39 protein-coding genes are annotated in these 46,542 nt (G+C 74.1%); 21 read left to right on the forward strand and 18 right to left on the reverse strand.

Features of this window, described 5'->3' with window-relative positions; all coding sequences use genetic code 11:
* Window positions 1-148: 148 nt before the first annotated feature.
* Window positions 149-1,453: an LCP family protein gene (locus tag EBM89_RS04975; RefSeq protein WP_233571547.1), complete on the reverse strand. Its 1,305-nt coding sequence runs from the start codon at window positions 1,451-1,453 to the stop codon at window positions 149-151.
* Between the two features lie 97 nt (window positions 1,454-1,550).
* Here EBM89_RS04975 and galE point away from each other — a divergent pair, with 97 nt between their 5' ends.
* The gene (gene galE / locus EBM89_RS04980; RefSeq protein WP_122148361.1) at window positions 1,551-2,534 is read left to right on the forward strand and encodes a UDP-glucose 4-epimerase GalE; all 984 of its coding nucleotides are present in this window, start codon (window positions 1,551-1,553) and stop codon (window positions 2,532-2,534) included.
* 69 nt (window positions 2,535-2,603) lie between these two features.
* Here the strand turns inward: galE and rfbB are convergent, their stop codons facing one another.
* A complete protein-coding gene (gene rfbB, locus EBM89_RS04985) occupies window positions 2,604-3,599 on the reverse strand; it encodes a dTDP-glucose 4,6-dehydratase (RefSeq protein WP_122148362.1) in 996 nt (331 codons plus the stop codon).
* Window positions 3,600-3,803: 204 nt separating this feature from the next.
* On the opposite strand from rfbB, the gene EBM89_RS04990 reads away from it, so the two are divergent.
* From EBM89_RS04990 to EBM89_RS05010, 5 genes are all read left to right on the forward strand, one after another.
* On the forward strand, window positions 3,804-6,581 hold the full coding sequence (locus tag EBM89_RS04990; protein WP_158609506.1) for a peptidoglycan recognition protein family protein: 2,778 nt from the start codon (window positions 3,804-3,806) through the stop codon (window positions 6,579-6,581).
* 77 nt (window positions 6,582-6,658) lie between these two features.
* The gene (locus tag EBM89_RS04995; RefSeq protein ID WP_122148363.1) at window positions 6,659-7,534 is read left to right on the forward strand and encodes a class I SAM-dependent methyltransferase; all 876 of its coding nucleotides are present in this window, start codon (window positions 6,659-6,661) and stop codon (window positions 7,532-7,534) included.
* Complete coding sequence (locus tag EBM89_RS05000) at window positions 7,531-8,367, forward strand: ABC transporter permease (protein ID WP_233571548.1); 837 nt, start codon at window positions 7,531-7,533, stop codon at window positions 8,365-8,367. Before EBM89_RS04995 ends, EBM89_RS05000 begins: the two co-directional genes overlap by 4 nt.
* Window positions 8,364-9,545, forward strand: a complete 1,182-nt coding sequence (locus tag EBM89_RS05005) for an ABC transporter ATP-binding protein (RefSeq protein WP_233571549.1) — start codon at window positions 8,364-8,366, stop codon at window positions 9,543-9,545. The genes EBM89_RS05000 and EBM89_RS05005 overlap by 4 nt, the downstream gene beginning before the upstream one ends.
* Complete coding sequence (locus tag EBM89_RS05010) at window positions 9,542-10,951, forward strand: glycosyltransferase (RefSeq protein ID WP_233571550.1); 1,410 nt, start codon at window positions 9,542-9,544, stop codon at window positions 10,949-10,951. The genes EBM89_RS05005 and EBM89_RS05010 overlap by 4 nt, the downstream gene beginning before the upstream one ends.
* Before the next feature lie 26 nt (window positions 10,952-10,977).
* Here EBM89_RS05010 and EBM89_RS05015 read toward each other — a convergent pair whose 3' ends face one another.
* Window positions 10,978-12,480 (reverse strand): glycosyltransferase family 2 protein, encoded by a 1,503-nt coding sequence (locus tag EBM89_RS05015; protein WP_122148365.1) that lies wholly within the window; start codon window positions 12,478-12,480, stop codon window positions 10,978-10,980.
* Window positions 12,477-12,824, reverse strand: coding sequence for a hypothetical protein (locus tag EBM89_RS05020; RefSeq protein WP_122148366.1), 348 nt, complete (start codon window positions 12,822-12,824; stop codon window positions 12,477-12,479). Before EBM89_RS05020 ends, EBM89_RS05015 begins: the two co-directional genes overlap by 4 nt.
* A gap of 64 nt (window positions 12,825-12,888) precedes the next feature.
* Here EBM89_RS05020 and EBM89_RS05025 point away from each other — a divergent pair, with 64 nt between their 5' ends.
* Both EBM89_RS05025 and EBM89_RS05030 read left to right on the forward strand, forming a co-directional pair.
* Window positions 12,889-15,516: a glycosyltransferase gene (locus EBM89_RS05025; protein ID WP_122148367.1), complete on the forward strand. Its 2,628-nt coding sequence runs from the start codon at window positions 12,889-12,891 to the stop codon at window positions 15,514-15,516.
* A 100-nt stretch (window positions 15,517-15,616) separates the two neighbouring features.
* Complete coding sequence (locus tag EBM89_RS05030; RefSeq protein WP_122148368.1) at window positions 15,617-18,283, forward strand: SpoIID/LytB domain-containing protein; 2,667 nt, start codon at window positions 15,617-15,619, stop codon at window positions 18,281-18,283.
* A gap of 111 nt (window positions 18,284-18,394) precedes the next feature.
* Here the strand turns inward: EBM89_RS05030 and EBM89_RS05035 are convergent, their stop codons facing one another.
* The 7 genes from EBM89_RS05035 to EBM89_RS05065 are packed head-to-tail and all read right to left on the reverse strand — an operon-like array spanning window position 18,395 to window position 24,514.
* Window positions 18,395-18,787 carry a DUF2304 domain-containing protein gene (locus EBM89_RS05035; RefSeq protein ID WP_122148369.1) on the reverse strand — a complete coding sequence of 131 codons (393 nt, stop codon included), beginning with the start codon at window positions 18,785-18,787 and terminating at the stop codon, window positions 18,395-18,397.
* Complete coding sequence (locus tag EBM89_RS05040; RefSeq protein ID WP_122148370.1) at window positions 18,784-19,566, reverse strand: glycosyltransferase family 2 protein; 783 nt, start codon at window positions 19,564-19,566, stop codon at window positions 18,784-18,786. Before EBM89_RS05040 ends, EBM89_RS05035 begins: the two co-directional genes overlap by 4 nt.
* A 9-nt stretch (window positions 19,567-19,575) precedes the next feature.
* A complete protein-coding gene (locus tag EBM89_RS05045) occupies window positions 19,576-21,084 on the reverse strand; it encodes a lipopolysaccharide biosynthesis protein (RefSeq protein ID WP_122148371.1) in 1,509 nt (502 codons plus the stop codon).
* Window positions 21,081-21,956 carry a glycosyltransferase gene (locus EBM89_RS05050; RefSeq protein ID WP_158609507.1) on the reverse strand — a complete coding sequence of 292 codons (876 nt, stop codon included), beginning with the start codon at window positions 21,954-21,956 and terminating at the stop codon, window positions 21,081-21,083. The genes EBM89_RS05045 and EBM89_RS05050 overlap by 4 nt, the downstream gene beginning before the upstream one ends.
* Window positions 21,953-22,981 carry a glycosyltransferase family 2 protein gene (locus tag EBM89_RS05055; protein WP_122148373.1) on the reverse strand — a complete coding sequence of 343 codons (1,029 nt, stop codon included), beginning with the start codon at window positions 22,979-22,981 and terminating at the stop codon, window positions 21,953-21,955. The genes EBM89_RS05050 and EBM89_RS05055 overlap by 4 nt, the downstream gene beginning before the upstream one ends.
* On the reverse strand, window positions 22,978-23,904 hold the full coding sequence (locus EBM89_RS05060; RefSeq protein WP_122148374.1) for a glycosyltransferase family 2 protein: 927 nt from the start codon (window positions 23,902-23,904) through the stop codon (window positions 22,978-22,980). The genes EBM89_RS05055 and EBM89_RS05060 overlap by 4 nt, the downstream gene beginning before the upstream one ends.
* The gene (locus tag EBM89_RS05065) at window positions 23,897-24,514 is read right to left on the reverse strand and encodes a dTDP-4-dehydrorhamnose 3,5-epimerase family protein (protein WP_122148375.1); all 618 of its coding nucleotides are present in this window, start codon (window positions 24,512-24,514) and stop codon (window positions 23,897-23,899) included. Before EBM89_RS05065 ends, EBM89_RS05060 begins: the two co-directional genes overlap by 8 nt.
* A gap of 108 nt (window positions 24,515-24,622) precedes the next feature.
* Here EBM89_RS05065 and rfbD point away from each other — a divergent pair, with 108 nt between their 5' ends.
* Both rfbD and pseI read left to right on the forward strand, forming a co-directional pair.
* Window positions 24,623-25,468 (forward strand): dTDP-4-dehydrorhamnose reductase, encoded by an 846-nt coding sequence (rfbD, locus tag EBM89_RS05070; RefSeq protein WP_122148376.1) that lies wholly within the window; start codon window positions 24,623-24,625, stop codon window positions 25,466-25,468.
* Entirely contained in the window at window positions 25,468-26,523 is a 1,056-nt protein-coding gene (gene pseI, locus EBM89_RS05075; RefSeq protein ID WP_122148377.1) for a pseudaminic acid synthase, read from the forward strand. The genes rfbD and pseI overlap by 1 nt, the downstream gene beginning before the upstream one ends.
* A gap of 60 nt (window positions 26,524-26,583) precedes the next feature.
* Here the strand turns inward: pseI and EBM89_RS05080 are convergent, their stop codons facing one another.
* Both EBM89_RS05080 and EBM89_RS05085 read right to left on the reverse strand, forming a co-directional pair.
* Window positions 26,584-28,029 (reverse strand): bifunctional UDP-2,4-diacetamido-2,4,6-trideoxy-beta-L-altropyranose hydrolase/GNAT family N-acetyltransferase, encoded by a 1,446-nt coding sequence (locus EBM89_RS05080; RefSeq protein WP_122148378.1) that lies wholly within the window; start codon window positions 28,027-28,029, stop codon window positions 26,584-26,586.
* Window positions 28,029-28,784, reverse strand: coding sequence for a cytidylyltransferase domain-containing protein (locus EBM89_RS05085; protein WP_233571551.1), 756 nt, complete (start codon window positions 28,782-28,784; stop codon window positions 28,029-28,031). Before EBM89_RS05085 ends, EBM89_RS05080 begins: the two co-directional genes overlap by 1 nt.
* An 86-nt stretch (window positions 28,785-28,870) precedes the next feature.
* Between EBM89_RS05085 and pseB the strand changes: the two genes are divergently transcribed.
* From pseB to EBM89_RS05100, 3 genes are read left to right on the forward strand one after another with little or no spacing between them, the layout of a single operon-like run.
* Window positions 28,871-29,854: a UDP-N-acetylglucosamine 4,6-dehydratase (inverting) gene (gene pseB / locus EBM89_RS05090; protein ID WP_122148380.1), complete on the forward strand. Its 984-nt coding sequence runs from the start codon at window positions 28,871-28,873 to the stop codon at window positions 29,852-29,854.
* A 10-nt stretch (window positions 29,855-29,864) separates the two neighbouring features.
* Entirely contained in the window at window positions 29,865-30,995 is a 1,131-nt protein-coding gene (locus EBM89_RS05095; RefSeq protein ID WP_122148381.1) for a DegT/DnrJ/EryC1/StrS family aminotransferase, read from the forward strand.
* A 53-nt stretch (window positions 30,996-31,048) separates the two neighbouring features.
* The gene (locus EBM89_RS05100; RefSeq protein ID WP_158609509.1) at window positions 31,049-32,059 is read left to right on the forward strand and encodes a glycosyltransferase family 2 protein; all 1,011 of its coding nucleotides are present in this window, start codon (window positions 31,049-31,051) and stop codon (window positions 32,057-32,059) included.
* A 25-nt stretch (window positions 32,060-32,084) separates the two neighbouring features.
* On the opposite strand, the gene EBM89_RS05105 is transcribed toward EBM89_RS05100, so the two are convergent.
* The gene (locus tag EBM89_RS05105; RefSeq protein WP_147463451.1) at window positions 32,085-33,482 is read right to left on the reverse strand and encodes a lipopolysaccharide biosynthesis protein; all 1,398 of its coding nucleotides are present in this window, start codon (window positions 33,480-33,482) and stop codon (window positions 32,085-32,087) included.
* A gap of 46 nt (window positions 33,483-33,528) precedes the next feature.
* Window positions 33,529-34,554, reverse strand: a complete 1,026-nt coding sequence (locus EBM89_RS05110; RefSeq protein ID WP_122148384.1) for a hypothetical protein — start codon at window positions 34,552-34,554, stop codon at window positions 33,529-33,531.
* An 87-nt stretch (window positions 34,555-34,641) separates the two neighbouring features.
* On the opposite strand from EBM89_RS05110, the gene EBM89_RS05115 reads away from it, so the two are divergent.
* The 4 genes from EBM89_RS05115 to EBM89_RS05130 all read left to right on the forward strand — a co-directional run bounded on the left by EBM89_RS05115 (window position 34,642) and on the right by EBM89_RS05130 (window position 39,752).
* Window positions 34,642-35,334, forward strand: a complete 693-nt coding sequence (locus tag EBM89_RS05115) for a glycosyltransferase family 2 protein (protein WP_122148385.1) — start codon at window positions 34,642-34,644, stop codon at window positions 35,332-35,334.
* 5 nt (window positions 35,335-35,339) lie between these two features.
* Complete coding sequence (locus EBM89_RS05120) at window positions 35,340-35,765, forward strand: DUF2304 domain-containing protein (protein ID WP_158609511.1); 426 nt, start codon at window positions 35,340-35,342, stop codon at window positions 35,763-35,765.
* Window positions 35,749-37,380, forward strand: a complete 1,632-nt coding sequence (locus EBM89_RS05125; protein ID WP_122148387.1) for a DUF2142 domain-containing protein — start codon at window positions 35,749-35,751, stop codon at window positions 37,378-37,380. The genes EBM89_RS05120 and EBM89_RS05125 overlap by 17 nt, the downstream gene beginning before the upstream one ends.
* Before the next feature lie 113 nt (window positions 37,381-37,493).
* Window positions 37,494-39,752 carry a DUF2142 domain-containing protein gene (locus EBM89_RS05130; RefSeq protein WP_122148388.1) on the forward strand — a complete coding sequence of 753 codons (2,259 nt, stop codon included), beginning with the start codon at window positions 37,494-37,496 and terminating at the stop codon, window positions 39,750-39,752.
* Window positions 39,753-39,821: 69 nt separating this feature from the next.
* On the opposite strand, the gene rfbA is transcribed toward EBM89_RS05130, so the two are convergent.
* On the reverse strand, window positions 39,822-40,694 hold the full coding sequence (gene rfbA, locus EBM89_RS05135) for a glucose-1-phosphate thymidylyltransferase RfbA (RefSeq protein WP_122148397.1): 873 nt from the start codon (window positions 40,692-40,694) through the stop codon (window positions 39,822-39,824).
* Between the two features lie 131 nt (window positions 40,695-40,825).
* Between rfbA and manA the strand changes: the two genes are divergently transcribed.
* The gene (gene manA / locus EBM89_RS05140) at window positions 40,826-42,028 is read left to right on the forward strand and encodes a mannose-6-phosphate isomerase, class I (protein WP_122148389.1); all 1,203 of its coding nucleotides are present in this window, start codon (window positions 40,826-40,828) and stop codon (window positions 42,026-42,028) included.
* 7 nt (window positions 42,029-42,035) lie between these two features.
* On the opposite strand, the gene EBM89_RS05145 is transcribed toward manA, so the two are convergent.
* Together EBM89_RS05145 and EBM89_RS05150 are read right to left on the reverse strand one after the other, a co-directional pair.
* Window positions 42,036-42,986: a GDP-mannose 4,6-dehydratase gene (locus EBM89_RS05145; protein ID WP_122148390.1), complete on the reverse strand. Its 951-nt coding sequence runs from the start codon at window positions 42,984-42,986 to the stop codon at window positions 42,036-42,038.
* Window positions 42,983-43,960: a GDP-mannose 4,6-dehydratase gene (locus EBM89_RS05150; protein ID WP_122148391.1), complete on the reverse strand. Its 978-nt coding sequence runs from the start codon at window positions 43,958-43,960 to the stop codon at window positions 42,983-42,985. Before EBM89_RS05150 ends, EBM89_RS05145 begins: the two co-directional genes overlap by 4 nt.
* Before the next feature lie 116 nt (window positions 43,961-44,076).
* Between EBM89_RS05150 and EBM89_RS05155 the strand changes: the two genes are divergently transcribed.
* The 3 genes from EBM89_RS05155 to EBM89_RS05165 form a co-directional block, all read left to right on the forward strand.
* Window positions 44,077-45,030, forward strand: a complete 954-nt coding sequence (locus EBM89_RS05155) for a glycosyltransferase family 2 protein (RefSeq protein ID WP_122148392.1) — start codon at window positions 44,077-44,079, stop codon at window positions 45,028-45,030.
* A complete protein-coding gene (locus EBM89_RS05160; protein WP_122148393.1) occupies window positions 45,023-45,769 on the forward strand; it encodes a class I SAM-dependent methyltransferase in 747 nt (248 codons plus the stop codon). Before EBM89_RS05155 ends, EBM89_RS05160 begins: the two co-directional genes overlap by 8 nt.
* Window positions 45,766-46,542: hypothetical protein (locus EBM89_RS05165; protein ID WP_439647166.1), on the forward strand; the 777-nt coding region annotated here is incomplete at its 3' end. The genes EBM89_RS05160 and EBM89_RS05165, both read left to right, overlap by 4 nt.

The following is a 46,542-nucleotide window of genomic DNA, read 5'->3' on the forward strand; positions in this document are numbered from 1 at the left end:
CGCGACGGGCGCGGTGCCGTCCCGGGCTCGGGCGACCGTCCCGGGCCGACCGGCGTCGCGCCGTCGGCGTCGGGCCGACGGCCACGGCCGCCGGGCGAGAAGCTCGGCGGTGCCGGGCGCCGGCCGGAGTCCTCGGGGCGCGCCACGATCAGCAGACCGCGGTGATGTCGCCGGCGGAGAAGGCCTCCTTGCCCGCCTCGCGGGTCTGGGCCGGCGTCGGCGCCTGCGTCGTGCCGTCGCCGGGCGCAGCAGTGCCGGGGTCGGTGCCGGGGTCGGTCCCCGTGGTCCCGCCGGCGTCGGGCGTGCCCGCGGTGTCGCCGCCGGCCGACGCCGGGTCCTGGCTGGTGCCCTCGAGCATCGGCCGGTCCGCGGCGACGTTGGCCCAGATGGTGTCGGCCTCGGAGGTCCACTCCACCCGGTTCCGGTCGCTCGCGGCGGCCGCGAACGGGATCGTCATGAACGAGACGTTACCGAGCGAGACGCTCCGCAGGCTGTAGGCGAGCCCGGCCATGTCGGTGATCGAGCTGAACCCGCTGTCGATGGACAGCGACTCCGTCGCCGAGTCGAGGAACCGGATCAGCTGAGTCACGTCGGTGAGCATGTTCTTGCCGAGCAGCTCCTCGACCATCGCGGCGAGCAGCTGCTGCTGGCGACCGAGCCGGTTGGTGTCGGAACCGTCGCCCACGCCGACGCCGGTACGGGCACGAGCGAAACCGAGCGCCTGCGTGCCGTTGAGCGTCTGCTGCCCGGCCGACAGCGTCAGCGCCGCCTTGGGCGAGTCGATGTCGTTGGGGATGCACATGGAGACGCCGCCGATGGCGTCGACCATCTTGGTGAAACCGGCGAAGTCCACGACGACGAAGTGGTGGATCGGGACGCCGGTGTTCTCCATGACGGTGTTCACGGTGCACGCGGCGGCCGAGGCGATGTCGCCGCCGCGGTCGGCTCCGAGCGCGAACGCCGAGTTGAACATCGCCCGGGACTGCGGCGACGTCGTGGAGCCGTCCGACATGGTGCACGACGGGATGCGGACCAGGGAGTCGCGGGGGATCGAGATCAGCTCGACGCGACTGCGGTCGGCGGAGATGTGGGCCACGATCGTCGTGTCGGACCGCATGCCGTCGACGTGGCCGCCGATGGCCTCGTTCTCGCCGTCGCGCTCGTCGGACCCCATGAGCAGGATGTTCACGGCCTGGCCGGCGTTCGGGTCGTTCGGGTCGGCGGGGCCGGTCGCGGACGCGGCGGGCTCCGGCAGGTCGCGGATCAGGTCGCTGGCGTCGATCGAGCTGATGTTGCTGTTGAGCTGGACGTACAGCGCGGCCGCACCCGAGGCGCCGAAGCAGAGCACCGTGACCACGGTCAGCGCCACGCCCCGGAGCACCGCGTGGCTGCGCCGGGGTCGGCCGTGGCGGACGGCGCGCGGGCGTGCAGGAGCGGCGTGGCGGGAGGTCACGAGGACCGAGCATAGGAGCCGTGGCTCTGCAGGTGAGGGAACCTGGGGGGTGAGGCGGTGGAGGAATCGTGCAGGCCGCCTCGTTAGGGTGGGTGCCATGACTGTCCTCGTCACCGGCGGAGCCGGGTACATCGGGGCGCACGTCGTCCGTCTGCTCGTCGAGGACGGCCGGGACGTGGTCGTGGTCGACGACCTGTCGGCGGGGACGGCGGAGCGCGTCGGCGGTGCGGAGCTCGTGCGGCTGGACGTGGCGGCGGCGGGTGCGGCCGAGGTGCTCGGCAACGTGGTGCGGCGTCGCGGGGTGAGCGAGGTCGTGCACTTCGCGGCCCGCAAGCGGGTGGACGAGTCCGTGGCGGACCCGCTGCGCTACTACCGGGAGAACCTCGACGGCCTGGCGGCGGTCCTCGACGCGGCCGTCGCGCACGGTGTGCGCTCCGTGGTGTTCTCCTCCTCGGCCGCCGTGTACGGCGACGTCGCCAGCGGTCTGGTCCGCGAGGACGCCGCGACCTCCCCGGTGAACCCCTACGGCCGGACCAAGCTGGTGGGGGAGTGGATGCTGCGGGACGTCGCCGCGACCGGTGCGCTGCGGGGCACCGCGCTGCGGTACTTCAACGTGGCGGGCGCGGGGTGGCCGGACCTGGGTGACCCCGCGGTCGCGAATCTCGTGACGCTGGTGCTGGACGCGCTGCGTCGCGGCGAGCGACCGGTGGTGCTCGGCACCGACTACCCCACCTCCGACGGATCGGGCGTCCGGGACTACGTGCACGTCCTCGACCTGGCCCGCGCCCACGTCGCGGCGCTCGACGCGATGGCCGGGGACGGGGAGCCGTACCGCTGCTACAACGTCGGTACCGGCGTCGGGACCTCGGTGCTGCAGGTGATCCACGGGCTGGCCGAGGTGACCGGGATCCCGGTGGACCCGGTGCTCGCCGGGCGCCGGGCCGGCGACCCCGCCGAGGTCGTCGCCGATCCGGCGGCGATCGGTCGCGAGCTCGGCTGGCACGCTCGCGAGCCGCTGTCCGCGGTGCTCGCCAGCGCCTGGTCGGCCTGGCAGCACGCGCAGGCGACCGCGTCGCGCTGACCCGGCCGGTACGACGGAGCCCGCCGCCCCTGCGGGGGTGCGGCGGGCTCCGTCGTCAGGCGTGCCGGATCAGCGGCCGAGCTGGGCGTACTTCGCCTCGGTCGCGTCCTTCTGCGGCCGCCACCAGGCCTCGTTGGCCCGGTACCACTCGATCGTCGCGGCGAGGCCGTCGCGGAACGTCGTGTACCGCGGCGTCCAGCCGAGCTCGGTGCGGAGCTTGGTGGCGTCGATCGCGTAGCGCAGGTCGTGGCCCGGGCGGTCGCTCACGAGGTCGTACGCGTCGGCCGGCTGGCCGGTGAGCTCGAGGATGAGCTCGACGACCGTCTTATTGTTCTCCTCGCCGTCGGCACCGATCAGGTAGGTCTCGCCGAGGCGGCCCTTCGTGATGATGTCCCACACGGCCGAGTTGTGGTCCTCGACGTGGATCCAGTCGCGCACGTTCTCGCCCGTGCCGTAGAGCTTGGGGCGGATGCCGTCGACCACGTTGGTGATCTGGCGCGGGATGAACTTCTCCACGTGCTGGTAGGGCCCGTAGTTGTTGGAGCAGTTCGAGATCGTCGCGCGCACGCCGAACGACCGCGCCCACGCGCGCACCAGCAGGTCCGAGGACGCCTTGGTGGACGAGTACGGGCTCGACGGGTTGTACGGGGTGTCGGCCGTGAACTTGGCCGGGTCGTCCAGCTCGAGGTCGCCGTACACCTCGTCGGTGGAGATGTGGTGGTAGCGCACGTCGTACCGGCGCACGGCCTCGAGCAGCGTGTACGTCCCGATCACGTTCGTGTGCACGAACGGCCACGGGTCGTGCAGCGAGTTGTCGTTGTGGGACTCGGCGGCGAAGTGCACGACGACGTCGCTGTTCTTGACCAGGTCGTCGACGACGTCGTGGTCGGTGATGCTGCCCTTGGCGAACGTCACCTGGTCCCACACGGGCGCGAGGCTCTTCTCGTCGCCGGCGTAGGTCAGGGCGTCGAGGACGGTGACCTGGACCTCGGGGTGCTCGCGCACGACCTGGTGGACGAAGTTGGAGCCGATGAACCCGGCTCCGCCGGTGACGAGCATGCGCACGAGAGGACCTCCGATGTGGGTTGAGCCGTCCCACCCTACCGAGGTCGAGGGCGGGCGGAGAACCGGGGCACTTTGGACATCCGCGACCGCGGAGGTGACGTTTCGGCCTCAGTTCGGCGGGACACGCGGGGCACGTCCTTGACGGGAGTCAACCTGTGTCTGACCCTGCGGATGTCCGTCGCCCGTCCACCCCAGGGACCTCACATGCCATCGCGCCTCGCGCTCAGCCTGCTCGTCGCCGTCGCCACCGCGCTGCCCGCAGGTCTCGTCGCGCCGACCGCGACGGCCGCCGACCAGCTCGCAGGCCGCAGCACCGCTGCCGCCCCGCCGGTCGGTGTCACCGAGGAGTCGCTCGAGGCCTCGCTCGGCGCGGAGGCGACGGAGGCACCGGACGACCCGGCGGTCGAGACCACCGTCGACGAGACCGACGTCGTGGTCGCGCCGCTGGCGGAGGCCGCGTCCCCCGCCGCGCGGGCGCAGGAGCGGACGACGCAGGGCGACGCCGTGCTGCCGGGTTCGTCGCAGGAGCTCGACCCGGTGGACGCGGCGGACGGACCGGTCGTCGCCGACGTCGTGGACGACGGCGAGCCCGCGCGCGTCGTCACGCCCCCGGTGCAGACCGGCGGGGCCCAGACGGTCGGGGTGACCTGGCCGGCCGGCGCGCAGGCGGCGGACCTGGAGCCGCAGGTGCGCTCGCTCACCGAGGACGGCTGGACCGGATGGGTGGACCTGGAGGCCTCCGACCTCGCCGCCGACGCGGGGACCACGGACGCCGAGCACGAGCTGCGGGGCGGGACCGACTCCCTGTGGATCGGGGACGCCGAGGCGGTCCAGGTGTCGTTCGCCGCCACCGCCGACGGCGGGCCGCAGGGGATGAGCCTGGCGATGGTCACCTCGCCGGAGGAGGAGCCGGCCGTGCAGGGCGCGTCCTCGTCGGGTGGGCTCGTGATCCGCGACGCCGCGTTCGTCCCGGCCGCCGTCGCCGCGCCGCGGGTGTACTCCCGTGCCGAGTGGGGCGCGCGCGCCCAGTCCTGCGCCCCCGACGTGGCGCGCACGCTGCTCGCCGCCGTGGTGCACCACACCGCGGGCAGCAACTCGTACTCGACGGTCGCGCAGGCCATGCAGCAGATCCGGAACGACCAGGCGTACCACATCACCGGACGCGGCTGGTGCGACATCGGGTACAACTTCTTGGTCGACAAGTGGGGCAACGTGTACGAGGGTCGGGCGAACTCCGGCACGCAGCCGGTCATCGGCGTGCACGCGGGCGGCTTCAACACCGCCACGGTCGGCGTGTCCATGCTCGGCGACTACAGCGGCGTCACGCCGTCCGCGGGCACTCAGGAGTCCGTCGCCCGCGTGATCGCCTGGCGGCTCTCGCAGTACCACCGGGACCCCACGAGCACGGTCGGGTACACCACGCTCGGCGGCGAGAACTCCCGCTACCCCGGGGGGACCACCCTCGCGCTCCCGGTCGTCGTCGGTCACCGCGACACCGCGTACACCGCCTGCCCCGGCAACGCCGGGTACGCCGTGCTCGGCGCGATCAAGAACCGGGCTCGCGCCATCATCGGCGCCGGCTTCGTCAATCCCGCGGCGACCACGACGTCGATGGGAATCGGGGGATCGGTGTCCGTTACCGGTGGCGTGATCACGGGCGCGAACTGGTCGCTCGCGGTCACGGACACCCGGACGGGCATCATCGTGCAGCGTGTCAACGGGTCGTCCGGACCCTCGGGCGGTGGCGCGATCGCGACCTGGAACGGGCGCGTACCGGCGGGGACGGCGGCGGGTCCCGGCACGTACCGGCTCACCCTGACCGGGACCTACGGGGCGACGACGCTGGTGCCCTACACCTCCACGGTGACGATCTCCGGCAGCCAGAACCCGCCCACGGTCGCGCCCGTGGCACTCACGGGTGACCTCGGCTTCGTGCCGATGGCGCCGGTGCGGCTCCTCGACACCCGTCCGTCCGCAGCCTCGCTCGGCCCGGACTCGCGGTTGGACCTGAAGGTCGCCGGTGTCTCCGGCATCCCCGCGGACGCCAAGGCCGTCGCGCTGACCGTCACCGCGGTCAACTCGTCCACGATCACCCACGTGCGGGCGTGGCCCGCCGGGCAGGCCCGTCCCGACGCGTCGGTGCTGAACACGGACCCGGGCCGGACGACCGCGGGTTCGCTGGTGGTCGGCGTCGGGGGTGAGGGCAAGGTCAGCCTGTACAACAACCTCGGCAGCACCCACCTGCTCGTCGACGTGACGGGCTACTACACGTCCGCGGCCACCAGCGGCTTCGAGCCGCTCCCCACCGCCGTCCGTGCCCTCGACACCCGCCAGGCCGGCGGTACGGTCGCACCGGGCACGCGGCGCACCGTCCAGGTCGCCGGTGCCGGTGGCGTTCCTGCTGACGCCACCGCGGTGGCGGTGAACGTGGTCTCGGTCAAGCCCTCGTCGGTGGGCTACGTCTCGGTGATCCCGAGCGGGGCGACGGCGGGCACCACGTCCACGGTCAACAACCAGCCCGGGCGGGACACCGCGAACCGCGCGGTCGTCACGCTGGCCGGCGGCAAGCTCGACGTCTACGTCGGTGGCGTCGCGCAGCACGTGGTCGTCGACGTGGTGGGCTGGTACGGCTCGGGGGCCGACGCGACCTTCACGCCGGTCGCCCCGGTCCGGGCCTTCGACACCCGGTCCGGCAGCCCGCTCGGTGCGGGGGAGCAGCGCTCGCTGACCGTGTCCGGTCTGCCCGCGGGGACCACCGCCGTGGCGATGAACCTCACCTCGACGAGGGCGACGTCCGCCGCGACCTACCTGACGGTCTGGGGGTCCGGTGCCCGTCCGGCCACCTCCGACCTGAATGCCGGTGCGGGGCGTGACCAGGCCAACCAGGTGTACGTGGCGCCGGCCTCGGGACGGGTCAACGTCTACAACAACCTGGGCTCGTCGCACGTGGTCGCGGACGTCTTCGGGTACTTCTCCGACTGACCGGTCGGTCCGGGGGCGCGGCCTCGCGCAGGTATGCTGACGCGGCGCTCGCGCCCCCGGACGATCGGAAGCCTCCTATGTCGCAGTACGACACGACGCTGGACCTGTCGGTGTCGAACACGAGTCACGCCCAGGTGCTGAGCCTGGTCCCCGCCGGGAGCGAGGTCCTGGACGTCGGGTGCGCCACCGGCTACCTCGCCGAGGCGCTCGTCGCCCGCGGGTGCACGGTGAGCGGGATCGAGTACGACCCCGAGGCCGCCGAGAAGGCGCGCCCGCACCTCGACCACCTCGTGGTCGGGGACCTCAGCACGATGGACGTGGCCGCCGAGTTCGAGGGCCGCACGTACGACGTGCTGGTCTTCGCCGACGTGCTCGAGCACGTGGCCGAGCCCGCGGAGGTGCTGCGCGGCCTGCTTGCCCTGCTGCGGCCCGGCGGCTCGGTCGTGATGTCGATCCCCAACGTCGCGCACGGCTCGCTGCGGCTCGCCCTGCTGCAGGGCCGGTGGCAGTACACCAAGGTGGGGCTGCTCGACCGCACGCACATCCGGTTCTTCACCCGCAAGTCCGTCCTGGAGCTGCTGGACGAGACGGGGCTGGCCGCCGCCGACTTCCGCACCACGTTCCGGGACCCGCTGTCCGCGGACGTCGACGTCGACGTCGACGCGTTGCCGCCGGGCGCGGTGGAGTGGGTCCGGCAGCAGGAGGACGCGCAGACGTTCCAGTTCGTCGTGCGCGCGGTCCGGGACGACGCCGACGCCGCGCTGAGCCGGGCGGTGTCTGAGCGCGAGGTGCTGCGGTCGCAGGTCGCGGCGCTGCGCGCGTCGGCCGAGCAGGCCCGTGGTGAGCGGGACCAGGCGGTCGCCTCGCTGCGCGAGGTGCAGTCGACCCTGGGCTGGCGGCTGCTCCGCGTGCCCCGGTCCGTCTACGGCCGGCTGCGCGGGGGCGCCCGATGATCACGATGGTGCGCGAGCTGCGCGCAGCCCCGGAGCTGCTGGCGAACCTGACGCGACGCGAGGTCAAGGGCAAGTACAAGCGGACCGTGCTCGGTCAGCTGTGGTCGCTGGTGAACCCGCTCGCGCAGATGATCATCTTCACGGCGGTGTTCTCGTTCGTGCTGCGCGTGCCGATCCCGACGGGTGATCCGTCAGGGCTGCACAACTTCGCGGTCTTCCTGCTGTGCGGCCTGCTGCCGTGGGGCTTCTTCGTCAACGTCATCAACGGCGGCATGGACTCGCTCGTGGCGAACGAGAACCTGATCAAGAAGGTCGCGTTCCCCCGTGCCGCGCTGCCGCTGGCCAGCGCGTTCTCGCTGACGCTCTCGTGGTCCATCGAGATGGTCGTCCTGCTGGTCGCCCTCACCGTGCTCGGTGCGGCGTCGCTGCTGTGGACCCCCGCGCTCGTGCTCGTCATGGCCCTGCTCTTCGCCTTCGCGTTCGGCGTCGCCCTGCTGCTGTCCGTCGCCAACGTGTACTTCCGCGACACCCAGCACTTCGTGGGCATCCTCACGCAGGCCTGGTTCTACGCGACGCCGATCGTGTACCCGACCTCGCTGGTCCTGGAGCAGTCGGAGAAGATCGGGTCGCTCATCGGCTCGTGGACGCTCTACGACTTCTACCGCCTGAACCCGATGGAGCGGTTCGTGGAGCTGTTCCGCTCCTTGCTGTACGACAACCGGTGGCCACCGCTGGACTCGACGCTGTACTGCGTCGCATGGGCGCTGGTGGCCCTGGTCGTCGGCGCGGCGGTGTTCAGGCGGCACGAGAAGAAGCTGGCGGAGGCGCTGTGAGCGAGGCAGCGGTCACGGTCGATGCCGTGACCAAGAAGTTCCGGGTCTACCACGAGCGGAACCAGACCCTGAAGGCGGCCGTGATGCGCCGTCGGCGCTCGGTGTACGAGGACTTCCTCGCGCTGGACGACGTCTCGTTCGACATCCCGCAGGGCAGCACCTTCGGCCTGGTGGGGGACAACGGCTCCGGCAAGTCGACGCTGCTCAAGTGCCTGGCGCGGATCCTCTACCCGGACGCCGGCGCGGTGCGCACCCGGGGCCGGGTCGCGGCGCTGCTCGAGGTCGGGTCGGGGTTCCACCCCGAGCTGTCGGGCCGGGACAACGTGTACCTGAACGGCTCGATCCTCGGGATGAACCGGGACGAGATCGACCGCAAGTTCGACGCGATCGTCGACTTCTCGGGCGTCGAGCAGTTCATCGACCAGCCGGTGAAGAACTACTCCTCGGGCATGTACGTCCGGCTCGGCTTCGCCGTGGCGATCCACGTCGACCCCGAGATCCTCCTGGTGGACGAGGTGCTCGCGGTCGGCGACGCCGCGTTCCAGGAGAAGTGCACGGAGAAGTTCGTGGAGTTCCGCCGCGACGGGCGCACCGTGGTGGTGGTCAGCCACTCGATGCCCTCGCTGCGGAACATGTGCGACAACGTCGCGTGGCTCTCGCACGGCCGGCTCGTCGAGACCGGGGAGGCCAAGCCGATCCTCGAGCGCTACCTGGACTCGACGCGGACCGACACGACCACGGACCAGGACGGAGCCGTGCGCTGGGGCTCGGGGGAGGCGCGCATCGACGGCGTCGACCTGCTCGGGGCGTCCGGCTCCGCGTCCTCGTTCCGCACGGGTGACGAGGTGACGGTCCGCATCCGGTACACCGCGCACGAGCGCATCGAGAACCCGGTCTTCGGGCTCGCGCTCGAGTCGCACGACGGCGTCTACCTGTGGGCCAACAACACCCGCGACCTCGGCCACCGGATCGAGGCGATCAGCGGCACCGGCTCGGTCGACTGCACGATCCCCCGGCTCGCGCTGCAGCCCGGGTCGTTCCAGGTGATGGCCTCGATCGTCGACCAGTCGACGACGCACGTCTACGACTACCTGCGGGAGGGCGCCCGGCTGAACGTCGACTTCGGCACCCCCGTGGAGTCGGGCGGCTACCTCGCGCTCGACGGGCGCTGGTCGTGACCGCCGGCGTGCTGCCGCCCGCCGTGGCCGGCACCCGGCAGCGGGTCCTCGTGGTCACGCTGGACACGATCGCGGACCGGATGGCCGGCCCCGCGATCCGGGCGTGGGAGATCTCCCGCGCGCTGAGCGAGGAGCACGACGTCCGGCTGGTGACGTTCGGGCGCTGCACCCGGGACGGCGTCGGGTTCCGGGCCGCCCGCACGACCGTGGAGGCGTTCCGCGAGGACGTCGCGGCGAGCGACGTCGTCATCGTGCAGGGCTTCGTGTTCAACGCGTTCGCCTGGCTGCAGGAGTGCCCGCAGGTCCTCGTGGTCGACCTGTACGACCCGTTCCAGCTCGAGACGCTCGAGGTGGACCGGTTCAAGCCCGCCGCGGAGCGCGAGCGAGCGCTGGCGTTCGCCCTGGGAGAGCTGCGCGACCAGCTGCGCCGGGGGGACTTCTTCCTGTGCGCCTCGCGCCGGCAGCGCGACCTGTGGTTCGGCCACCTGTCCGCGGCGGGTCGGATCAACCCCGACACCTACGACGCCGACCCCTCGCTGGCGTCGCTGCTGTCCATCGTGCCGTTCGGCACCAGCGAGCAGGCACCGTCGCCGCAGCGGCACGCGATCAAGGGCGCGACGCCGGGCATCGGGCCCGACGACAAGGTCGTGCTGTGGGGCGGAGGCGTCTACAACTGGTTCGACCCGCTGACGTTGGTGCGCGCGGTCGACCGCGTGCGCGCGCGGGTGCCCGAGGTCCGGCTGTACTTCCTCGGGATGAAGCACCCGAACCCCGACGTGCCCGAGATGGCGGTCGCGTCGCGGTGCCGCGACCTCGCCGACGAGCTCGGCCTCACCGGGACCCACGTCTTCTTCAACGAGGAGTGGGTGCCCTACGAGTCGCGGGCCGACTACCTGATGGACGCCGACGTCGGCGTGAGCTGCCACTTCCCGCACGTCGAGACCGAGTTCTCGTTCCGGACGCGGATCCTCGACTACCTGTGGGCAGGGCTGCCGATCGTGTCCACCGAGGGCGACGGGTTCGCCGACCTCGTCCGCCAGCGCGGGCTGGGGCGCGCGGTCCCGGCGGAGGACGTCGACGCGCTCGCGGAGGCGCTCGGCGACCTGCTGACGGACTCGGCTGCTGCGGATGCGGCGCGTGCTGCGGTCGCGCAGACCGCACGGGAGTTCACGTGGCCGGTGGTGCTCGCTCCGCTGGTGGAGTTCTGCCGGGCGCCACGACGCGCGGCCGACGCCCACCGGCTGACGACGACGGACCCGGCCGCGCCGGTGCCGGTCGTGGTGCCGCAGGTCGGACGTCTGCGTGCGCTCCGCTCCGACGCCGGTGCCGTGTGGCGGCACCTGCGTGCGGGCGGCCTGCGTCAGGTCGTGGCCAAGGTCCGCTGGCGGCTCGCCCGCCGGCGCTGACCCGCTGCGCGCGGCCCGAGGGCGGGTCAGCGCACCGAGCGGTGGTTCACGTGGGGGTCGTGCTTGGCGAGCTCGAGCGTCTTGTCCATCAGGTACTGCCGCTCGAACGGCCGCACGTCCGCGACGCGGCTCGAGCTCTCGTAGTGGTAGAGCGTGGCGAACGGGGTGCAGACGACCGCTCGCCCCGAGGCGACGACCTTGTGGCAGAAGTCCACGTCGTTGAACGCCATCGGCAGCTCCTCGCTGAACCCGCCGAGCTCGAGGTACAGCGCGCGGGGCACCAGGACGCAGGCTGCGGTGACCGCGAGGTAGTCGACGTCGACGATCTTGGTGCCGAAGTGGCTGGCGTCGTCGGCGCCCACCCGGTGCGCGTGCACCGGCAGCCAGGCGTCGTCGTGCACGATGCCGACGTGCTGGATGGTGCCGTCCTCGAACAGCAGCTTCGCGCCGACCGCCCCCACGGCGGGGTCCTGCGCGACGGCGACCATGCGGTCGAGCCAGCGTGGCTCCACCACCTCGGTGTCGTCGTTCAGGAGCACGACGTGCTCGCCGCGGGCGACGCGGACGCCCTCGTTCACCGAGTACGAGAACGAGAACGGGCCGGTGACGGGGGCGACCACCAGGCGGTCACCAGCGAGCTCCCGGACCACGTCCACCACGCCGTCCGGGGTGTTCTCGCTGACGACCAGGACCAGCTCCCAGCGGGGGTAGGTGGTCCGTTCCACGAGCGACCGCACCGCGGTCTCGACGACGAGCGTCGACTCGCCCCGCACGTCCCGCCGTCCGCCGCCCGTGGGCACGACGACCGACACCAGCGGGGGCGGCTCGGGCAGCGTGCGCCAGACCCGGAGATACCCGTCCTGGTGCGCGACCTCCACGGTGGCGTCGACGCCGAGCCGCTCGTAGCGCGCCACGACCGCTCGGCGGCCGGCCTCGACGTCCTCGGGTCGGGTGGACGGGCGGTGCAGGCGGGTCACGCCCATGACCGGCAGGTGCTCGACGCGCTCCGTCAGCTCCGTGACGCGCAGGTGCAGGTCCCACTCCGCCGCGGACTCGTCAGGCCCGGCACCCGCCTGCTCGACCAGGGAACGACGCATCAGGCAGAGGCGGCCGAGGTAGTCCCAGCCCTCGAGGTAGTGCGGCGTCCAGCCCGGCTTGGTGTGGATCCCCTCGATGCCCGGTGCCTGCCACTGCTCGTCGGTGTAGAGCACGTCGGTCCCCGGTCGCGTGGCGAGGTAGTCCGCGGCGGCCTCGAGCACGCCGGGTTCGACCTCGTCCCCGGGGGCGAGCAGTCCCACGTAGTCCCCGGACGCGGCAGCGAGGCGGACGGCGAGGGTGCCGTCGTCGACCCAGCGGACTCGCCCGGGGAGTGTCGCGTCGACCTCTTCGCGTGCCTCGGCTCCGGCAGCGGTCGTCGGCACGACGAGCTCGGCGACGCCGGCGACGTCGAGCGCGACGCTCCGGACGGTGCGCAGCACCCGGGCGTCGTCGCCGCCGCCGAGCAGGACGAGGGAGAGCGTCGGGTTCATCGCTGCCGCAACCCCGCGCGGACGAACCGGCCGGCGACGCCCCGGGCGCGGCGCGCGAGCTCACGGGCCAGGTCCGCGGAGCTGCCGGGGCGGGCGATCTGCTCGGCCGCCGCGCGCAGCTGGGCGTCCCGCTCGACGAGCGCTGCGGTCAGGTCGCGGAGCACGGCGTCGCGTCGCGCCACGGCAGCGCGCAGCACGTGGAGCTCGGCGCTGACGGCGTCGAAGCGCTGCTGGAGGAGCGGCTCGGCCGTCTCCTGCGCGCGGCGCGCCATCGCGTCGTGCGCGGTCCGGTCGCGCCGCGCGAGGTCGGCGTGCCAGGTCGGGCGGGTCGACGATTCGGACATGGCCGGAACACTAGAGCATCGGGCGGCGACCTCCCGAGCGGCGCATGCCGTCTAGACTCGTCTGGTGCGTGTCGTCCAGGTCTCTGCCCACTACCCGCCGAACCTGGTGAGCGGCGGCACGCTCGTGCCGCAGCGGGTCGCCCGCGGGCTCGCCGCGCGTGGCCACCACGTGAGCGTCTACGCCGGGCACCTCGACGAGCGGCGCCCGCTGGACACCTGGACGGAGGAGGACGGCCACGGCGTCCGTGTCCGCTGGATCGCGACCACGCCGTGGACCGCGTGGTCCGACCCGCGCAACAGCCTCAACCCCGAGGTGACCGCGGACTTCGAGGAGTGGCTCGCCGGGGAGTGTCCCGACGTCGTGCACCTGCACTCGCTGCAGACCCTCGGTGCGGGACTCGTGAGCGCGGCCCACCGCTCGGGGGCCAAGGTCGTCGTCACGATGCACGACTTCTGGTGGTCCTGCGCCCGGCAGTTCCTCGCCGCCCCGGACATGCGTCCCTGCAGCCTCGTCGTCGACTGCGGCACCTGCCCGTGCGCCGTCGACCACGCGTGGCTGCAACGGCGCAACGCGGCGCTGCACGAGCACCTGTCCGGTGCGGACGTGGTGCTCGCGCCCTCGGCCAGCGCGGCACGCGTCCTCGCCGCCAACGGTGTCGACCCGTCGCGTGTGGTGGTGGACGAGAACGGCGTGCCGGCCTCCGACCTGCCTCCCGTCGCGGAGCGTGCGCCTGCGTCCGCGGACACCCCGGTGCGTCTGATGTTCGCCGGTGGACCCGACCCCATGAAGGGTCTGCCGGTGCTGCTCGAGTCGTTGGCGGCGCTGCCCGCCTCGGGCTGGACCCTGGATCTGTACGGCGTGCGGCGCGACACGTTGCCGCACGGAGCCAGGGTGCCGGGCACCGTGCGGTTCCCGCCGGCGTACGACCGCACGACCGTCGCGGACGTGATGGCCGCGCACGACGTGCTCGTGCTGCCGTCGGTGATGCGCGAGTCGCACTCGATCGTGACCAGAGAGGCGCTGGCGGCGGGGATGGCGGTCGTGTGCACCGACACGCTCGGCCCGGAGGAAGTGGTCGAGGACGGGGTCAACGGGTTGGTCGTGCCCGCCGCCGACGCCGAGTCGCTCGGTGCGGCGCTGGCGCGGCTGGTCAGCGAGCCCGGACTCGCCGGACGGCTGCGGGACTCGGGCAAGGCCGTCGCGATCCGCGACTTCGAGGACCAGCTGGACGGTCTGGAGTCGCTGTACGCCGACCTGGTGGGACCGGGGGGCGCGGAAGAGGAGGACGTCGTGGCGGGATCGGGAGCGCCCGGAGGGCGACGGGAGCAGGCCATGAGCCCTGACGGCCTGGACCCCGCGGCGCTGGACGCCGCGGAGGCGGCACTGCTGCGTCGTGTGCTGGTCGTCGTCGGTATCCGGGGCGCGGCTCTGCGGTACCGCGGCTTCCTCCCGGCGGAGGCACTCCGGCTGCGGGGGGTGCACGTCGACGTGCTGCACTACCGGGACCCGCAGGTCCCGGTGCTCGCGGCCGACGCGGACGCGCTCGTGCTGTACCGGGTCCCCGCGACCTCGCAGATCGTCGACATGGTCGCGGACGTCCGCGCGCGGCCTCGTCCCGTGCCGGTCCTGTTCGACATCGACGACCTGATCTTCGACCCGGCGCTCGAGGGCGAGGTGCACGGGCTCGACGTGCTGTCCCCCGAGGAGCACGCGCTCTGGTGGCGCGGCGTCGCCCGGTACCGGACCACGATGGAGCTCGCGGACGCGTACGTCGGCAGCACCGAGCGCCTCTGCGAGCACGCCACCCGGACCACGGGCCTGCCGGCGTTCCGGTTCGCCAACGGCGTGGGCATCGACCTGGCGCAGCAGAGCGACCTCGCCCGCCGGCGCGAGCGCACCCCCGGGCCGTTGCGCATCGGCTACTTCAGCGGGACCAACACGCACGACGCCGACTGGGCGGTCGTCGAGCCCGCCGTGGCCCGCGTGCTCGCGGAGCGACCCGACGTGGAGCTGTGGATCGGCGGCTTCCTCACGACCGGGGCCGCGCTGGAGCCGTTCGAGCACCGGATCCGTCGGCTGCCGATGCTGCCCTGGTACGAGCTGCCGGGCCGGCTGCGGGACGTCGACGTGAACCTCGCCCCGCTGGTGCTCGAGAACACGTTCAACGAGGCGAAGTCCGCGATCAAGTGGCTCGAGGCCGCGCTGGTGGAGACCCCGACCGTGGCCTCGCCGACGCAGCCGTTCCGCGAGTCCGTCGACGACGGGCGCACCGGCTTCCTGGCCACCACCGAGGACGCGTGGGCGGACGCGATCGGCGCGCTGCTGGACGACGCGCTGCTGCGCCGACGTGTCGGGGCCGCGGCACGGCGCGAGGCGCTCCTCAGCTGGGGTCCGCACAGCCAGGCCGACGTGTACCTCGGTGTGCTGCGGTCCGCCGCGGCCGTGCGTCGGGAGCACGGGCCCCGGCAGCGGACGAGCTGGGAGCCGGTCGTGGACGACGAGCCGTTCGACGCCGCCGAGGGCTGGATCGACGTGCACCCGGGGATCCCCACGGACGGGCGCGCGGCGCTGGCGTCCCGAGTCGCGGGACTGCCTGGCGGGCGGTACGCCGTCGCGGCCGTGCGTGTGCTGCGGGCCGGTGGACCGGGCGCGCTGGCACGGAAGGTCGTGGCGAAGGTCGGCGGTCGCTGAATTCGGGGCGATTCGCCCACGTACGCGCCGAACCGCCCCGCAGCTCGGACCACCTCCCTATCCTGGGTCGGCACCCCGCACCCGCCGAGAGGTCCGAGTCGTGAACACCCTGCGCCGCCTGACCGCGGCCGTCGTCGCCGCCCTGCTCACCGCGACGGGGCTGGTCGCGCTCGCCCCGGCCGCCAGCGCGGCGGAAGAGGTCTACCCGGCACCGGCCTCCGGGTCCTGGACGGTCGACGGACGCGCCTACGGGCACGGCCGCGGCATGTCGCAGTGGGGCGCCCAGGGGGCCGCGCTGCAGGGTCGGACCGCCTCGCAGATCCTCGACTTCTACTACCCGGGTACCGGGACCGGCTCGGTCGCCGGGCAGTACGTGAAGGCGACGCTCGCGGCGTTCGCACCGTCGGCCACCGTGACGGTGTGGAGTCCCGAGAACCGGAACATCCGGATGGGTCCGATCAACGGTGAGGTGGTCCTGCCCCCCGGGCGCTGGACGGTCACGATGTCGGGCGGGACGGTCACCGCGGAGAAGCGCACCGTCGTGAACGGGCCCGTGGTCGACCGACGCACCTACTCCGGTGTGCTGCGGTTCGAGTCCCAGAACGAGTACGGGATGATCGTCGCGGCGAGCCAGTCCGCCACGACCGGCCGGTGGTACCGGGGCGATCTGCGGATCGAACCGACGTCGGGCACGACGTTCAACGTCACCAACAGCCTGCCGATGGAGGACTACCTGCGCAGCGTCGTGCCGCGCGAGTCGCCCGCCAGCTGGGAGCCGGCGGCGCTCCAGGCGCAGTCCGTCGCGGCGCGGTCGTACGCGTGGTGGAAGGTCACGCGCGGGCAGACCCTGTGCGACACGACCACGTGCCAGGTGTACTACGGGCGGGGCGTCGCGAACGCCGCGGGCGCCCTCACGACGTCGTACGAGCACAGCCGCTCGGACGCGGCGATCGCCGCGACCAACGGGCAGGTCCGCACCTACGGCGGCTCCGTGGCGTTCACCGAGTTCTCGTCGTCCAACGGCGGGTGGACGGCCGCAGGCTCGGTGCCCTACCAGGTGGCCAAGGCCGACCCCTGGACCGGGTCCGCCCCGGGGGACACGGTCACGGCGTGGACGGCGACGCTCGCCGTGTCCCGCGTCGCGCAGTCCTGCCCGGGATCCGGCGGCACGCTGCGCAACCTGGTCGTCACCGGGCGGACCGGCAACGGCCCGCTCGGAGGTCGGATCTCCCAGGTCCGGCTGGAGTGCAGCACGGGCAACGCCACCGTGAACACCCCGGCCTTCGGGCTGCGGTCGTCGTGGTGGCAACCGCGCGCCACTGCACCGGTCCTCGGGTCCCCGGCCTTCTCCGCGACCACCATCGACCACGGGGCGCAGATGAGCATCGGGGTGACCCCGAACCTCGCGATGAGCTGGACGCTCACGGTCGTCGACCGGAGCACGGGGCGTCGGGTGACGCAGACCACGGGCAGCGCCCAGGCCGGCACGCGGTTCAACGCGACCTGGTTCGGCACCTACGACGGGAGGACCGCGGCCGACCCGCCGTACGTCGGACCGGGCACCTACAACGTGACGCTCACCGCGGTGGACCCGGCAGGTCGGAGCGCCGCTCCCGTGACCACCCAGGTCACGGTGCGTCCGCCCGCGGATCCCGCGGCCCCCGCGGCCGTGCCGCTGGTCGGCGACGGCGGTTACGTGCCCGTGACCCCCGCCCGGATCACCGACACCCGCACCACCTTCCAGTCCCTCGGTCCGGGGCGCCGTGCCGACGTCGCGGTGCTCGGTCGCGGCGGCGTCCCCGCGAGCGGGGTCACCGCGGTGGTGCTGAACGTCACCGCGGTCGGCTCGACCGTCGCGAGCCACCTGCGGGTCTGGCCCGCGGGCTCGGCGATGCCGAACGCCTCGGTGCTGAACACGGCCCCGGGTCGAACCCAGGCGAGCCAGGTCGCCGTCGGCGTCGGCGGCGACGGCAAGGTCAGCGTCTACAACGCCACCGGCACGACGCACTACGTCGTGGACGTGCTCGGGTACTACACCACCGACCTCGTGGGGTCCGCCCGGTACACGCCGGTGGACCCGGCCCGTGCCCTGGACTCGCGCACGGGCGGCGCCCTTGCGGCCGGCAGCACCCGGGCCGTCGACGTGGCCTCGGTGCTCGGCGTGCCCGCCGCGTCGCTCGGCGCGGTGACCGTGAACGTGACGACGACCCGGGCGTCCGGGGCGGGGTACGTGGTCGCCTACGGGGCGGGCGCGCTGCCCACGGCCTCCACCGTCAACCTCGTGCCGGGAGCGGACATCGCGAACCGCGCGGTCGTGCCCGTGGTCGACGGCAAGATCACGCTGGGCGTGCAGGGGTCGTCCGTGCACGTGCTCGTCGACGTCGTGGGGTGGTACGGGAAGCCGGGTGCAGCGGAGGGATCGCTCTTCACGCCCGTGCAGCCGTCCCGCGTCCTCGACACCCGAGGTGGGGCGCCCGTCGGCCCGGCTGCTGAGGTGCGGGTCCAGGTGACCGGTGGGGCGGTCCCGCCCGACGCGACGGCGGTCTCGGGGACCGTCACGGCCGTGAACCTCACCGCGCCCTGGACGCACGTGCGGGTCTGGCCCGACGGAGAGCCGCGCACCGGGACCTCGGACCTCAACGCGACCCGGGGCTACACCCAGGCCAACGCCGTCACGACGCGCACCGGGGTCGGGGGCGGGGTGCGCCTGTACAACGACCAGGGCACGGCGCACCTGATCCTGGACGTCGCCGGCTACTTCCGCTGACGGTGCCGGTGGGCCGCCCGTGCAGGGCGTGGGAGGCCCACCGGTGCCGTCGGGCAGGCACCAGGCCGCCGCACCGACGTCCGGTCGGCGCCGGCTGGTCCGGGCAGGTCGTCAGCCCGTGCGCCCCGGGGGGAGACCGGTGTCGTCACCGGCCGGGGTGCGCGGGCCACGCAGCTGCTCGACGTCGAGGCGCAGCAGCGCGACCTCCTCGGCGAGCGTGCGCGTCTCCTCCTCGAGCTGCGAGATCTCGACGCTGAACTGCACGCACACGATCAGCAGCACCACCCCGCTGACCAGGAACAGCAGGTTCACGGGTGTCTCCACGCCCAGGAGGTCCGCGAGGCGGGCCAGCACGGAGGGGATGGCACCGACGACGACGACCGCGCCGGCGAGCAGGATCCAGGCGGCCGCGTACTTCTCGCGGATCCGCCGGGACCGCAGCAGGTAGACGATCGCCCCGACGGTCACCGCGCACATCACGAGCGCGGTCACGTAGCCGGTCATCCCTTCACCTCCGCGGCGGCGTGGAACCGGGCGCGGGCCGTCCGGTTGGTCGGTCGGCTCAGGGCGATCCCCAGAGCCAGGACGGCGCGGCCGAGGAAGACGGCCGCGCGGAGCGGGCTGTGGGAGGGGCGCCCGCCCTGCCGTTCGCGCATCGACACCGGGACCTGCCGGACGACCAGTCCGGCACGGGCGGCGATCACCAGCGACTCGACGGTGTCACCCAGGTACTCGGCGGGGTACTCGGACGCGAACAGCGGCAGCGCGCGCGGACCGGCGAGCTTGAACCCCGAGGTCGTGTCGGTCAGGCGCGTGGCGGTGACACGGGACAGGACACCCGCCAGCACCCGCATCGCGGCGCGGCGCGGCCCGCGGGCCTCGTAGCTGCCCGCGCCGGCGAACCGCGCGCCGATCACGACATCGGCGTCGTGCTCCCGGGCCGCGGCGAGCAGCTCCGGGATCGCGCGCGGGTCGTGCTGGCCGTCGGCGTCGAGCTGGACCACGGCGTCGTAACCGCTGCGCAGCGCGTACTTGAAGCCGGCACGCATCGCTCCGCCGACCCCGAGGTTGATCGGCAGGTCGAGCACCGGGACACCCTTCGCTCGGGCGACCGCGGCGGTCGCGTCGCGGGAGCCGTCGGAGACGACCACCACGTCGGTGGCGGACAGAGACCGTTCGGCCGCGCAGACGGCGTGGACCTCGTCGAGGACGCCGGGCAGGGCGTCCTCCTCGTTCCAGGCGGGGATGACCACGAGCACGCGGTCGAGGCTCGTGTGGGGCACCCGTGCAGACTACTCGTCGGAGCTGCCCGCTCGGGACCGCAGCAGCGGCAGCGCCGCGACGGCCCCGCCAGCCACGCCGACGACGACCAGGCAGGCCAGCGTCGTCCAGCGGCCGTCCACGACGTGCTGGACGGCCCACGAGACCGCCGCGGTGCCCAGCGCGAGCGCGAGCGCGCCCAGCACCGCGCCCCGGCCTGGTCCGCCCCCGGGGGTGACCAGGCCGCGCGAGCCGCGCAGCAGCACGACCAGCGCCGCGGACGAGGCCAGCACGCCGGCCGCGGCGAGGCCGAACATCCCGCCGGCGAGCGCGAGCAGCACGCCGGCGACGACCTTCACGACCGTGTAGACGGCGTACGAGCGGGTCTCGATGCCCGGCCGGCCGGCCGCGCGGACCACGACGGCGCGGGCGTTGCCCGCGAGCGTGAGGACGAAGCCGGCAGCGAGCACCGCCGTCAGCGGCGCGATCCCGTCGACCTCCGGCCCGAGCCACTCCGCGGCGGCGAACGGCAGGACGCCGAGGGCCAGCGCCGCGAACGGCAGCACCAGGCGCAGCCAGCCGCGTTCCGCCTCGGCCCCCGCGTCCGGAAGGCTGCCGGGATCGCGTCCGGCACGGACGCTCAGCGAGGTGAACACGGGTGTGAGCAGCACGGTGGGCGCGAGGCACGCCGCGGCCGTCAGCGGGGCGGCGGCGGAGACGCTGGCGAGTGCGGCCGTGCCGAGCAGGATGCCGGCGAGGACCACGTCGAGCTCCCGCTGGGCGACGAATCCCACCGCGGAGAGCTGGTTGCGCCAGGAGTACGCCCACAGCTCGCGCGTCTCGGCGCGGGACGTCGGTCGGCGCACCTCGCGCAGCAGGTGCCGCCGGCACAGCACCAGCCCGGCGAGCACCGCGACGCCCGCGTCGGCGAACGAGGCCAGCAGCAGCCCCGGCAGCCCGGAGCCCGTGGCGAGCGCGACCACGATCCCGACGGCGAGCACGCCTCGCGCGGCGAGGGACTGCACGGCCATGGCGACGAACCGCGACCGCGCCGCGAGGTACGAGCTGAGGGCCAGGGCGACGAGCTGCAGCACCGCGAGCGTCCCCGCGTGCCGGAACAGCAGGGCGGCGTCGTCCCGGACCGCCTCGGGGACGGTCACCACGGCCAGGACGCCGCGCGAGATCCACGGACCGGCGACGGTGACGACGACCAGCAGCGCCCCGAGGACCAGCAGCACGGACGCCGTGATCCGACCGCCGAGGGCGGTGTCCGCGCGACCGCGCGCGACGCCGTGGTACCGCTGCATGATGCCGACGACCCCGAGGTCCGCCGTGAGCAGCAGGTTGATCGTCGTCATCATCAGCGCCCACGCGGCGTACGCGCCGGGGCCGAGCCGCTCGAGGACGAACGGGGTGGCGAGCAGCTGGACGCCGAGGGGCGCCATCCGCGCCACCGCGACGAGCAGGCCGTCGGTGCGCCGGGCAGCAGGTTCGGGGCCCGTGGCCGGGGCGGGTCCGGCGGGGACCTGGTCGGCGGTCACGCCGGTCCTCCCGGCCGCATCCGGGGGTCGGTGCGTCCGGTCCACCCGTCCCGCAGCCCTCGCAGCAGCGTCGCCAGCCGCTGCGCCCGCGGCGGCTCGAACAGGAGCACGGTGAGGGCCACGTAGCACTGCAGGGCAGCGGAGACGATCACCCAGGCGGGCTCGCGGCGCAGGTGCTCCCTGGCGAGCACCGTGCCGTTGCGGGCCGTCCAGTACAGGCGCCACGTGGCGTGGCTGGTCGAGCGGAGCCGCAGCGGGCCGATGCCGCGCCAGCGGGTCTCGCCCAGGCTGTGCGGGAGCCGGACGCGCGCGTCCTGCACCACCCGCCACCCGGCGTGCCGCACCCGCAGGCAGAAGTCCTGGTCGACGCAGTCGACGAAGAAGTCCTCGCGGAACGGTCCGACCGCGTCCAGGGCTGCCCGGCGCACGAGCATGCCCGACGTGATGACCACCGGGAGGTCCGCGAGTGGAGGCCGGTGCGCTGCACGGGGGTCGAGCGGCCGGTCGGCGTCCACGTCCCACGGCACCGGTGCGGCGACGCCGGTGCGCGGGTCGTCGTCGAGGTGCGCGGCGAGCGCCGCCACGAGCCCGTCGGGCACGGCGGAGTCCTGGTCGAGCAGCAGCAGGTCGGTTCCCGGGGGGACCGACGCCGCCCCCGCGTTCAAGGCCCCGGCGAGCCCCAGGTTGCGGCCCGGGCGGAGCACCGTCGCCAGCGCGGCGACCTCGGGGAGGGCGTCGGTTCCCGGCTCGCCCTCCGGGGTGTTGTCGACCACCACGACCGTGGCGCACTGCGCCGCGGCCGACCGCACGACGGCTGTCGCACGCTCGTCCGGGCGGAACGCGGTCACGACCGCGGCGACCGGCGCGGTCACAGCGCCCGCCGTGCGGCGCGCCACCAGAGACGCAGCAGGCCCTGCACGGGCGCGGCGGCGGCGGGCAGCGGCATCTGCGCCGAGTCGAAGGTGTCCGTCATGAGGTGCGCCAGCGCGCGGTCCGGGACCGACCGGGTGCGCTGGACGAGTCGCCGGCGGCGGGCGACCGCGCTGGGGTGCCGCAGCAGCCACGCCCAGCCTCGGAGCTTCTGGCGCCCCCACCCCTGTGCGGTGGCGACGGCGAGCATCGCGACCTCGAAGCCGAGCAACGGCACGGCGAGCAGCAGCAGCGTGCGCGCCTGGTACGTCGTCAGCACGAACAGCAGGCGGTTGCGCTCCAGGAGGTACATCTTGAGCGGGGACCTGCTGAACTCGAAGTGGTGGACCGCGCTGGCCTCGGGCACGTAGCGGACGGTCCGGCCGTGCTGCCACGCCCGCCACGACAGCTCGAGGTCCTCCATGTAGGCGAAGAAGTCCTCGGGGAACCCGCCGAGCTCGTCCCACAGCGAGCGGTCCACGGCGACGAGCGCGCCGCTCGCGGAGGCGACCTCGCGGCCCGTCGTGTGCGCGGACACCGGGTCCTCCAGCCCGCCGGCCCAGCACAGGCCGAGCACGTGCAGCGGGTTCCCGGCGGAGTTGACGCGTCCGGGGTCCGACGCGAGACGGACCAGCCCGCCGGCGACACCGACCTCGGGGTCGGACCGCAGCGCGCGCACCAGCGTCGCGACGGCGTCGGGGGCGACGACGGCGTCCGAGTTCACGAGGACCACCGGGCGCCCGGAGGTGGCTGCAGCGGCGGCGTTCATGCCTCCGGTGAAGCCCAGGTTCGTCCCGGGCACGAGGAGCCGGACACGCGGGTCGGGCGGGAGCGTCGTCACGGCGTCGGTCGTGCACCCGTTGTCGACGAGCACGATCCGGACGTCCACGTCCTGCGACGCGAGCACGGCCGCGACGGCCTCGTGCAGGTACTGCTCGGGGCCGAAGGCGAGCATCAGCACGTCCGCGGTGGGGATGTCGTGGGTCATGCGTCCTCCTGCAGCGGGCCGGTGCGTCCGCGCAGCCCGTCGACGAGCCCGCGCAGCAGCAGACGGGCGCGACGGGCCCGGGGGGCGACGGCGAGCACGTAGAACCCGGCGTACTTGGTGATCCACGCCAGGTACCCGACCTGCCAGGCACGCGGCAGCAGCCCGGACCGGACCAGCAGGACGGTGTTGCGGGCCATGTAGTAGTTCCGCACCGGCGAGTGGATGTGCACGTCCCGCTCGCGGCCGGGGATGCGCTGCACGCGGTCGCCGAGCGAGTGCGCGAGCCGCGCGCCGACGACGCCGAACGAGCCGTAGCCCGCCCGGCGGGCGCGCAGCCCCCACTCGAGGTCGATGTGGTCGATGAACCAGGCCTCGTTCATGCCGCCGACCTCGCCCAGCACCGCGACGTCCACGAGGCAGCCCGAGGCGATGAGGAAGGTGGCGGGCACGAGGGCGCCGTCCACCTGCGGCACGGTGGCCCGACGCGGTCCCCAGCGGTGGTCCGAGAACAGCAGCGGCGCGCCCGCGTTGCGCTCGTCGACGGTCACCGGGCCGACGGCGGCCACGCGCCCGTGCTCGGCGCGGGCCCGCGCGAGCCCGTCCCGCAGCCGCGCGACCATGTCCGGCTCCGGCACGGAGTCCTGGTCCGAGAGGAGCACCGTCGTCGCGCCGTGGGCGCGCGCCCGCTCGATGCCGAGGTTCTGCGCCCGTGCGATGCCGAGGTTCCGCCCCAGCTCCACGAGCTCGCCGCGCAGGTCCGCGACCACGTCCCGCAGGGCGTCCACCGCGCGGGCGTCGCTGCCGTTGTCGACGAGCACGACGTGGTCCACCTGGGGCGCGAGGGCCCGCAGCAGCACCGTCGTCGCGGCGACGTCCGGCCGGTAGGTGACGACGACGGCGACGACGCCCGTCGGTTCAGCCACGCAGCGTCGCCAGGTACGCCTCGACGTCCGCGTGCTGCGGCAGGAGGCCGTCGGCCAGCGCCTGCTCGAGCGTGGGTGCGGCCGTGTCCTTCTCGGACAGCTGCGGCGTGATCGGCCGGCCGTCGCGGCCCGTGGTGGGCCAGTCGATGCCCACGGTCGGGTCCAGCGGGTGGATGCCGTGCTCGCGCCCGGGCGCGTAGCCCGCGGAGCACAGGTAGAGCACGGTCGAGTCGTCCTCGAGCGACATGAAGGCGTGGCCCAGGCCCTCGGCCAGGTAGATCGCCCGGCGGTCGACGTCGTCCAGCAGCACGGAGTCCCACTGCCCGAACGTCGGCGAGCCGACCCGGATGTCCACGACCACGTCGAGCACGGCGCCGCGCGCGCAGGTCACGTACTTGGCCTGGCCCGGGGGGACGTCCGCGAAGTGGATGCCGCGCAGCACGCCCGCGGCGGAGACCGACAGGTTGGCCTGCTGCAGGTCGAACGCGTGACCGGCGGCGTCGCCGAACGGCGCCGACTTGAACCACTCGAGGAACACCCCGCGCGGGTCGCCGAACTGCTTCGGGGTGATCTCCCACGCCCCGGGGACGGCGAGCTCGCGGTACTCCACGGTGGTTCTCCAATCGGTCGGTGCGCGACGCCCGCGCAGCGGCGACCAGCGTAGCGGGGCCGACTAGGCTGACGGCCGGACGGCTGGTCGAGACGAGATGGAGATGCTGTGCGCTGGTTGGTGACGGGTGCCCGCGGGATGCTGGGGCAGGACCTGGTGGCACGGGTGCGGCAGGACGGCCACGACGTCGTCGCGCTGGACCGCGACGAGCTCGACATCACCGACGCGGCGGCGGTGCTCGACGCGGTCGCCGGTGCGGACGTGGTGGTGAACTGCGCGGCCTGGACCGCGGTCGACGACGCGGAGACCCGCGAGGGTGACGCCTTCACCGTCAACGCCGTCGGCCCGCAGTCGCTGGCGCGGGCGACCGCCCGGCACGGCGCGCGTCTCGTCCAGGTCTCGACGGACTACGTCTTCGACGGCCACGCGACCCGGCCCTACGCGGAGGACGGGTTCGCCGCCCCGCGCTCGGCCTACGGCCGCACCAAGCTCGCGGGCGAGTGGGCGGTGCGGGCCGAGGCCCCCGACCACCTGATCCTGCGCACCGCCTGGCTGTACGGCGCGCACGGCGGCTGCTTCCCCAAGACCATCGCGCGCGTCGCCGCGGAGAAGGGCGGCCTGGACGTGGTGGACGACCAGGTCGGGCAGCCCACCTGGACCGTCGACGTCGCCGACCTCGCGGTGCGCCTGGTCGACGCCGCGGCGCCGTCGGGGACCTACCACGCGACGTCGTCGGGGCTGACCTCCTGGTTCGGCTTCGCGCGGGACGTCGTGGCGGCGGCCGGGATGGACCCGGAGATCGTGCGCCCGACCACGAGCGAGGGCTTCGTGCGTCCGGCTCCCCGCCCGGCGTACTCGGTGCTCGGGCACGACGCGCTGCGCGCGGCGGGCGTCGAGCCGATCGGTGACTGGCAGCAGCGGTGGGCGACCGCCGCGAAGGAGGTGCTCGTCTGATGGCGGACCGTTCGATCCGGGTCGGCGCCCACACCGTCGACGCCCACCACCGGCCGTTCGTCGTGGCCGAGATGTCCGGCAACCACAACGGCGACCTCGGCCGTGCGCTCGCGATCGTCGACGCGGTGGCGGAGTCCGGCGCCCAGGCGCTCAAGCTCCAGACGTACCGCGCCGACACGATCACCATCGACGCGGACGGCCCCGCGTTCCGGGTCTCGGCCGGGCACGAGCTGTGGGGCGGGAAGAACCTCTACCAGCTCTACGAGGAGGCGCACACCCCCTGGGAGTGGCACGAGCCGATCTTCGCCCGGGCGCGCGAGCACGGTCTCGTGCCGTTCTCGAGCCCGTTCGACGGCACGGCGGTCGACCTGCTCGAGAGCCTGGACGTCGAGCTCTACAAGATCGCGTCGCTCGAGATCGCGGACCTCGCCCTGCTGCGCCGCGTCGCGCGGACCGGCAAGCCGATGGTGATCTCCACCGGCGCCGCCTCGATCACCGACGTCGACACGGCCGTCCGGACCATCCGGGCCGAGGGCAACGACCAGGTCGTCGTGCTCGCGTGCACGTCGTCGTACCCCGCGTCGCCGAGCGAGTCGAACCTGCGGTCGATCCCGGTGATCCGCGACGCGTTCGACGTCGTGGTCGGCCTCTCGGACCACACGAAGGGGATCGGGGCCTCCGTCGCCGCGGTCGCCCTGGGCGCGTGCCTCATCGAGAAGCACGTCACGCTCGCCCGCGCCGACGGCGGCGTGGACTCGGACTTCTCCCTGGAGCCGCAGGAGCTCGCGGCGCTCGCGACCGAGACCGAGGTCGCCTGGCAGGCGCTCGGGGAGGTCCGGCTCGACCCGACCGCGGGGGAGGCGGAGAGCCGACGTCTGCGCCGGTCGCTGTACGTGGTCGCGGACGTGCGCGCGGGCGACGTCGTCACCGAGGACAACGTCCGGTCCATCCGCCCGGCGGGTGGGCTCGAGCCGGTGCACCTCGACGTGGTGCTCGGCCGGACGTTCCGGTCCGACGCCGCCCGCGGCACCGCCCTGACCTGGGACCTGCTCTGACGGCGGTGCGTGCCCCCTCGACGCCGTCGCACCCCGTGGGGGTGCGGCGGCGTCGTCGCGTCAGGCTCCGTCCCTGACGAAGGTGTCGAGCCCGTCCCCGGCGATCCCCGCGGGCCGGTAACCTGCCGCCTCGAACAGGCGGACCGACGCCGCGTTGCCCGGCCGCACGCAGGCCAGGACCGCCGGTCCGGGCCCGACGCGCTCCCGCCACGCCTGCTCGCCCGCGGCGAGCACGTCGGCGGCGAGGCCGCGCCCTCGGGCCGTCGGGGCCAGGGTGATCGAGACCTCCCAGAGGTCGTCCCGCTCACGGTCGAACCGCACCGTGCCCACCGGCGACCCGGTGCGCTCGACCACCAGCAGCACCCGGTCCGGGTCGGTGAGCACCCCGTCGAGCCACCGCAGGTGCGCGTCCTCCGGGACCACGTCCTGGGTGCGGGACGAGGTCCGTGTCGCCGGGTCGTTGCGCCAGGCCAGCAGCAGCGGGCCGTCGGTCGCACGGGCGGGGCGTGCCGCGACGACCGGCCGCCCGCCGGCGGCCCACCAGGCGTCCAGCACGCGGTCCGCGCCGAGCCCGTCCACCAGCGCCCGGCCCGTCGTGCGCAGGTCCGCCCGACGTCGCGGGTCCGTGAGCAGGCCGGCCAGCGCCGCCACCGCCGCGGGGTCGGCGGCGCGCACGGCGTCGAGCGGACCGAGACCGACCGCGATCCCCGCCGCGACCGCGCGCTCGTAGCCGGTGCGCTGGTTCTCCGTGACCGCGACCAGCGCGGTCGGGGCGCCCACGCACGCCAGCTCCCACACGGAGGTGCCGGCGGCGCTCAGCACCACCCCGGCCGTCGCGGCGAGCGCCGGCAGGTCGTCCTGAGGGCCGAGCACCTCGGCGGTCGGCACGAGGGCACGGACACGCTCGGCCGCCTCGCCGGCCGCGACCACCCGGATCCGCGGCGCCCCGGCCCGGTCCGCGAGGCGGGCGGCCGCGGCCCCGACCCCGAACGCGTCGGTGCCGCCCATCACGACGAGCACGTCCGACGGGGAGTCGTCCGCCCCGGCCGGGTCGCGGGCCAGCCGGCGCGCCGCGCGGACGGCCGCGCGCAGGGGGGCGTACGCCACGCCGCGCAGCACCGTCCCGGAGCCGTCGTCCGGCCGGTCCTCCGTCTCGGCGCCCAGGGTGGAGTCGACGACGACGTCCGCCGCCCGGCGGCCGAACGTCCCGTCCTCCATGGACGAGACGAGCGGGCCGTGGCCGCGCAGGTCGCCGTCGACGCCGTAGTGGTCGACGTGCAGCACGTCGGCGTCCAGCCTCGCGACGGCCGCGGCGTCGAGGGGCCCGGCCGGCAGCACGGGCAGCCCGGCGGCGTGCACGAGCCGGCGGCCCAGCGGTGCGTCCACGGATCCGAGCAGCGCCACGGGCCAGCCACGGTCGCGGGCCGCCTCCGCCAGCGCCAGCGACCGCACGAGGTGCCCCACCCCCGACCCGGCGCTGGCGTCGCAGCGCAGCAGGACGCGCATCACGCCTCCTCGAGCGCCTTCTGGCGCACGTCGGCGTTGAGCGCCACCAGGTCGGGGCGGGCCCGCAGCAGGGCGACGAGCTCGCGCCACCGGACCGGGGCGTCCCCGAGCGCGGTCGCGACGGCGTCGAGCAGGGCCGCGTCCTGCGCGGTGTCGAGCGTGACACGCAGGTCGTGCGCGTCCGGGGCGACGACGAGCCCGAGGGTGCGGTACTCGCCCGGCACGGCGTACAGCGCGGACGTCACGTGCACCCGGTGGTGGTCGCGGGCCACCCGGTCGGCGGCGGCGAGTGCGGCGGCGGAGACGAGCTCGACGTCCAGGCCGCGGGGCAGGGTGCGCACCAGGGTGGTCGCCACGTAGTCCAGCGTGGGGTCCGCCCGCCACGCGCCCACGACCGCGGCGACCAGGGCCGGGTCGAGCAGCGGGCAGTCCGCGGTCAGGCGGACGACCGCGTCGGCCCCGGTGGCCTCGCGGGCCGCGACGAACCGCGACAGCACGTCCAGCTCCGAGCCGCGGACCACGCGCACGCCGAGCTCCGCCGCGAGGTCGGCGACCGCGTCGTCGCCCGGTGCGGTGGAGGTCGCGACGACGACCTCGTCGACGCCCGCGGCGGCCTGCGCCGCGCGGACGACCCAGCCGAGGACGGGCCGTCCGGCCAGCGGCAGCAGCACCTTCCCGGGCAGCCGGGACGACCCGGTCCGGGCCTGGACCACGGCGACGACTCGGGCGGGCGAGGGCGGGGGAGCGGTGCGCACCGTGCCATGATGCTCTATCGGGCGCACCGCGCCGCGCGGCCACGGCGCCGCGCACACCCGCACCGACCGTCTGGGAGTTCCACGGCATGTCTCTGCTCACCGGGTCCTCGATCCTCATCACCGGAGGCACGGGGTCCTTCGGCAAGGCGTTCATCCGGGAGGTCCTGGACCGGCACGACCCGCGTCGTCTCGTGGTGTTCAGCCGCGACGAGCTCAAGCAGTACGAGGTCCGTCGGCACTTCGACGACGACCCCCGCCTGCGCTGGTTCATCGGCGACATCCGGGACCGCCAGCGCCTCGCCCGCGCGATGCACGGCGTGGACTACGTCGTGCACGCCGCCGCGCTCAAGCAGGTGGACACCGCCGAGTACAACCCGTTCGAGTACGTCCAGACGAACGTCAACGGGTCGCAGAACATCATCGACGCGTCGATCGACGCGGGCGTGAAGAAGGTCGTCGCGCTGTCGACCGACAAGGCGTCCAGCCCGATCAACCTCTACGGCGCGACCAAGCTGTGCGCCGACCGGATGTTCGTGTCCGGCAACCACTACGCCGCCGCGTACGACACCCGGTTCTCCGTGGTCCGCTACGGCAACGTGATGGGCTCGCGCGGATCGGTCATCCCCGTGTTCCGCCGGCTCGCCGAGGAGGGCGCGTCCCTGCCGATCACCGACCTGCGGATGACCCGGTTCTGGATCACGCTGCCGCAGGCGGTGCAGTTCGTGCTCGACTCGTTCGAGATGATGACGGGCGGCGAGCTGTACGTGCCGCGCATCCCCAGCATGAGGGTCACCGACCTCGCGCAGGCGGTCGCCCCGGGCTCGGCGATGCACGAGATCGGCATCCGTCCCGGCGAGAAGCTCCACGAGGAGATGATCGCCCCCGACGACTCCCGCCGGACCGTGCGCCTGGGCGACCGCTACGTGGTCATGCCCTACGTCAGCGGGTGGGGCTACGAGACGCCCGCGGGTGGTGAGCCCGTCGAGGACGGCTGGACCTACCGGTCGGACACCAACGACCTGTGGCTGGACGAGGCCGAGCTGCGCGACATGGTCGCGCGGTTCGCCTGAGGCCGCCGCCGTGCTGCCCTACGGGCGCCAGTCCGTGGACGACGCCGACGTCGAGGCCGTCGTCGCCGCGCTCCGCAGCGACTGGCTGACCACCGGCCCCGCCGTCGACGAGTTCGAGCGCGCGATCTCCACGCACGTGGGCGGCGCCGCCGCCGTGAGCGTCACCTCCGGGACAGCGGCCCTGCACGTCGCGTACGCGGCGGCCGGGATCGGCGCCGGTGACGAGGTCGTGACGACCCCGCTGACGTTCGTGGCGACCGCGGCCGCCGCCGCGCTCCACGGCGCCACCGTCGTGTTCGCGGACGTCGAGGCCGACACCGGCAACCTGGACGTCGAGGCGGCGCGCGCCGCGATGACGGACCGGACCCGCGTCGTCGCCGCCGTGGACTACGCGGGGCTGCCCGCCAGCCCCGACGCGTTCGCGTCGCTCGCCCACGAGCACGGCGCGCTGTTCCTCGAGGACGCCGCGCACTCGATCGGGTCGCTCTGGGACGGACGGCCCGTCGGGTCGTTCGCGGACCTGACGACGCTGTCGTTCTTCCCGACGAAGAACCTCACGACCGCGGAGGGCGGTGCCGTCGTCACGGCCGACGCCGCGCTCGAGCGACGCGCGCGCGGGTTCAAGAACCACGGGCTGGTGCGCGAGCGCGACCGGCAGCGGTTCCCCGACGAGGGACCGTGGCACCAGGAGGTGCACGAGTTCGGGCTGAACTACCGCCTGCCCGACGTGCTCGCCGCCCTCGGCACCTCCCAGCTGCGCCGCCTCGCGGCGTTCCGCACGCGCCGCGCCGAGATCCACGCCCGGTACGACGAGGGCCTGCGGGACCTCGAGGGCGTGCTCACCCCGGCGCGCCGCGCGCAGGCCGAGCCGGCCTGGCACCTGTACCCGCTGCGGGTGCTCGACGGCCGCCGGCGCGACGTGTTCGAGCAGCTGCGCGCGGACGGCATCGGCGTCCAGGTCAACTACATCCCCGCCTACTGGCACCCGGTGTTCGCCGACCTCGGCTACCGGCGGGGGATGTGCCCGAACGCCGAGGCGTACTACGAGCAGGAGATCTCCCTGCCGCTGTTCCCGGACCTCACGGACGCGCAGGTCGACCAGGTCGTCGACGCCGTGCGCCGCGCGGTGACGGGCCGCTGACGGGCGTGGACGCTCCCGCACCGGACGATCCGCCCCGGGTTGGACGGCCGACGGTGTCGGTCGTCGTCCCGGTGCACGGCGTCGAGCGCTACCTGCGGGACTGCTTGGACTCGTTGCTCGCGCAGACGCTGCCCGGGATCGAGGTCGTGGCCGTGAACGACGCGTCCCCCGACGGGTCGCTCGACATCCTGCGGGCCTACGAGCGGGAGCACCCGGGCAGGGTCGTCGTCGTCGACTCACCGACCAACCGGCGGCAGGGCGGCGCGCGCAACCTGGGGATCGCTGCGGCCTCGGGGGAGTTCCTCGGGTTCGTCGACGCCGACGACTGGGTCGATCCGACGATGTACGAGAAGCTGGTCGCCCGAGCACGCGACACCGGGGCGGACGTGGTCGACTGCGACCTGCTGCAGGCCCGTGGCGAGCCGCACCGCCTCACCCGGGAGGTCAGCTGCTCCCCGGAGCAGACGGGGCCACGGTCCGCGGAACGGGACCGGGCGCTGATCCGGCGCGGGAGCCGGATCGTCACCAAGATCGTCCGGCGCAGCCTGTTCACGGAGCACGACGTGCGGTTCCCGGAGCAGGTGGCGTACGAGGACAACGCGCTCGCGACCGTGTGGTGCCTCGCCGACCGGGTCGAGAAGGTCGACGACGCGCTGTACTACTACCGGATCAACGCGGGGTCGACCGTGCGCTCGCGCGACAGCGCGATCGTGGCGGACCGGCTGGAGACCGCCGAGCAGATGGTGCGGAACGCGCAGGCGTGGGGCGTGTACGACGACTACCCCGACGAGGTGGAGGGTCGGTTCGTCGAGCTGTACTACCTCAACACGATCGGACCGTGCCTGTTCCGGTTCGACCGGCCGCAGCGATCCCGGCTGATCCAGCTGCGCGCGACCGCACGGACGCGGTTCCCGGACTACCGCCGGCGCCCGGCGTTCCGCCACGTCGCTCGAGCGCCCAGGGTCGTATCGGGCCTCAACGACCTGAGCCCCACCCTGCTGTGCGCGATCGCCTGGGCGGTCCGCGCGGTCGCGCGGGTGACCCCGCGGGCCCTGCGTCCGTAGGACGCGGGCACCGTGGTGGTCGACGTCAGCCGGCCGGGGTCACGGACCCGTCCGCTGGACCGGCCCGGCGGACACGGCGGAGCTGGGCCAGGGCAGTGACCGCGAGGACGGGCAGCGCGGCCAGGAGCACCCCGAGCCCGGCCTGCGGACCGGTCGACAGGGCGGTGCCGATCGAGACCAGGGCGACCACTGCGACCACCGCGCCGGGCCACCCTCGCAGCGGTACCGGCGCGAGCCGCGACGCGACGACCCAGGTGACGGCGAACAGGGTCGTGTGCGCCACGACCTTGACCACGGCGAGCCCTTCGAGCCCGACGACGGCGGCGGCGAGGGCCCCGGCCCCGGCGAACCCGACGGCGGTCGTGACGGTGATCGTCGCGAGCGTCCCGGTGCGGCCCCGCTCGATGAGCACCAGGCTGCAGCCGAGGTAGAGGGCGTACGGCACACCCATCCAGACCACGACCCGGACCAGCGTCTCGATCGTGGTGTGGTCGAACCCCGGGCCGACGAAGAGCGGGACCAGCCACGGCGTCGTCACGGAGAGGCAGACGGCCCCGCCGGCCAGGACGACCGCGATGAGCACGGCGGACGCGCCCATCCACCGCCACCGGACCGCGGCCGGCTGCCGGTACACCGCCGGTCCCCAGGCGTTGAACAGCGCTGTGGCCACCGTGAACACGGTGTTCCCGAGCATGATGGCGGGCTGATAGGTCCCGGCTCCGTCGGCGCCCTGGAACGTGCCGGCGAGGATCGTGTCCGAGCTGAGCAGGACCACCATCGCGAGACCGTGCGGCAGCAGGGCGAGGGCCGGCGGCAGCCCACGCCGTGTCCGCTCCCGCTCACGCCACGGCCACGCGGGACGCGACACCACGAGGGAAGCACCCCCGAGCAGCACCAGGACCGCGGTGTAGCCGCTCAGGTAGGCACCCGCCGTCGGCGCCACCCACGTCGCACCGATGCCCACGAGCACCGCGCCGAGCGTCGACGACGTGGCGAGCACGATGAAGCCGAGCGGGCGCCGATCGGCGCGCAGGACGGCCTGGCACGCGGCGATGCACGTCAGAGCGCCCGACCCCAGGGCGACGGCGAGCGCGGGCACGGGGTCGGCGACGACACCCGCCGACCAGAGGACGACGACGGCGACGGTGCCCAGCACGCCGATCCCGATGCCTCCCACGACCATCAGGCCGACCGTGACCCGCGCGTCCACCCGGCCCTCCGCACCGCGCTCCCAGTCCCGGAGCACGAGCTGGGGGAACCCCGCGGCGAGGACGCTCACGAGCGTCTGCGCGACCGCGAGGGCGACGGCGACCCGCCCGTACTCACCGGTGCCGAGCGCGCGCGTCGCGAACGGGGTGGCGACCAGCAGAGCGAGACCCTGCAGCGCTGCGCCGAGCACGTAGAGCAGGCCGTGCCGGCTCACCCGGTCACCGGCCGGGTGCCCGAGCGCGGCCACCGGGGGGACGGCGTCATGCCGTCGCCGCCACGCGGATCGGCTCGGACCGGTCGCTCGGGGCGCGGCCGAGCGGGCGCGGCAGGTACGCCGCGCTCGCCCGCAGCCACGCGACGGCACCGAGGGAAGCGCCCTCGCTGGCAGCCGTCGGCGTGGCCGACGAGGAACGCCGCCGCACCGCTGTGAGCGTGCGGCTGACCGGCGCGGTCAGCCAGTGGTCCAGCCAGGGCCCGACGTGCCGGCGGTCCCACCTCAGCAGGGCCCGGAGCTCCTCGGGCTCGCGCACGTAGGCGAGGCCGGTCTCGGCCTCGGCGGCAGCGCGCCGCTGCGCGGCCCCCGCCTGGTCGTCGTAGAACTCGGGCCACCGCTCACGGAGCCGGTCCACACCCGCGGAGTCCTCGCCGGCCAGGTGCATGGCGTCGCCCGTCACGGCGGTCGGGATGCCGAGCGAGGCCGCGTAGACGATCGGAGTCGAGAGGCGGTTGGAGACGACACGACCCGCGCCGGTCAGCAGCGCGTGCAGGCGTCCGAGGAACGCCGGGTCGGTGCGGCGTCCCAGGGTGACGACCTCGTGGCCGGCCGACCGGTACGCCTCGACGACCCTCGGGTCGTCGGCCTCGACGTGGTACAGGCAGACCGTCGCCGGTCCCTCCGTCGCGGCCCAGGCGCGCGCCACCGCGCGGTGGTCGCCCCGCAGCGCCTGGGTGGCGATGCCGTGCACCGGCAGGATCACCGTGCCGGAGCCCGTCGGCGCCGGCCCGAGCCGTGCGCACAGGTAGTGCCACGGTGCACCGATCGGGACGCTGCGGCGGTCGGCCGTCGCGGGGTCCCACGCACGCGACGAGTGCGACCACACGAACAGCGACCGCCGCGCGGGGCCGGTCGCCGTGCCGATCGCCGGGAAGTCCCGGAAGTGCGTGTCCAGGGGCGACACGGCGGTCCAGCCGTGCTGCACGAGGCCGGGCAGGTGCCGGGCGCGGTCGAGCCCCGCGTACGTGGCGAGGGCGCTGCTGTGACCGTAGTAGTGGTTCTGGGATTCCACGGCGTCGAGCCTACGGGCCGCGGGCTGCGTCGAGGCACGCCGCCGCGCAGGTACCCTTGACCGTCCGGTCGGCGGTGAGGGGAGAGCGTGAGGGTGGCCCTGCAGGCCCAGCAGCAGCACGACGACGTCTGCGTCGTCGTGCCCCTGTTCAACGAGCGGACGGTCGTCGGCGACGTCGTCCGCGACCTCCGCACGGCGTTCCCGCTCGTCGTCGTGGTCGACGACGGCAGCACCGACGACTCGGCCGCTGTGGCCCGGGACGCGGGGGCCCTGGTGGTGCAGCACCCGATCAACCTCGGGCAGGGCGCGGCTCTGCAGACAGGGATCGAGGCGGCGCTGCGGCTGGGTGCGCGGTACGTCGTCACGTTCGACTCCGACGGCCAGCACCAGCGGACGGACGCCGAAGCCATGGTCGAGCGCCTGCGGGCCGACGAGGCGGACGTCGTCTTCGGGTCGCGGTTCCTGGACTCGCGGACCCGGCCGGGCCTGGTCAAGCGCCTCGTCCTGCGTGCGGCGATCGTGTACTCGAACCTGACGACCGGCGTGCACCTCTCCGACACCCACAACGGTCTGCGCGCCCTGAACCGGCGGGCTGCCTCCGCCCTCAGCATCCGGCAGAACAGGATGGCCCACGCGTCCGAGATCATCGAGCAGGTCGGGCACGCCCGGCTGCGGTGGGTCGAGCACCCGGTGCACATCCTCTACACCGACTACTCGCGGTCCAAGGGGCAGTCCGTGTTCAACGCCGTGAACATCCTGACCGAGATGATCTACAGGTAACCCGCGTGCTCATCAAGCTCCTCCTCCTCGTCGCCATCGCCGCCGTCTTCGTCCTCGGGCTGCGCGCGCCGAGCGGTGCGCGCCACCTCGCGCTGCGCCGGGTGTCCGTGCTGCTCGCCGCGGCCCTCGCCGCGCTCTCGGTGCTGTTCCCGGACGCGTGGAACGCGATCGCCGAGTTCGTCGGCGTCGGCCGCGGCACGGACCTGCTCCTGTACGGCCTGATCGTGGCGTTCCTGCTGTACATGGTGACGACCTACCGCCGGTTCCGGGACATGGAGCAGCAGATCACGCTGCTCGCCCGCCGCATCGCCGTCGACGAGACGCTGCCGCGCGCCGCGGCCGTACCGCCGCCGGGCCCGAAGCCCGCCGCCGGCGGCAGCCCGGCGCAGGACACCGCCGAGGGTGAGGCGAGCGGTGCGGACGGCCGCTGAGGACGAGCGGGCCCCGGGCCGGTCGCACCGTCCGGGTCGTGCGCTGCGCTCCCGCTCCCCGCGCCTGGTCTTCTGGCTGTCCTGGCTCGTCCTGACCGGTCTCGGCAGCGTGTGGGCGCTGGCGAACCCCATGGCGGCAGCGCCCGACGAGCCCGCGCACATCGTGCGCGCCGCCTCGCTGTACCGCGGCGCCGACCTGGTCGAGCTGCGCCCCGGTCTGCTCGTCGCCGAGGTACCGCGCATCTACGCGCTGACGCACGAGATGGCCGGCTGCTACGCGTTCCACTCCACGGAGCCGGCCTCGTGCTGGGTGCCGGAGTGGGGTGACGTCACGGAGGTCGTGCAGGCCACGACCTCGGCGGGGAACTACAACCCGCTCTACTACGCGATCGTCGGCGCTCCGACGCTCCTCGAACCGCGCAACGGCACGCTCTACCTCATGCGGCTGGTCAGCGCGGCGCTCGGCGCCTTCTGCATCGCTCTCGGGCTCCGCTCGGTCGCCGAGGTGTCGCGCAGGCGCTGGATCGTCCCCGCGGTCGCCCTGGCGACCACCCCCATGGTCGTCTTCATGAACAGCACCGTGAACCCCAACGCGGTGGAGGCGGCGGCCGGGCTGGGGCTGTGGACGACCTTGCTCCTGGCGCTCCGGCACCCCGACCGCACGCTGACGCGCCGCCGGTGGTGGCGTGCCGGGGTCCTCGTCGTGCTCCTGGTCAACGCGAAGGCGTTCTCCCCGCTCTACCTCGCGATCATCGTCCTGACGGCGGTGCTCGTCGTGGGATGGGCACCGGTGCGAGCAGCGCTCGTCGACCGCCGGACCTGGCCGGGGCTGGCACTGGGTGTGCTCGGGTCGGCCGCGGCCGTCGCCTGGACGCTGACCGCGGAGGGGGTCACGACCGCCCGGACCCAGGCGTTCCCCGAGCTCACGACCGAGCGCGCGCTGAACAACGTGCTGCGGTTGACGTCCTCGTACGTCGAGCAGCAGTTCGGCCGGTTCGGCTGGCACGACACCCCGGCACCAGGGTCCGTGTACCTGCTGCTCGCTGCCGCGCTCGGCGTGGTCGTGGTGCTGTCGCTCGGGGCGGCCCGCCTGCGCGAGGGCGCCGCGTTCGTCGCGCTGCTGCTCGTCGTCCTGCTGCTGCCGCTGGTGCTGCAGGTGCCGAACGCGAGCTACGTCGGCCTGCCCTGGCAGGGCCGGTACCTGATGGCTGTCTCCGTGGGCGTCCCGGTGCTCGCCGGGTTCCTGCTCGACCGCCGTGCCCCGGTCGCCGCCGGTGTGGCACGCCGGGTGTCCTGGGTACTGCTCGGCGTGGTGGCGGTCACCCAGCTGCTGAGCTTCTGGGAGAACCTCCGCCGGTACGTGGCGGGCACCTCCGCGCCGTGGTTCGAACCGGTGGAGAACCGGTGGGATCCGCCGTTGCCGGAGTCGGTGCTGCTGGGGGCCGCCCTCCTCGCGGTGCTCGCCTGGGTGGTCCTGCTCGGGTGGCTCGCGCACGAGCCCGACCCTGACCCGCGCGCAGAGCCCGAGCTCGAGCCGGGCGGGCCGTCGGTACCGCCGCGTGTCTCGTCCGGCACCCTGCCGGACTCCGCTCCGCAGGTGCGCGGGGCCGACTGAGGTCGGCGGCAGGTCGGGTCGGGTACCCCACCGGACCTGCACGGAACGTCCACGGCGCTGTGGCACGATGGCTCCCCGTGCGTGCCGGAGGGTGCGCCACGGGAGGAGGTCGGGTGTCCACGACGGGTGAGGACAGCGTGGTGGCATCGGCTGCGCGGGACGGCGGGGCCGTGGGCTCCACGCGACGGGTGCGGCCTCGTGCCCCGCGGTGGATCCCGGCCGTCCTGTGCGTCGTGGTCGTGCTGCTGGGTGTCGTGCTCGCCGCGACGGCCCGTGTCGGCGCGCAGCAGGGCGACGTCACGCAGCACTTCGGTCTGACGAACGCCGACACCCAGCTGCGGCCGGGCGCCTCGTTCGACATGGAGCTCACCGCCACCGAGGACGACCTGAGCGAGGTCGCCGTCGTGCTGGGCACCTGGTCGGGCCGTGCCGACTGCACGCTGACGGCGACGCTCCGCGACGGTGGCCGCGAGATCGCGTCGCAGGACACACCGTGCGCGGAGCTCCCCGACACGGCGCTGGCCACGGTGATCTCGTTCGACCCGATCGCGGACTCCGCGGGGACGACGTACGACGTGACGCTCTCGGTGTCCGAGGACTCCCGGCGGGGCCCCGCGCTGTGGGACACCGTCGACGGCCAGCACCCGGTCGTCGCCCTGTACGGCGAGCCCGACCGGCCGATGCTGTCGGTCGTCGGCGACGTGCTGGACCGGATCGCCGTGTACGGCCCCGCCTGGGGCTCGCCGGGCTGGGTCGTGGGGCTCGCCGTGCTCGTCCTGGCCTGCGTGGTGGTGCTCGCGCTGCGCCCGCGCTGGGGACTGGTCGCCGTGATCGTGCTGGTGGTGGCGCGCGGGTTGCTGTGGTCCGTGCTGATCCCGCCGCTGCAGGGCATGGACGAGGGGGCGCACTACGCGAACGTCCAGTTCATGGCGGAGGAGGGCCGGCTGCCGAACTGGAACACCGAGGACCGGCAGCACGGGACGTACTCCGAGTCGCTGACGGTGACGTCGCACGCGATGCACGTCTCGGCGTGGCAGCCGACCGACCGGCCCGACTTCGACGACTCGTCCGCCGAGGCGCTCCGTGAGGCCGACGCGGTCGCGAGCCCGCTGTCGGACGGCACGGGGCCTGCGGCGTCGTACCCTCCCGCGTACTACGCGCCCGCCACGCTGGCCTACCACCTCGCCGCCGACGACACGGTCGCCCAGGTGCATGCCATCCGGCTGTGGTCGGTGCTGCTCGGTGTCGGAGCGATCGTGCTGGCGTGGCTGTTCGCGGGGGAGGTCCTGCCGGGCCGCCCGGCAGCGCGCGCGGGGCTGATCACGGCGGTGGCGCTGCAGCCGATGCTGGCGCACCAGTTCGCGCTGGTGAACAACGACGCCTGGGTCGTCACGGCAGGGTTCGCGGCGCTGTGGATCGGCGCACGCCTGGTCCGGGAGGCGCGGGCGCCCTGGTGGATGCTCGCCGCGGGCGGTGTCGCCGGCCTGGCAGCCCTCGGCAAGCCGTTCGCCGCGCTCACGGTGATCCCGATCGCGGTGGGGTGGCTGCTGGGCAAGCTGCGGTACCGCGTGCGGGACTGGCGTGTGCTGGTCGGTGAGCCGCTGGTCGCCGCGGTGGGGGTGGGCCTCACGTACGGGTCCTGGCTGGTCGCGGCACGCGTGCTGGGGATCAACACCGGACTCGGATTCCCCGAGGGCACCGAGGACGGTCCCCGCGACCTGCTGACGTACGCCCGCACGCAGATCAACACGGGGTTCGCGGAGTTCCGCACGCTGTGGGTCGACCAGATGTGGGGCAACTTCGGCTGGGTGAACACGCCGCTGCCGCTCGGTGCGCAGAAGGTGGTGTGGTTCTGCTACCTGCTCGTCGCGCTGATGGTCCTGGTGTGGCTGGTCCTGCTCGTGCGCGGCCGCCGCCGGGGTCCGGTCGCGGAGGCGGTTCGTCGTGTCGACCGCCTGGTGGCGCTGTGCGTGCTGTCCGGTCTCGGCATGATGCTCGGCATGTACGCGGTGGAGTACGGCTACTTCGCGTCCACGGGCCTGACGAACCTGCTGCAGGGGCGGTACCTGCTGATGGTGGTCCCGGCGCTGCTCGTGCTCCCACCGCTGCTCGCGGAACGTCTGGTGCGCAGCCGGCGGGTCGCGGACCCGTCGGTGGAGCGTGTCGACGTCGGTGCGGAAGCCGGGCCCGGGGGGCGGGACGCGCAGGCCCTGGACGCCGCCGTCCGGGAGGCCGACGGGGAGCCCGTGGCCGCGGTGGTGGAGGCGCGGGCCCACGTCGCGGTCACGGCCACCGCCTGGGCGATCGCCGTCGGCGTGCTCGCGCTGCACGTCACGGGCGTGCTCGTCGTGGCGCAGAAGTTCTACCTCTAGCGAGGCCGCCGCACGAACGGAGGGCCAGGTGCACGCACCCGGCCCTCCGTTCGTGCGGCGAGCGACCGCTCAGCGCTGGTCGGACTCCAGCAGGCCGAGCAGGTAGGCGCCGTACCCGGACTTCACGAGCTGCTCGGCGCGGACGCGCAGCTCGTCGTCGGAGAGGAACCCGCGCCGCCACGCGACCTCCTCGGGCGAGCCGATCTTCATGCCCTGCCTGCTCTCGATGGTGCGCACGAAGTCCGAGGCCTCGAGCAGGGAGTCGAACGTCCCGGTGTCCAGCCACGCGGTGCCGCGGGGCAGCACCTCGACCTGCAGCCTGCCCTGCTCGAGGTAGTGCCGGTTGACGTCGGTGATCTCGTACTCGCCGCGGGGCGAGGGCTTCAGGTCCTTCGCGATGGCGAGCACGTCGTTGTCGTAGAAGTAGAGCCCGGGGACCGCGTAGTTCGACTTCGGGGCGGCGGGCTTCTCCTCGAGGGAGAGCGCGCGGCCGGCCGCGTCGAACTCGACGACGCCGTAGGCCGTCGGGTCGGCGACCCGGTAGGCGAAGACCGCGGCGCCGTCGATCTGCTCGAACCGCTGCAGCTGGGAGCCGAGCCCGTGGCCGTAGAAGATGTTGTCGCCGAGCACGAGCGCGGCGGAGTCGGTGCCGACGAAGTCCGCGCCGAGCACGAAGGCCTGTGCGAGCCCGTTCGGTTCCGCCTGCACGGTGTACTCGATGGAGATGCCGAACTGCGAGCCGTCCCCGAGCAGGCGCCGGAACTGCTCGGCGTCGTGCGGGGTGGTGATGATCAGGACGTCCCTGATACCCGCCAGGATGAGCGTCGAGAGGGGGTAGTAGATCATCGGCTTGTCGTAGACCGGGACGAGCTGCTTGCTCACCCCGAGCGTGATCGGGTGGAGTCGTGTGCCGGAGCCGCCGGCCAGGATGATGCCTCGCATGGTCATACAGTGTGGCCCATCCCGCGCTGCGCCGTCGGGGCGACAGGGGTGTCCGCCGTCCGGGTGACGGACTGGAAGCCATGTCCGGTTTGTGCCAATGTGTCCGAATTCGAGACGGCGGAGGGAGCGTGATGATCCGGATCGAGAGCGCCGAGCTGCACTACGCCTGGGGGTCGCCGACCGCGATCCCCGAGCTGCTCGGCACGCCGGCGCCCGGGGGACCGGTCGCGGAGGCGTGGTTCGGTGCGCACCACGCCGGACCCTCGCCGGTGTTCACCCCGGACGGCGGCGGCACCGGGACGCTCGTCGAGGCGATCGACCGCGACCCGCGGGGAGCGCTCGGCGACGGCGTCGTCGCGCGGTTCGGCCCCACGTTGCCCTACCTGCTCAAGATCATCGCCGCCGAGAGCCCGCTGTCGCTCCAGGTGCACCCCCACGTGGACGCCGCCCGCGCCGGGTTCGACCGCGAGGAGCGGGCCGGTGTGCCTCTCGACGCGTCCCACCGCTCGTACCGCGACCGCAACCACAAGCCCGAGCTCGTGTACGCACTGACCCGGTTCGAGGCCGTCTGCGGTTTCCGTGCGCCGCGCCGCGCGGCGGAGCTGCTGGCCGGGCTCGACGCGCCGCTCGCCGAGGAGCTGCACGACGTGCTGGCCGCCCAGCCCGACGCCCGCGGCATCGAGTCCGCGTTCACGCAGCTGCTGGAGCCGGAGACCCGGCCGACGGCCCGGGAGGTCCAGGGGGTGGTCGACGCCTGCGCCGCACGCCTCGCCGACGGGTCGCCCTCCCCGCGCGCCGACCGCACGGTCGTCCGCCTCGCGGAGGCCTACCCGGGCGACCCCGGGATCGTCACCTCGCTGCTCCTCAACCCCGTGACCCTGCACCCGGGGGAGGCGCTGTTCGTCCCCGCGGGTGGCGTGCACGCCTACCTCCGCGGCGTCGGGGTCGAGATCATGGCGTCGTCCGACAACGTGCTGCGGGCCGGCCTGACCCCGAAGCACGTCGACGTCGCCGAGCTGCTGCGGAACGTCGACTACGTCGCGGCGCCCCCGATCCGGATCGCCCCCGAGCGGTTCCACGGCGCCACGCGCGTCTACTACGCGCCGGTCGACGACTTCGAGCTCTCGATCACCGGGGTCGAGGACGACGGCGTGCACCCGCTGCCGGGCCGCGGCCCGCGGGTGCTGCTGTGCCTCGAGGGCGACGCCACGGTGCGGGCCTCCTCCGGCGCGGAGCTCCGGCTCACGCGGGGCCAGGCGGCCTTCGTGCCGGCCTCGGACGGTTCGCTGCAGGTCGAGGGACGCGCCCGGCTGGTGCAGGCGGACGTACCCTGACGCGCCCTCAACCCTCCGGGTGCGCCAGGTCGTGCGCGACCATCGCCGCGACCAGCCCGGTGAGGTCGTGGGTGCGGCGCCAGCCCAGCTCGCGCTCGGCGCGCCCCGGGTCCCCGACCAGCTCGGGGGCGTCGCCGGTGCGCAGCAGCGCGGGGTCGACGCGGACGTGCCGCTCCCAGTCGTCCAGCCCGGCGGCCGCGAACGCGGCGGCGACGAACTCCGCGACCGAGTGCGCGCGCCCAGTGGCCACCACCCAGTCCACGGCGTGGTCGTGCCGCGCCGCGCGGACCATCGCGTCGACGTAGTCCGGGGCCCAGCCCCAGTCGCGGCGCGCCTCGAGGTTGCCCAGGACGAGGGTGTCGTCCAGGCCCAGCGCGATCCGCGCGGCGCCGCGCGTGATCTTGCGCGTGACGAACGTGGTCGGCCGCCGGGGCGACTCGTGGTTGAACAGCACGCAGGACGTGACGTGCAGGCCGCGCCCGCGGTAGACGGCCGCGGCGTGGTGCGCGAGGGCCTTCGCCACGCCGTAGGGGTTGCGCGGGGCGACGGGCGTCGACTCGTCCTGGGGGACCCGGTCGGGGTGGCCGAAGATCTCCGCGGACGAGGCCTGCACGACCCGCACCGGGCGGCCCGCGGTCTCCTGGACCGCCAGCGCCGCGTCCAGCAGCGTCACCGGGGCGAGCCCGGACAGCTCCACCGTCAGCTCCGGCTCCGCCCACGACCGGGCGACCGAGCTGATGCCGCCGAGGTTGTACAGCTCGTCCGGGGCGAGCCGCAGCACGAGCGCGCGCAGCCCCGCCCGGTCGGCGAGGTCGACGGCGTGCGGCGTCCAGCCGTCGGCGCGGACCTCGTCGCCCGGGCGCACGAGCCCGTGCACCCGGACGCCCTCGGCGAGCAGCCGGTCGACCAGGTAGGAGCCGTCCTGACCGGTCGCGCCGGTGACCAGGGCGACGGTCACGCGGTCAGCCTGCGCTGCTCGGCGAGGTCGTGCTCGACCATCATCGCGACCAGCCCGCCGAAGTCGACGGTCGGCCGCCAGCCCAGGCGCTCGTGGGCCTTCGTGGCGTCGCCCACGAGCAGGTCGACCTCGGCCGGGCGGACGAACTGCGGGTCCGTGCGCACCAGGTGGGACCAGTCGTCGACACCCACGTGCGCGAAGGCGGCGTCCAGGAGCTCGCGGATCGAGTGCGTCTCGCCCGTCGCCACGACGTAGTCGTCGGGCTCGTCCTGCTGCAGCATCCGCCACATCGCGTCGACGTAGTCGCCCGCGAAGCCCCAGTCGCGGCGGGCCTCGAGGTTGCCGAGCACGAGCTCGTCCTGCAGGCCGAGCGAGATCCGCGCGACGGCCTGGGTCACCTTGCGGGTCACGAACTCCGGGCCGCGCCGGGGCGACTCGTGGTTGAACAGGATGCCCGAGGAGGCGTGCATCCCGTAGGACTCGCGGTAGTTGATGGTCATGTAGTGCCCGAACACCTTGGCGACGCCGTACGGCGACCGCGGCCACAGCAGCGTGGACTCGCGCTGCGGGACCTCCTGCACCTTGCCGAACATCTCGGACGACGACGCCTGGTAGAACCGGACGGGGCCGCCCGCGGTGTGCAGCCGCACCGCCTCGAGCATGTTCAGCACCCCGGCCGCGGTCACGTCGGTCGTGATGCGGGCGTTCTGCCAGGAGTACGCGACGTACGAGATCGCGCCGAGGTTGTAGACCTCGTCGGGGCGCGCGGTGGCCAGGGCCGTCATCAGGCTCGGCATGTCGGTGAGGTCCCCGGTGAGCACCCGGACCTCGGGGACTGCCTCGCGCACCAGGGCGATCTTGGGGTTGTTCTGCCCCCGCACGAGCCCGAACACCTCGTACCCCTTGGCGAGCAGGAGCTCGGCGAGGTAGAGGCCGTCCTGGCCGGTGATGCCCGTGATGAGTGCGCGTGCCATGAGGTCTCCGGATCCGTCGGTGGTGCGGGGCGGGTGCGGCGGCGCTGCACGTCGGCCCGGTGGCTAGGCTACCGACGACCTCGGGACGGAAGGTGCGGGCACCGCGTGAGCGCAGCATGAAGGTCGTCGTGCAGATCCCCTGCCTCGACGAGGAGGAGACCCTGGGGACGGTCCTGGCCTCGATCCCGGAGCGGATCGACGGCGTGGACGAGATCGCCGTGGTGGTCGTCGACGACGGGTCGACGGACGGCACCGCCCGGGTCGCCCGCGCCTACGGCGCGACCGTGGTCCGGCACACCCGGACGATGGGGCTGGCGCGGTCGTTCCGCGACGGGGTGCACTGGGCGCTGGCCCACGGCGCCGACGTGGTCGTGAACACCGACGGCGACAACCAGTACCCGCAGGACCGGATCGGGGACCTCGTGCGGCCGATCCTCGACGGCGTGGCCGACGTCGTGGTGGCCGACCGCCAGACGGCGACGATCGCCGAGTTCTCCTGGTTCAAGAAGCGGATGCAGCGCCTGGGCAGCGCGGTCGTCAGCCGCGCCGCCGACACCCGCCTGCCGGACGCCGCCAGCGGCTTCCGCGCCTACTCGCGGGCGGCGCTGCTGCGGCTGAACGTGGTCACGGACTTCTCCTACGCGATGGAGACGATCATCCAGGCGGGGCACCGGCGCCTGCGCATCGTCAGCGTGCCGGTGGTGACGAACCCCCCGACGCGCGAGTCGCGCCTGTTCCGCACCGTGTTCCACCACATGGCGCGCTCGGCCACCGCGATCACGCGGTCGTACCTGATGTTCAAGCCGTACGTCGTGTTCGCGACGCTGGCCGCCGTGTTCGGGGTGCTGGCCCTGGTGCCGATGGTGCGGTTCCTCGTCCTGTGGTGGGTGAACGGCACGGCCGGGAACGTCCAGTCGCTGATCTTCGGCGCGATCATGGCCGTGGCGTGCCTGCTGTCGGTCGCGCTGGGGGTGCTCTCGGACCTGCTGCGCACCAACCGCGTCCTGATCGAGCAGCAGCTCGAGCACCTGCGGCGGCTCGAGTACGACCGGGAGGCCGACCGTGGCTGAGCGCCCCGCCGACGTCCTGCGCGGCGCGTACGTGGGTCTGTGGCGGTCCGCCCGCCGCGTCGCCGACCGCTCGGGTGCGCTCGCGGCGCTCGACGCGCGGGGCGCCGCACGCCCGGCTGGCGTCGCGGCGCAGGTGCGCTCGATGTTCGCGATCCACGACGCGGCCGACCTGGTCGCGCTCGACGTCCCCTGGTGGACGTACGGGGCTGCTGCGCGCGTCGCGGCGCACCTGGACGCCCTGGGCGGGTCCGCGCGCGTGCTCGAGTACGGCTCGGGAGCCTCGTCGGTCTGGCTCGCCCGGCGGGCCGCGCACGTGACCAGCGTCGAGCACGAGCCGGGGTGGGCGGCGCTCGTGCGCGACCTCGCGCGGGACGCGGGGGTCGCCGACCGGCTGGACGTCCGGGAGGTGCCCCCGCGGTCCACCCCGGAGCCGCTGGTGCCGTCCGGTCGCCGGGGCGAGGGCGGGCGCGACTACGCCGCCTACGTCCGGGCGATCGACGACGTCCCCGGCGAGCTCGACCTGGTCGTCGTCGACGGGCGGGCCCGGGCGGCGTGCCTCGAGGCCGCGACGCGACGGCTCGCCCCCGGCGGCCTCGTGCTGCTCGACGACAGCCAGCGCCCCCGGTACGCCGCCGCCCTGGCCTCGTGCGGGCTGGACGTGCACCGGATCCGGGGGTGGGTGCCGTCGCTGCCCTACCCGCGCGAGTCCGCGGTGCTGACCCTGCCGGCGCGGGCGTGACGTCGACCCGCGCGTCCCGGGCGGGCGACCTGCTCGCGCGGGCCCTGCTCGCCGTGCCCGACCGGGCGCCGGTGCTGCTCGGCTGCCTCGGGCTCGCCGGCCTGCTCGCGGTCCTCGCGGGGCAGTTCCGCCCCGTCGTCGTCCTGCCGCTGGCGGCGGCGCTCGCCGCGGCCACCTGGCGGTGGGTGCCCGGGGCGCCGCGACGCGGTCCGGGCGACCTCGCCGCGGTCGGCGCGCTGCTGGCGCTGGTCGCGCTCTGGGTCGCCCTGGGGCTCGGCCGGGTCGCGGAGTACGTCGTGGTCAACCGCGACCCGGGGTTCCTCACGCTCCGGGCGCTGTGGCTGACCGACCACGCCGCCGCGCCGATCCCGGTCGGCTCGGCCGAGCAGGCGGCGGCCGCCGTCGCGGGGGCCAGCGCGGGCACCGAGGCCTTCTGGCTCCAGGACGGGCACCTGTACGCCCAGGGCAACACGATGCTGCCCGCGCTGCTCGCGGTCCAGGGCTGGGTCGGCGGCGAGCGGGCCGTCCTGGCCGGGGTCGTGGCCATCGGCGCCGTCGCCCTGCTGGCCGTGTTCGCCGCCGCGCGGAGGTTCACCGGGTCGTGGTGGGCCCTGGTGCCGACCGCGGCCCTCGGGGCCAGCCTGCCGTTCCTCACGTTCACGCGCGCGGCCTACACCGAGCCGCTGACCGTGGCGCTGCTGTGCGGCGGCCTGGCCGTCGCCCACGGCGCGTGGCACGGCGCCCCCGGCGGCGGCCGCCGCCCGGGGCGGTGG

Source organism: Cellulomonas triticagri (assembly GCF_003696205.1).
Taxonomy (GTDB): domain Bacteria; phylum Actinomycetota; class Actinomycetes; order Actinomycetales; family Cellulomonadaceae; genus Cellulomonas; species Cellulomonas triticagri.

Excerpts from the sequence above, each read along its gene's own strand:
- galE (WP_122148361.1), top strand. The coding sequence starts at position 1,551 with ATGACTGTCCTCGTCACCGGCGGAGCCGGGTACATCGGGGCGCACGTC.
- EBM89_RS04990 (WP_158609506.1), top strand. The coding sequence starts at position 3,804 with ATGCCATCGCGCCTCGCGCTCAGCCTGCTCGTCGCCGTCGCCACCGCG.
- EBM89_RS04995 (WP_122148363.1), top strand. The coding sequence starts at position 6,659 with ATGTCGCAGTACGACACGACGCTGGACCTGTCGGTGTCGAACACGAGT.
- EBM89_RS05000 (WP_233571548.1), top strand. The coding sequence starts at position 7,531 with ATGATCACGATGGTGCGCGAGCTGCGCGCAGCCCCGGAGCTGCTGGCG.
- EBM89_RS05015 (WP_122148365.1), bottom strand. The coding sequence starts at position 12,480 with ATGAACCCGACGCTCTCCCTCGTCCTGCTCGGCGGCGGCGACGACGCC.
- EBM89_RS05020 (WP_122148366.1), bottom strand. The coding sequence starts at position 12,824 with ATGTCCGAATCGTCGACCCGCCCGACCTGGCACGCCGACCTCGCGCGG.
- EBM89_RS05035 (WP_122148369.1), bottom strand. The coding sequence starts at position 18,787 with ATGACCGGCTACGTGACCGCGCTCGTGATGTGCGCGGTGACCGTCGGG.
- EBM89_RS05055 (WP_122148373.1), bottom strand. The coding sequence starts at position 22,981 with ATGACCCACGACATCCCCACCGCGGACGTGCTGATGCTCGCCTTCGGC.
- pseI (WP_122148377.1), top strand. The coding sequence starts at position 25,468 with ATGGCGGACCGTTCGATCCGGGTCGGCGCCCACACCGTCGACGCCCAC.
- EBM89_RS05080 (WP_122148378.1), bottom strand. The coding sequence starts at position 28,029 with ATGCGCGTCCTGCTGCGCTGCGACGCCAGCGCCGGGTCGGGGGTGGGG.
- pseB (WP_122148380.1), top strand. The coding sequence starts at position 28,871 with ATGTCTCTGCTCACCGGGTCCTCGATCCTCATCACCGGAGGCACGGGG.
- rfbA (WP_122148397.1), bottom strand. The coding sequence starts at position 40,694 with ATGCGAGGCATCATCCTGGCCGGCGGCTCCGGCACACGACTCCACCCG.
- manA (WP_122148389.1), top strand. The coding sequence starts at position 40,826 with ATGATCCGGATCGAGAGCGCCGAGCTGCACTACGCCTGGGGGTCGCCG.
- EBM89_RS05150 (WP_122148391.1), bottom strand. The coding sequence starts at position 43,960 with ATGGCACGCGCACTCATCACGGGCATCACCGGCCAGGACGGCCTCTAC.
- EBM89_RS05155 (WP_122148392.1), top strand. The coding sequence starts at position 44,077 with ATGAAGGTCGTCGTGCAGATCCCCTGCCTCGACGAGGAGGAGACCCTG.